53 protein-coding genes, 2 tRNA genes and 5 pseudogenes (2 of these 60 only partly in view) are annotated in these 55,314 nt (G+C 58.2%); 25 read left to right on the forward strand and 35 right to left on the reverse strand.

Annotation, left to right across the window (positions count from 1 at the left end):
- Positions 1-325 carry the beginning of a GMP/IMP nucleotidase gene (gene yrfG, locus ACYZTR_RS02285; RefSeq protein WP_461976123.1) on the reverse strand. Its footprint begins 338 nt before the window's first position, so 325 of the gene's 663 nt are visible here — the first part of the coding sequence; it begins with the start codon at positions 323-325; the stop codon falls past the left edge of the window.
- Between the two features lie 90 nt (positions 326-415).
- On the opposite strand from yrfG, the gene nudE reads away from it, so the two are divergent.
- A complete protein-coding gene (nudE, locus tag ACYZTR_RS02290) occupies positions 416-982 on the forward strand; it encodes an ADP compounds hydrolase NudE (RefSeq protein ID WP_033058385.1) in 567 nt (188 codons plus the stop codon).
- Positions 979-1,806 carry a 3'(2'),5'-bisphosphate nucleotidase CysQ gene (gene cysQ / locus ACYZTR_RS02295; protein ID WP_461976125.1) on the forward strand — a complete coding sequence of 276 codons (828 nt, stop codon included), beginning with the start codon at positions 979-981 and terminating at the stop codon, positions 1,804-1,806. Before nudE ends, cysQ begins: the two co-directional genes overlap by 4 nt.
- Before the next feature lie 100 nt (positions 1,807-1,906).
- On the opposite strand, the gene ACYZTR_RS02300 is transcribed toward cysQ, so the two are convergent.
- The 4 genes from ACYZTR_RS02300 to rfbC all read right to left on the reverse strand — a co-directional run bounded on the left by ACYZTR_RS02300 (position 1,907) and on the right by rfbC (position 6,221).
- Complete coding sequence (locus ACYZTR_RS02300; protein ID WP_282377370.1) at positions 1,907-2,362, reverse strand: thioesterase domain-containing protein; 456 nt, start codon at positions 2,360-2,362, stop codon at positions 1,907-1,909.
- Between the two features lie 40 nt (positions 2,363-2,402).
- Complete coding sequence (locus ACYZTR_RS02305) at positions 2,403-3,797, reverse strand: sigma-54-dependent transcriptional regulator (protein ID WP_461976127.1); 1,395 nt, start codon at positions 3,795-3,797, stop codon at positions 2,403-2,405.
- Positions 3,794-5,602, reverse strand: a complete 1,809-nt coding sequence (locus ACYZTR_RS02310) for a sensor histidine kinase (RefSeq protein WP_461976128.1) — start codon at positions 5,600-5,602, stop codon at positions 3,794-3,796. Before ACYZTR_RS02310 ends, ACYZTR_RS02305 begins: the two co-directional genes overlap by 4 nt.
- A gap of 73 nt (positions 5,603-5,675) precedes the next feature.
- Entirely contained in the window at positions 5,676-6,221 is a 546-nt protein-coding gene (gene rfbC, locus ACYZTR_RS02315) for a dTDP-4-dehydrorhamnose 3,5-epimerase (RefSeq protein ID WP_461976130.1), read from the reverse strand.
- Positions 6,222-6,419: 198 nt separating this feature from the next.
- On the opposite strand from rfbC, the gene ACYZTR_RS02320 reads away from it, so the two are divergent.
- The 5 genes and pseudogenes from ACYZTR_RS02320 (at position 6,420) to ACYZTR_RS02340 (ending at position 13,454) form a co-directional block, all read left to right on the forward strand.
- The gene (locus ACYZTR_RS02320; RefSeq protein WP_461976132.1) at positions 6,420-9,332 is read left to right on the forward strand and encodes an aminotransferase; all 2,913 of its coding nucleotides are present in this window, start codon (positions 6,420-6,422) and stop codon (positions 9,330-9,332) included.
- A gap of 323 nt (positions 9,333-9,655) precedes the next feature.
- Positions 9,656-10,534, forward strand: a complete 879-nt coding sequence (gene aguB, locus ACYZTR_RS02325; protein WP_461976134.1) for an N-carbamoylputrescine amidase — start codon at positions 9,656-9,658, stop codon at positions 10,532-10,534.
- Positions 10,535-10,539: 5 nt separating this feature from the next.
- Positions 10,540-11,646, forward strand: a complete 1,107-nt coding sequence (aguA, locus tag ACYZTR_RS02330; RefSeq protein ID WP_461976135.1) for an agmatine deiminase — start codon at positions 10,540-10,542, stop codon at positions 11,644-11,646.
- A gap of 245 nt (positions 11,647-11,891) precedes the next feature.
- Positions 11,892-12,104 (forward strand): hypothetical protein, encoded by a 213-nt coding sequence (locus tag ACYZTR_RS02335; protein WP_046045525.1) that lies wholly within the window; start codon positions 11,892-11,894, stop codon positions 12,102-12,104.
- 193 nt (positions 12,105-12,297) lie between these two features.
- A pseudogene (locus tag ACYZTR_RS02340) lies at positions 12,298-13,454 on the forward strand (OprD family outer membrane porin).
- Positions 13,455-13,541: 87 nt separating this feature from the next.
- On the opposite strand, the gene ACYZTR_RS02345 reads toward ACYZTR_RS02340, so the two are convergent.
- The 3 genes from ACYZTR_RS02345 to ACYZTR_RS02355 are packed head-to-tail and all read right to left on the reverse strand — an operon-like array spanning position 13,542 to position 16,871.
- The gene (locus ACYZTR_RS02345) at positions 13,542-15,119 is read right to left on the reverse strand and encodes a M48 family metalloprotease (RefSeq protein ID WP_461976137.1); all 1,578 of its coding nucleotides are present in this window, start codon (positions 15,117-15,119) and stop codon (positions 13,542-13,544) included.
- 11 nt (positions 15,120-15,130) lie between these two features.
- Entirely contained in the window at positions 15,131-15,493 is a 363-nt protein-coding gene (locus ACYZTR_RS02350; RefSeq protein ID WP_461976139.1) for a hypothetical protein, read from the reverse strand.
- Positions 15,494-15,530: 37 nt separating this feature from the next.
- On the reverse strand, positions 15,531-16,871 hold the full coding sequence (locus tag ACYZTR_RS02355; RefSeq protein WP_461976141.1) for a CHASE2 domain-containing protein: 1,341 nt from the start codon (positions 16,869-16,871) through the stop codon (positions 15,531-15,533).
- A gap of 269 nt (positions 16,872-17,140) precedes the next feature.
- Between ACYZTR_RS02355 and fic the strand changes: the two genes are divergently transcribed.
- Entirely contained in the window at positions 17,141-18,265 is a 1,125-nt protein-coding gene (gene fic / locus ACYZTR_RS02360) for a protein adenylyltransferase Fic (RefSeq protein WP_461976143.1), read from the forward strand.
- A 26-nt stretch (positions 18,266-18,291) separates the two neighbouring features.
- Here the strand turns inward: fic and ACYZTR_RS02365 are convergent, their stop codons facing one another.
- A complete protein-coding gene (locus ACYZTR_RS02365) occupies positions 18,292-19,449 on the reverse strand; it encodes an AAA family ATPase (protein ID WP_461976145.1) in 1,158 nt (385 codons plus the stop codon).
- 331 nt (positions 19,450-19,780) lie between these two features.
- On the opposite strand from ACYZTR_RS02365, the gene ACYZTR_RS02370 reads away from it, so the two are divergent.
- From ACYZTR_RS02370 to ACYZTR_RS02390, 5 genes and pseudogenes are all read left to right on the forward strand, one after another.
- Positions 19,781-20,002: a tautomerase family protein gene (locus tag ACYZTR_RS02370; RefSeq protein ID WP_007939483.1), complete on the forward strand. Its 222-nt coding sequence runs from the start codon at positions 19,781-19,783 to the stop codon at positions 20,000-20,002.
- Positions 19,999-20,442, forward strand: a pseudogene (locus ACYZTR_RS02375) (DsbA family oxidoreductase). Before ACYZTR_RS02370 ends, ACYZTR_RS02375 begins: the two are co-directional and overlap by 4 nt.
- 42 nt (positions 20,443-20,484) lie before the next feature.
- Positions 20,485-21,195, forward strand: coding sequence for an SDR family NAD(P)-dependent oxidoreductase (locus tag ACYZTR_RS02380; RefSeq protein WP_461976147.1), 711 nt, complete (start codon positions 20,485-20,487; stop codon positions 21,193-21,195).
- A gap of 536 nt (positions 21,196-21,731) precedes the next feature.
- A pseudogene (locus ACYZTR_RS02385) lies at positions 21,732-21,902 on the forward strand (phage portal protein); the annotation flags it as partial.
- A gap of 308 nt (positions 21,903-22,210) precedes the next feature.
- Positions 22,211-23,122, forward strand: a complete 912-nt coding sequence (locus tag ACYZTR_RS02390; protein WP_461976149.1) for a hypothetical protein — start codon at positions 22,211-22,213, stop codon at positions 23,120-23,122.
- A gap of 140 nt (positions 23,123-23,262) precedes the next feature.
- Here the strand turns inward: ACYZTR_RS02390 and istA are convergent.
- The 15 genes and pseudogenes from istA to ACYZTR_RS02465 form a co-directional block, all read right to left on the reverse strand.
- Positions 23,263-24,399 (reverse strand): annotated as a pseudogene (gene istA, locus ACYZTR_RS02395) (IS21 family transposase); the annotation flags it as partial.
- Between the two features lie 179 nt (positions 24,400-24,578).
- Positions 24,579-25,022, reverse strand: a pseudogene (locus tag ACYZTR_RS02400) (integrase arm-type DNA-binding domain-containing protein); the annotation flags it as partial.
- Between the two features lie 172 nt (positions 25,023-25,194).
- Positions 25,195-25,270 (reverse strand) — tRNA-Thr (locus ACYZTR_RS02405).
- A gap of 119 nt (positions 25,271-25,389) precedes the next feature.
- Complete coding sequence (locus ACYZTR_RS02410) at positions 25,390-26,631, reverse strand: nucleoside deaminase (RefSeq protein WP_461976151.1); 1,242 nt, start codon at positions 26,629-26,631, stop codon at positions 25,390-25,392.
- A 300-nt stretch (positions 26,632-26,931) separates the two neighbouring features.
- On the reverse strand, positions 26,932-28,161 hold the full coding sequence (locus ACYZTR_RS02415) for a methyltransferase (protein WP_461976153.1): 1,230 nt from the start codon (positions 28,159-28,161) through the stop codon (positions 26,932-26,934).
- The gene (locus ACYZTR_RS02420) at positions 28,142-28,831 is read right to left on the reverse strand and encodes an ABC transporter permease (RefSeq protein ID WP_461976155.1); all 690 of its coding nucleotides are present in this window, start codon (positions 28,829-28,831) and stop codon (positions 28,142-28,144) included. The genes ACYZTR_RS02415 and ACYZTR_RS02420 overlap by 20 nt, the downstream gene beginning before the upstream one ends.
- Positions 28,828-29,523, reverse strand: a complete 696-nt coding sequence (locus ACYZTR_RS02425) for an ABC transporter permease (protein WP_461976157.1) — start codon at positions 29,521-29,523, stop codon at positions 28,828-28,830. Before ACYZTR_RS02425 ends, ACYZTR_RS02420 begins: the two co-directional genes overlap by 4 nt.
- A gap of 77 nt (positions 29,524-29,600) precedes the next feature.
- Positions 29,601-30,347 (reverse strand): ABC transporter substrate-binding protein, encoded by a 747-nt coding sequence (locus ACYZTR_RS02430; protein WP_461976159.1) that lies wholly within the window; start codon positions 30,345-30,347, stop codon positions 29,601-29,603.
- 13 nt (positions 30,348-30,360) lie between these two features.
- Entirely contained in the window at positions 30,361-31,134 is a 774-nt protein-coding gene (locus ACYZTR_RS02435) for an ABC transporter ATP-binding protein (RefSeq protein ID WP_007897462.1), read from the reverse strand.
- 367 nt (positions 31,135-31,501) lie between these two features.
- A complete protein-coding gene (gene vapC, locus ACYZTR_RS02440) occupies positions 31,502-31,909 on the reverse strand; it encodes a type II toxin-antitoxin system tRNA(fMet)-specific endonuclease VapC (RefSeq protein WP_461976162.1) in 408 nt (135 codons plus the stop codon).
- The gene (gene vapB, locus ACYZTR_RS02445; protein WP_282377351.1) at positions 31,909-32,139 is read right to left on the reverse strand and encodes a type II toxin-antitoxin system VapB family antitoxin; all 231 of its coding nucleotides are present in this window, start codon (positions 32,137-32,139) and stop codon (positions 31,909-31,911) included. Before vapB ends, vapC begins: the two co-directional genes overlap by 1 nt.
- 187 nt (positions 32,140-32,326) lie before the next feature.
- Positions 32,327-32,779, reverse strand: a complete 453-nt coding sequence (locus ACYZTR_RS02450) for a hypothetical protein (RefSeq protein WP_461976164.1) — start codon at positions 32,777-32,779, stop codon at positions 32,327-32,329.
- A 6-nt stretch (positions 32,780-32,785) separates the two neighbouring features.
- Positions 32,786-33,202, reverse strand: coding sequence for a hypothetical protein (locus ACYZTR_RS02455; RefSeq protein WP_461976166.1), 417 nt, complete (start codon positions 33,200-33,202; stop codon positions 32,786-32,788).
- 37 nt (positions 33,203-33,239) lie between these two features.
- Positions 33,240-34,214 carry an alpha/beta hydrolase family protein gene (locus ACYZTR_RS02460; RefSeq protein WP_461976168.1) on the reverse strand — a complete coding sequence of 325 codons (975 nt, stop codon included), beginning with the start codon at positions 34,212-34,214 and terminating at the stop codon, positions 33,240-33,242.
- 69 nt (positions 34,215-34,283) lie between these two features.
- Positions 34,284-35,342: a PDDEXK nuclease domain-containing protein gene (locus ACYZTR_RS02465; RefSeq protein WP_461979557.1), complete on the reverse strand. Its 1,059-nt coding sequence runs from the start codon at positions 35,340-35,342 to the stop codon at positions 34,284-34,286.
- Between the two features lie 262 nt (positions 35,343-35,604).
- Here ACYZTR_RS02465 and ACYZTR_RS02470 point away from each other — a divergent pair, with 262 nt between their 5' ends.
- The gene (locus tag ACYZTR_RS02470) at positions 35,605-36,054 is read left to right on the forward strand and encodes a carboxypeptidase regulatory-like domain-containing protein (protein ID WP_461976170.1); all 450 of its coding nucleotides are present in this window, start codon (positions 35,605-35,607) and stop codon (positions 36,052-36,054) included.
- Between the two features lie 65 nt (positions 36,055-36,119).
- Here ACYZTR_RS02470 and ACYZTR_RS02475 read toward each other — a convergent pair.
- From ACYZTR_RS02475 to ACYZTR_RS02495, 5 genes are all read right to left on the reverse strand, one after another.
- A tRNA-Phe gene (locus tag ACYZTR_RS02475) sits at positions 36,120-36,195 on the reverse strand.
- A 103-nt stretch (positions 36,196-36,298) separates the two neighbouring features.
- Complete coding sequence (locus ACYZTR_RS02480) at positions 36,299-36,571, reverse strand: oxidative damage protection protein (protein ID WP_010464608.1); 273 nt, start codon at positions 36,569-36,571, stop codon at positions 36,299-36,301.
- Positions 36,568-37,635, reverse strand: a complete 1,068-nt coding sequence (mutY, locus tag ACYZTR_RS02485; protein ID WP_461976172.1) for an A/G-specific adenine glycosylase — start codon at positions 37,633-37,635, stop codon at positions 36,568-36,570. Before mutY ends, ACYZTR_RS02480 begins: the two co-directional genes overlap by 4 nt.
- A complete protein-coding gene (locus ACYZTR_RS02490; protein WP_461976174.1) occupies positions 37,632-39,851 on the reverse strand; it encodes an AsmA family protein in 2,220 nt (739 codons plus the stop codon). Before ACYZTR_RS02490 ends, mutY begins: the two co-directional genes overlap by 4 nt.
- Positions 39,852-39,929: 78 nt before the next feature.
- Entirely contained in the window at positions 39,930-40,334 is a 405-nt protein-coding gene (locus ACYZTR_RS02495; protein WP_461976176.1) for an acetyl-CoA sensor PanZ family protein, read from the reverse strand.
- A gap of 223 nt (positions 40,335-40,557) precedes the next feature.
- Here ACYZTR_RS02495 and ACYZTR_RS02500 point away from each other — a divergent pair, with 223 nt between their 5' ends.
- From ACYZTR_RS02500 to ACYZTR_RS02530, 7 genes are all read left to right on the forward strand, one after another.
- Positions 40,558-42,222 (forward strand): OFA family MFS transporter, encoded by a 1,665-nt coding sequence (locus tag ACYZTR_RS02500; protein WP_461976178.1) that lies wholly within the window; start codon positions 40,558-40,560, stop codon positions 42,220-42,222.
- A 268-nt stretch (positions 42,223-42,490) separates the two neighbouring features.
- Positions 42,491-43,084 carry an imidazoleglycerol-phosphate dehydratase HisB gene (hisB, locus tag ACYZTR_RS02505; RefSeq protein WP_123367004.1) on the forward strand — a complete coding sequence of 198 codons (594 nt, stop codon included), beginning with the start codon at positions 42,491-42,493 and terminating at the stop codon, positions 43,082-43,084.
- A complete protein-coding gene (gene hisH / locus ACYZTR_RS02510; protein WP_461976180.1) occupies positions 43,084-43,722 on the forward strand; it encodes an imidazole glycerol phosphate synthase subunit HisH in 639 nt (212 codons plus the stop codon). The genes hisB and hisH overlap by 1 nt, the downstream gene beginning before the upstream one ends.
- Complete coding sequence (locus tag ACYZTR_RS02515) at positions 43,723-43,983, forward strand: DUF2164 domain-containing protein (RefSeq protein ID WP_403104477.1); 261 nt, start codon at positions 43,723-43,725, stop codon at positions 43,981-43,983.
- A gap of 42 nt (positions 43,984-44,025) precedes the next feature.
- Complete coding sequence (hisA, locus tag ACYZTR_RS02520) at positions 44,026-44,763, forward strand: 1-(5-phosphoribosyl)-5-[(5-phosphoribosylamino)methylideneamino]imidazole-4-carboxamide isomerase (protein WP_461976182.1); 738 nt, start codon at positions 44,026-44,028, stop codon at positions 44,761-44,763.
- Positions 44,764-44,772: 9 nt separating this feature from the next.
- Positions 44,773-45,543 (forward strand): imidazole glycerol phosphate synthase subunit HisF, encoded by a 771-nt coding sequence (gene hisF, locus ACYZTR_RS02525; protein WP_121731627.1) that lies wholly within the window; start codon positions 44,773-44,775, stop codon positions 45,541-45,543.
- A gap of 77 nt (positions 45,544-45,620) precedes the next feature.
- Complete coding sequence (locus tag ACYZTR_RS02530) at positions 45,621-46,376, forward strand: substrate-binding periplasmic protein (protein WP_461976184.1); 756 nt, start codon at positions 45,621-45,623, stop codon at positions 46,374-46,376.
- A 43-nt stretch (positions 46,377-46,419) separates the two neighbouring features.
- Here the strand turns inward: ACYZTR_RS02530 and ACYZTR_RS02535 are convergent, their stop codons facing one another.
- From ACYZTR_RS02535 to gpmI, 4 genes are all read right to left on the reverse strand, one after another.
- A complete protein-coding gene (locus tag ACYZTR_RS02535; RefSeq protein WP_461976186.1) occupies positions 46,420-47,196 on the reverse strand; it encodes a divergent polysaccharide deacetylase family protein in 777 nt (258 codons plus the stop codon).
- Between the two features lies 1 nt (position 47,197).
- Positions 47,198-48,517 (reverse strand): S41 family peptidase, encoded by a 1,320-nt coding sequence (locus ACYZTR_RS02540; RefSeq protein ID WP_461976188.1) that lies wholly within the window; start codon positions 48,515-48,517, stop codon positions 47,198-47,200.
- A 34-nt stretch (positions 48,518-48,551) separates the two neighbouring features.
- The gene (locus tag ACYZTR_RS02545) at positions 48,552-49,850 is read right to left on the reverse strand and encodes a murein hydrolase activator EnvC family protein (RefSeq protein ID WP_461976190.1); all 1,299 of its coding nucleotides are present in this window, start codon (positions 49,848-49,850) and stop codon (positions 48,552-48,554) included.
- Positions 49,851-50,112: 262 nt separating this feature from the next.
- Positions 50,113-51,642 (reverse strand): 2,3-bisphosphoglycerate-independent phosphoglycerate mutase, encoded by a 1,530-nt coding sequence (gene gpmI, locus ACYZTR_RS02550; protein ID WP_461976191.1) that lies wholly within the window; start codon positions 51,640-51,642, stop codon positions 50,113-50,115.
- Between the two features lie 153 nt (positions 51,643-51,795).
- Between gpmI and ACYZTR_RS02555 the strand changes: the two genes are divergently transcribed.
- The 3 genes from ACYZTR_RS02555 to secB are packed head-to-tail and all read left to right on the forward strand — an operon-like array spanning position 51,796 to position 52,992.
- Positions 51,796-52,209: a rhodanese-like domain-containing protein gene (locus ACYZTR_RS02555; protein ID WP_461976192.1), complete on the forward strand. Its 414-nt coding sequence runs from the start codon at positions 51,796-51,798 to the stop codon at positions 52,207-52,209.
- Position 52,210: 1 nt separating this feature from the next.
- Positions 52,211-52,465 carry a glutaredoxin 3 gene (gene grxC, locus ACYZTR_RS02560; protein ID WP_008149430.1) on the forward strand — a complete coding sequence of 85 codons (255 nt, stop codon included), beginning with the start codon at positions 52,211-52,213 and terminating at the stop codon, positions 52,463-52,465.
- A 41-nt stretch (positions 52,466-52,506) separates the two neighbouring features.
- Complete coding sequence (gene secB / locus ACYZTR_RS02565) at positions 52,507-52,992, forward strand: protein-export chaperone SecB (protein ID WP_461967853.1); 486 nt, start codon at positions 52,507-52,509, stop codon at positions 52,990-52,992.
- 114 nt (positions 52,993-53,106) lie between these two features.
- On the opposite strand, the gene ACYZTR_RS02570 is transcribed toward secB, so the two are convergent.
- Entirely contained in the window at positions 53,107-53,562 is a 456-nt protein-coding gene (locus tag ACYZTR_RS02570) for a tRNA (cytidine(34)-2'-O)-methyltransferase (protein WP_008068783.1), read from the reverse strand.
- On the opposite strand from ACYZTR_RS02570, the gene ACYZTR_RS02575 reads away from it, so the two are divergent.
- Complete coding sequence (locus ACYZTR_RS02575; RefSeq protein ID WP_461976195.1) at positions 53,561-54,001, forward strand: hypothetical protein; 441 nt, start codon at positions 53,561-53,563, stop codon at positions 53,999-54,001. The two genes, ACYZTR_RS02570 and ACYZTR_RS02575, sit on opposite strands and share 2 nt — an antisense overlap.
- A gap of 461 nt (positions 54,002-54,462) precedes the next feature.
- On the opposite strand, the gene ntrC is transcribed toward ACYZTR_RS02575, so the two are convergent.
- On the reverse strand, positions 54,463-55,314 hold the 3' portion of the coding sequence (gene ntrC / locus ACYZTR_RS02580) for a nitrogen regulation protein NR(I) (RefSeq protein WP_449642787.1). The gene runs 585 nt beyond the window's last position; 852 of the gene's 1,437 nt are visible here — the last part of the coding sequence; its start codon lies beyond the right edge, outside the window — the gene reads right to left on this strand; its stop codon occupies positions 54,463-54,465.

Consider the following 55,314-nt stretch of genomic DNA (forward strand, 5'->3'; position numbering starts at 1 on the left):
TGCCGGCCTGTTTGATCGCCGCCAGAAAAGTGTCTGCGTCCGGCCGCAAGGCGATCAGGTGCGCCGTTTCCAGTTTCAATTCGCGCACCGGCAGCTTCAGTTCCGCGCTCCAGAAGTCCAGGCAATACCACTGCAACTGGCCGGCATTGCGCTCGAACAGCGGCTGCAATTCCATCTCAGCCATGGCCCGGCTCACCCCGTGCAACTCAGCGTAACGCTGGGGCAGGTGCTCCATCCAGAAATGGTTGTCGTAGTGCAGGTCCAGCAGCGTACCGTCCATATCCAACAGAACGGTGTCGATGTCGCGCCAGGGCAGCAGGGACATAAAAAACTTCTCCAGCGGTAAAAAAGATATCCGAGGTAAACAATCAGGATAGGCCGGGTATAGTAACGCGTTCACGCCAAGGAGCTTTTCATGCGCCAGAAACCCACCATCCTCGCCCGCGAGATCGTCGCCACCAGCCGTTTGTTTTGCGTCGAAGAGCTGAAGTTGCGCTTTTCCAACGGCGTGGAGCGCACGTATGAACGACTGGTGGGCAAGGGCGCCGGTTATGGCGCGGTGATGATCGTGGCGATGCTGGATGCAGACCACGCGGTGTTGGTTGAAGAGTACTGCGGCGGCACCGATGAATACGAACTGTCCTTGCCCAAAGGCTTGATCGAGCCGGGTGAAGACGTGCTGGCGGCGGCCGAACGAGAACTCAAGGAAGAGGCCGGGTATGGCGCGCGGCAACTGGAGCATTTGACTGAGTTGTCGTTGTCGCCCGGTTACATGAGCCAGAAGATCCAGGTGGTGTTGGCCACCGATCTGTACGAAGAAAGCCTTGAAGGCGATGAGCCCGAGCCGATGGGTGTGGATAAAATTAACCTGCGTGAGTTGTCGGCCCTGGCCCAGAACCCGCGATTCACTGAGGGCCGTGCGTTGGCAGCGCTTTATCTGGCCCGTGATTTGCTGACTCAGCGTGGAGTGTTCCAGCCATGAATTTCCCCCATCCGTTGATGGCGCCTGTTGTTGAGCTGGCGCTGAAAGCCGGTGAAGCCATTCTGCCGTTTTGGCGTGCCAACGTCGTCGTGACAGCAAAATCCGATGATTCTCCGGTAACGGCCGCCGACATGGCCGCTCACCATGTGATCCTGGCCGGGCTGACGGCGCTGGACCCGAGCATCCCGGTGCTGTCCGAAGAAGACGCCAACATTCCCCAGCGCGTGCGCGCCGGGTGGCAGCGTTGGTGGCTGGTCGACCCGCTGGACGGGACCAAGGAGTTCATTTCCGGTAGCGAAGAATTCACCGTCAACATCGCGCTGATCGAGCAGGGGCGAGTGGTGTTTGGCGTGGTGTCGATGCCGACCAACGGGCGCTTCTACGTCGGTGGTGCTGGTTTGGGCGCGTGGCGTGGCGATCAAGGCGCAACGCCGCTGCCAATTCAGGTGCGCGACGTACCAGCGGCGGGCGAGGCATTTACCGTGGTTGCCAGTCGTCGGCATTCAAGTCCTGAGCAGGAGCGCTTGCTAGCCGGGTTGAGTGACAGTCTGGGTGAGCTGCACTTGGCCAATATCGGCAGTTCGTTGAAGTTTTGTTTGCTGGCCGAAGGGGCGGCGGATTGTTATCCGCGGTTGGCGCCGACTTCGCAGTGGGACACGGCCGCTGCGCAAGGCGTGCTGGAAGGGGCTGGCGGTGAGGTGCTGGATTTGAGCGGTGCGCCGTTTTGTTATCCGGCGCGGGAATCGTTGTTGAATGAGTTTTTTTTGGCACTGCCGGCGAAGGCGACTTGGCGGGAAAAGCTATTGGAACTCGCCCGCCGCTAAGATCGTTCCCACGCTCTGCGTGGGAATGCGCCCCGTGATGCTCTGCGTCACTGGACGCAGAGCGTCCCTAGAGGCGTTACCACGCAGAGCGTGGGAACGATCATCGGTGCAGCACGTACTGCCCGGTAAACGTCACCGCATCTTCCTCACTCCCCACATTCACAATCCTTGAATGCAGCTTCAACCGCGCCCGTCCGTACCGCTCATACATCGCCAAAAACTTCTTCCAAACCGCCGCACTCGGCGCCTGGCAGATCGCTGTCGCGTCCATGGTGACCGGCAATGGATAGCTGATATGCCCTTCATGAATCACGATGTGCCCGCCTTTAACCCCTTCTTCACGCAATCGCAAATGCAGCCAGCCCCAACCCGCCAGCACCGCGCCGCAATACAGGCTGCCGCCGAACATGGTGCTCTTGTGATTGACGTTGGCCTCCAGCGGCAAGTGCAGGCGCAGTTGCTGGTCGTGCCAGTCGAGCACCTTGAGGCCCATGTCCCGCGTGAGGGGGATGTCGTGATGGAGAATCGATTCCAGGTGACGACTGTCGCGGCTCATGCACGGATCTCTTGTATGAAGATGATGATTTGACGGTAGCTCAATCGAGTTCGTCGGTGTGGCTGCTGACACCACCGTCGGCGAAGTTCAACCCGTGCTTGCGCAGTTTGTCGTGCAAGGTTTTGCGCGGGACACCGAGGGCTTCGGCGAGGCTGCGCACGGAGCTGTGAGAGCGCGCCAGTTCGGCGGCGATCAGGCTCTTCTCGAAATTTTCCACTTGCTCGCTGAGGCCGCCGCTGACCCCTTCGACCGTCATGCCGGCAGCGCCCTGCGGCGCGCTGTTGTCCAGCGCCAGTTCCAGGCCCAGGGCAAAGCGTTCGGCGGCGTTTTGCAGTTCGCGCACATTGCCCGGCCAGGTGTGGCGCAGCAGCAGGGCGCGTTGTCCCGGTTGCAACTCGTGAGGTGGCAGACCGTGTCGAGTGCTGGCTTCGTCGGCGAAATACTGGAACAGCATCAGCGCATCTTCGCCGCGCTCGCGCAGCGGTGGAATACGCAGCGGTGCGACGTTCAGACGGTAATACAAATCGGCACGGAAGCGGCCCTGATCGGCGGATTGACGCAGGTCTTCCTTGGTCGCGGCGATGATGCGGATGTCCAGCGGGATCAGCTGATTGCCGCCCAAACGCTCGACGACGCGCTCCTGCAGCAAACGCAGCAATTTCACCTGTACATCCAGGCTCATGCTTTCGATTTCATCGAGGAACAACGTGCCGCCATTGGCGAATTCGAACTTGCCGATACGACGCTTTTGCGCGCCGGTAAAGGCGCCTGGCTCGTGACCGAACAGCTCGCTTTCTACCACCGACTCGGCCAGTGCACCGGCATTGATCGCTACGAACGGACCGTTACGACGGCTCGACAGATCGTGCAAAGCACGTGCGACCACTTCTTTACCCGCACCGGTTTCACCCAGGATCAGCACATCAGCCTTGGTCGCCGCCAATGCTCCGATCTGCTCGCGCAGGCGCAGCATCGATGCCGAATGCCCGACCAGTCGGGTACTCAGTTCATTGCGATCGCTCAGGGCCAGACGCAGGCTGCGGTTGTCCAGCACCAGCCGGCGCAAGGCCAACGCGCGGCGCACGCTGTCGAGCAGGGCGTCGCTGGCGAAGGGTTTTTCCAGAAAGTCATAAGCCCCGGCGCGCATCGCTTGCACGGCCAGCGGCACATCGCCGTGACCGGTAATCAACAGCACTGGCAGATCCGAGTCCTGGGCATGCAGTTCGGTCAGCAGTTCGAGACCGTCCATGCCCGGCATGCGGATGTCACTGACCACCACGCCGGGCCAGTCGCGCTCCAGTTGCGCGGCCAGGCCCTTGGCTTCGGCGAGCGGCAGGATTTTCAGGCCGGCGAGGTCCAGGGTCTGGCTCAGGGCTTGACGCAGGTGCGGATCGTCGTCGATCAGCACGACCTGGATGCGGTTGTCGATGGTCATGCACTTCGGTCCTCGGACGGTTGCAGGCTCACACCCGTTGCGCCTGCACGCAATTTCAGGGTGATCAGGGCGCCGCCTTCCTTGTGGTTGGCGAACGACAGTTCACCCCCGAAGGCACGCATCAGGGTTTCGCAAATCGCCAGCCCCAATCCAAGGCCCTGAGTGCGGGTCTTGGTGGTGTAGAAGGGCTCGCTGGCGCGGCCAAGTGCCTCCAGGCAGAACCCGGGGCCATTGTCGCGAATGTACAGATTGACGCCGTCGGCGGTGGATTGGGCACTCAACCAGAGTTTACGTGGCGGGCCTTTTTCCGTCAGGGCGTCCAGGGCGTTGGCCAGCAGATTGCCGAGCACCTGACGCAGACGGGTTTCCCCGGCCTCGACCCACAGGGTGGCGGCCGGCAAATCGCGAATCAGCTCGACTTCCATGCTGCGCCGGCGCTTGGCCAGCAACGCCAGCGCGTCGTCCAGCGCCGGTTGCAGGGCGACGCTTTCCGGGGCGTGGCGGTCGCGCCGGGCGAAGGCGCGCAGGTGGGCGATGATTGACGCCATTCGCCCGGTCAATTCGCTGATCAGCTTGAGGTTGCCGCGCGCATCGTCGGTGCGCTGATGATCGAGCAGCACTTCGGCGTTTTCCGCGTAGCTGCGGATCGCCGCCAGCGGTTGATTCAACTCGTGGCTGATGCTCGCCGACATGGTGCCAAGGGCCGACAGTTTGCCGGCCTGCACCAGATCATCCTGAGCGCGAACCAACTCTTGCTGGGCCTGTTCGCGTTCCAGCACTTCCTGTTTCAATCGACGGTTGAGGCCTTCGAGGTCGCTGGTCCGCTCGGCTACCCGGCCTTCCAGTTCACGACGGGCCTTGGCTTCGAAGGCGATCCGTTCGAGGTAGTGCCGGCGGCGCTGCATCATCAGACCGAGCAACAGCATTAACACCAACAGCGTCGCGCCACCGATGGCGACGACCGTGCGCACCGGGCGATCGATCAAGGTGCGTGGGGCGAGGATGCTGACGTTCCAACCGGTTTCCGCGATTGGCTGGGTCTGCGTCAGCCAGGCACTGGGGTTGAGCTCCAACGGTTTGGGATCGCGAGTCGGATAGGGTTGAATCGCCGTAATAGCCTTGCGTTCTTCTTCGCTCAACGGGCGCGTCGAGCGGAATCGCCACTCGGGCCGCGACGTGAGAATGACCACGCCGTTATGGTCAGTCAGCAGCAGTTGTTCCGGGGTTTTGCCCCAGAGGCTTTCGGTATGGTCCAGGTCGACCTTGACCACCAGCACACCAATGATCTTTTCGCCGTTACGCACGGCGGCGGCGAAGAAATAGCCGCGCTTGGCCGATGTCGTTCCCAAACCAAAAAAACGCCCAAGCCGGCCGGCCATGGCTTCGCTGAAATACGGCCGGAAGGAAAAATTACGCCCGACGAAACTGTCGTGTTTATCCCAATTGGACGCGGCCAGGGTCTTGCCCGTGGTGTCCATCAAGTACATGACTTCGGCGCCGGTCTGGGCGCTGATGTTTTTCAACAAACGGTTGGCATTGCCCTGGGTGACGCCATCGTCGGGCGCGCCGAGGGCCGCTCGAAGGGCCGGCAGATCGCCGAGGATCTGCGGCAACACTTCATATCGGTGCAAGGTGCCCAGCAGGTTGGCGACGTAAAGGTCGAGCGTCTGACGGTTCTGCCCGGCCAGTTCGCTGCGGTAATAACGCTCGGCCAGATGCTCCAGCGGCCACAGCAACGGCGCCAGGCACAGTGCGAGCAGGGCCAGGCTGCGCCAGCGGGGTCTGCGAGGGAGGGTCGGAGTCATGAGCATCGAGCGCCTGTGGGTACAGGCGCATTATGCCTAGGCTTGCGGGCGCAGTCTGCGCACCCTGGGTGTTTCAGGAAAAGACGTCAGCGTCCTTGAAGAACGCGGCAGCCTGATCCTTGCCGGACAGTTGCGGTGCTTCGTCCAGTTGCCAATCGATGGCCAGGTCCGGGTCGTCCCAGCGAATGCAACGCTCGGCGGACGGGGTGTAGTAGTCGGTGGTTTTGTAGAGGAACTCGGCGAACTCGCTCAGCACCACGAAACCGTGGGCGAAACCCTCCGGAACCCAGAGTTGGCGATGGTTCTCGGCGGACAGACGCACGGCCACCCATTTGCCGAAATGTGGCGAACTGCGGCGAATGTCCACGGCCACGTCGAGTACTTCACCGACTGTGACGCGAACCAGTTTGCCCTGAGTGTTTTCCAGCTGGTAATGCAAGCCTCGCAATACGCCTTTTTGCGAGCGGGAATGGTTGTCTTGAACAAAATTCGTCTCAAGGCCAGTCGCTTCTTTGAAAGTCTTGGCATTGAAGCTTTCATAGAAGAAACCGCGCTCGTCACCAAATACCTTGGGTTCGATGATCAGAACACCGGGCAGCTCGGTGGTGACTACTTTCATGGTCTTTCTCCAGCAATAGGCGTTGATGGGCGACATTCTTGCGCAAAGTGCCGGCCGGTGCGAGTGGAGTGTGTTTTTTCCTGATCCGTTCATAAATTTGTCGAGCATCAGGTAAATGTAAGGCAGCCGAAAAGGGGGTTGCGTATCGCCCCAAGCAGTGGCGATATAGGCGCCTAATAAAATTTCAGGGGTCGTTGTATGCCGCTCGCCACGTTGATTCATCGCGCCAGTTTGCCCAGCCCGCAAGTGTCTGCGGAGCAAGCGCTTGAGCTGTTGAAAGAGCATTACGGGCTGAGTGGAAGGTTGCAGGCCCTCGGCAGCCAGCAGGATCTTAACTATCGGGTCGACAGCGACCAGGGGCGTTTTGTCCTGAAAGTTTGCCGTGGCGACTACTCGGCGCTGGAGTTGCACGCCCAGCACGCAGGGCTCAAGCATTTGGGTGAACACCCCGATGTGCATGTGCCGCGAGTGATTGCGGCCAAAAACGGTGCAGAGCTGCTCTCTCTGGACGTCGGCGGCCAACCGGTGCACGTGCGCCTGCTCGATTACATCGACGGCCAGTCGCTTACACACCTTGATCATCTGCCCGGTTCAGTGGTGGCGGGGTTTGGTCGGCTCTGCGGTGAAATGGATCTGGCTCTGGCCGGTTTCGACCATCCGGGCCTCGAACGCACCCTTCAATGGGACGCCCGCCACGCCAGTGCGTTGATCGCGCATTTGCTGCCGGTCATCAAGGATGACCCGCAACGCCGGTTGATCGCCGATGCGGCTGATCGGGCCGAGCGTCATTTGTTGCCGCTTGTGGATATGTTGCCGGTGCAGGCGATTCACATGGACATCACCGACGACAACGTGGTGTGGCAGCGAGATTCGCAACGCCAGTGGCAATTGCAGGGCGTGATCGATTTTGGCGATCTGATTCGTACCTGGCGCATCACTGATCTGTCGGTGACGTGCGCGGCACTGCTGCACCATGCCGATGGCGATCCTTTCTACATTTTGCCGGCGGTGCAGGCCTATCACGCGGTCAATCCGCTTACGCATGAAGAGCTACTGGCGCTCTGGCCGCTGATCGTCGCCCGTGCGGCGGTGTTGGTGCTCAGCGGCGAACAGCAGGTCAGCATCGATCCTGGCAACGCGTACAGCCGCGACAATCTCACCCACGAGTGGGAGATTTTCCGCGTCGCTACATCGGTGCCGTTGGCGTTGATGGAAGCAGCGATCCTTACCTCGGTCGGCCAGAGTCTGCCGAGCATCGGCAGCGAAGGCTTTGCGCCGCTGTTGCCGAGTCTGGTCGGGCGTGAATTTGCGTTGATCGATTTGGGCGTGCTCAGTCCGCATTTCGACGCCGGTAGCTGGGAGCAGGAGGGGATCGATCAGCGTTTGCTGACTGAGGCTGCCGCGGCTCACGGTCTGGCGGCTAGCCGTTATGGGCAATATCGCTTGTCCCGCACCCGACCGGACAGCGCCACTGAGCCGGACACTTGCCCACTGCACGTCGAGTTGCGAGTGCCCCACGGCACGGCAGTGGAGTCGCCGTTTGCCGGCGTAGTCCATCAGCCGGCGGTGGGTGTGCTGCAATTGGACGGCCCGCAATTGAGCGTGCGTCTGTGGGGCGTGACGCCGTCGCTGCACACGGGCGCAGCGCTGGTCAAAGGCCAGGTGCTGGGTTCGGTCAACGGGCCATTGGTGGTGCAGTTGTGCCGAGGCGCTTCGTTCACTGCTCCCTTGTTTTGCACGCCGTCTCGCGCCGTCGCCTGGCAAGCGTTGTGCCCTTCTCCAGCGACGCTGCTGGGGCTGGCCTGTGACGCTGAAGAAGAACTCGATTCGCCGACATTGCTCGCCCGTCGCGATGCGAGTTTCGCTCGCTCCCAAAAACATTATTACGTCGACCCACCGCGCATCGAACGTGGCTGGCGCAGTCACCTGATTGACATGCAGGGCCGTTCCTACCTCGACATGCTGAATAATGTCGCGGTGCTTGGCCATGGTCATCCGCGTATGGCCGCTGTCGCCAGTCGTCAGTGGTCGCTACTTAACACCAACTCGCGGTTTAACTACGCGGCGATTGCCGAGTTTTCCGAACGTTTACTGAAACTGTCGCCGGACGCCATGGACCGGGTGTTTCTGGTCAACAGCGGCAGCGAGGCCAATGACCTGGCAATCCGCCTGGCATGGGCCTACAGCGGCGGTCGCGACATGCTCAGCGTGCTGGAGGCCTATCACGGCTGGACAGTGGGCGCGGACGCGGTCTCGACCTCGATTGCCGACAACCCGAAGGCCTTGAGCAGCCGTCCGGACTGGGTGCATCCGGTCACTGCGCCAAACACCTATCGCGGCGAATTCCGTGGACCGGGCAGCGCGCCGGACTACGTGCGCAGCGTCGAACACAACCTGGCGAAAATGGCCGAGCAGAAACGTCAGCTGGCCGGTTTCATCTGTGAACCGGTGTACGGCAATGCCGGCGGTATCTCGTTGCCGCCGGGGTATTTGAAGCAGGTTTACGCGTTGGTTCGTGCCCAGGGCGGCGTGTGTATCGCCGACGAAGTGCAGGTCGGCTACGGCCGCATGGGCAAATTTTTCTGGGGCTTTGAAGAGCAAGGCGTGGTGCCGGACATCATCACCATGGCCAAAGGCATGGGCAATGGTCAGCCGCTGGGCGCGGTGATCACCCGCCGAGAAATCGCCGAAGCGCTGGAGGCCGAAGGTTATTTCTTCTCGTCGGCCGGCGGCAGCCCGGTCAGTTGCCAGATCGGCATGGCAGTGCTGGATGTGATGGAAGAAGAAAACCTCTGGGAAAATGCTCAGGTCGTAGGCGGGTATTTCAAGGAGCGGCTTGAAGCGCTGATCGATATTCATCCGCTGGTGGGCGCGGTGCATGGTTCCGGCTTCTATCTGGGCGTCGAGTTGATCCGCAATCGCGAAACCCTGGAGCCGGCGACCGAAGAAACCACGGCGCTGTGTGATCGGTTGCGCGAGTTGGGGATCTTCATGCAGCCGACCGGCGATTACCTGAACATCCTCAAGATCAAACCGCCGATGGTTACCTCGCGTCAGAGCGTGGATTTCTTTGTCGACATGCTGTCGAAGGTGTTGGGCGAAGGACTGTAAGCATCACCGTACTGATCGTTCCCACGCTCTGCGTGGGTATGCCTCACGACGCTCTGCGTCCGCTCTTGGGACGCGGAGCGTCCCCGGCTGCATTCCCGCGCGGAGCGTGGGAACGATCAGTATTAGGGCTAAAATATCGATTGTTATCGGGATTAATTGATGATTTTTCGACAGATGGAGTATTTGTTGCTTTAAAAGCCGATTTTTATCGGCTATAAAGTCACCACTGCCCACGGTGTGGACCCACCACGCCCGGTGCTTCCCATTTCTGTCATCGGTCGAAGCCACACTCGACCCTCAAGCACTTGCTCAGGAGCCGATTCATGAGCCGTATCGTTACTGTCGCCGCCACCCAGATGGCCTGTTCCTGGGACCTTGAAGCCAACATCGAGACCGCTGAGAAGCTGGTCCGTGAGGCCGCGGCCAAAGGCGCGCAGATCATCCTGATCCAGGAACTGTTCGAGGCGCCGTACTTCTGCCAGAAGCCGAACCCGGATTACTTGCAGCTGGCCACGACCGTTGAAGACAACGTCGCCATCAAGCACTTCCAGAAAGTCGCCAAAGAGCTGCAAGTGGTTCTGCCAATCAGCTTCTACGAACTGGCGGGCCGCGCGCGTTTCAACAGCATCGCGATCATCGATGCCGACGGCAGCAACCTCGGGATTTATCGTAAAAGCCATATCCCGGACGGCCCTGGCTATCACGAAAAGTACTACTTCAACCCGGGCGATACCGGCTTCAAAGTCTGGAACACCCGCTACGCGAAAATCGGCGTGGGCATCTGCTGGGACCAGTGGTTTCCGGAATGCGCGCGCAGCATGGCGTTGCAAGGCGCGGAAATCCTGTTCTACCCGACCGCGATCGGCAGCGAGCCACACGACAAGACCATTTCGTCCCGTGATCATTGGCAGCGTGTGCAACAGGGCCATGCCGGCGCCAACCTGATGCCGCTGATCGCCAGCAACCGCATCGGCAACGAAGAGCAGGACGGTTACGACATTACGTTCTACGGTTCGTCGTTCATCGCCAACCAGTTCGGCGAGAAGGTTCAGGAACTCAACGAAACCGAAGAAGGTATGCTGGTGCACAGTTTCGACCTCGACGAGTTGGAGCACACCCGCAGCGCGTGGGGTTCGTTCCGTGACCGTCGGCCGAACCTGTACGGCGCCATCAAAACCCTCGACGGTTCCCTGGAGTCCTGATCGCCATGACCACTTTAAACAGCACGCCTCGCGTCGACGGCTTCTACATGCCCGCCGAGTGGGCGCCGCAAACCCAGACCTGGATGATCTGGCCCGAGCGCCCGGACAACTGGCGCCTGGGTGGCAAACCGGCGCAAGCCGCGCACGTCGCGGTAGCGAAGGCCATCGCCCGTTTCGAACCGGTAACCGTGGCGGTTTCCGCCGGCCAATACGAAAACGCTCGTGCCCGTCTGGACGTGCCGAATATTCGTGTGGTGGAAATGTCCAGCGACGACGCTTGGGTTCGCGACACCGGCCCGACATTCGTCATCAATAACAGTGGCGAAGTCCGTGGTGTGAACTGGGACTTCAACGCCTGGGGCGGTTTTGACGGCGGTCTGTATTCGCCGTGGAATCGCGATTCGCAGGTCGGCGGCAAGATCCTCGAGATCGAGCGCAGCCAGCGCTACCGCACCGAGGGCTTCGTGCTCGAAGGTGGTTCGATTCACGTCGATGGCGAGGGCACGCTGATCACCACCGAAGAATGCCTGCTCAACCGCAATCGCAATCCGCACATGAGCCGCGGCGAAATCGAAGCGGTGCTCAGCGCGAACCTGGCTGTGGATAAAATCATCTGGCTGCCGGACGGCTTGTTCAACGACGAAACCGACGGTCATGTGGATAACTTCTGCTGCTACGTGCGTCCGGGTGAGGTATTACTGGCCTGGACCGACGACCCGCAAGACCCGAACTACCCGCGTTGCCAGGCTGCAATGAAAGTGCTGGACAGCAGCACCGACGCCAAGGGCCGCTCATTCACGGTGCACAAAATGCCGATACCGGGGCCGCTGTATGCAACCGAGGAAGAGTGCGCCGGTGTGGATCCGGTGGACGGTACTCAGGAGCGTAATCCGACCGTTCGTTTGGCAGGTTCCTACGTGAACTTCCTCATCGTTAACGGCGGCATCATCGCGCCTAGCTTTGGCGACCCGTTGGATGGCCCGGCAAAAGAGATTTTGCAGAGTCTGTTCCCGCAGCACGAAGTGGTGATGGTGCCCGGCCGCGAACTGTTACTGGGAGGCGGTAACATCCACTGCCTTACCCAACAACAGCCAGCGCCGCACAAGGAGTGAGTGGGGTTGTAACAGCTTGAGTTGATTACATAATCGGCCCGGCAACCGTTTTCCCTTTCAGCCTTATAGAAAGCCCGCAGCCCTTCAGGACCGCGGGCTTTTTTGTGTCCGCTTGTCGACAGTTCCCAAACCTTGGCACAGCTCTTGTATCTCTCATGGTGCAAAACAAGGAGGGGGAGAACTGCGATGTTCTGTCATAAACCTTGGATAAGTTAGCCGCTCACACACCAGGAGAGAGCGCGGAAATGAACGCCGAAATGAATGTGGTTAGCGAGCGGGCGTTGCATCCCCTGGCAGTAAACAGCGAATCGCTCCAGGTCCTGGCGCACTGGTTGAAGTCCAATGGAACGCGTCAGATCAGAGAACCTGATCCGCGCCGGATGATGATCGAGCGCTACCCCGCTGGTTTATTCAGCGAAGCGGAGCTGGAAGCGTTGTGGGATGTGATGGAAGGATAAGAAGAAAAACAACGGATTGATAAAAGCGCTGCCGGGATGGTGGCGCTTTTTTATGGGCGAAGGTTTTTTTGGCCTTTGATGATCGTTCCCATGCTCCGCGTGGGAATGCCTCACCGGACGCTCCGCGTCCATATGGGACGCAGAGCGTCCCTGGTTGCATTCCCACGCAGAGCGTGGGAACGATCAAGACCGAATCAGCGGAGGTTCCGGTCACGACCAGGCCGAATCTAAGGGTTTTGTTGAAGACAGCAGCCTCAACGTACCGCTGCGCAACGCCTACATCAACCGTGACTATAAAGATGGCAACCCGGACAAAGCCGAATGGGGCCAAGCGGCCATCGGTACGTTTTTGTCCGGCTTCACCCAGGGCATCGTCGGTGTGGGTGTGATGCTTTCGGTCTGTATGCACTGCGTCTGGATGGCGGCAAGGGTCGCAGCGGTGCCGGTGGTATCGACTTTTTCAAACAAGGCGACAGCGGCAACGCGGCTGACGACCTGTCCGAGGCCGGCGCAGCGGTCAAATTCCGTGTTTCCAACACCGTATTGCCCTACGGCCACCAGATGCCGGCCCTGCTGGTGCTGAGCTAAGACAACACGCGCCTGCTGCCAGAAAGCTACACCGGCACCCTGATCACCTCCAAGGAGATCAACGGCCTGGAACTGAACGCCGGTCGCTTCACCGCCCAATCGCGCAAAAGCGCTGAAGGCCGTGACAGCGGTGGCTTGAAGTCGATCAACGTATTGGGCGGTAGCTACCAGTTCACCGAACAGTTCAAGGTTGCCGTTTACGCGTCCGACGTCGAAGACGTGCTGAAGAAGCAATACGTGAACGCCAACTACGTGCTCCCGATCGACAAGAATCAGTCCCTGACCTTGGACTTCAACGGCTACTGCACCAAGCTGGACAATTCCTACGTCCGCGAAAACGGTATCACCGGCGACAGCAACTTGGGCTATGCCTACGGCGGCTGCCAGAAAGATCAAGGTCGCGTCGGTGACGGTGGCAACGCCATCTACCTGGCTAACTCCTACTGGTCTGACTTCAACGCCGAAGACGAACGCAGCTGGCAGCTGGGCTACGGCCTCGACTTCAGCACCTTTGGTGCTCCATGCCTGAGTTACAACTTCGCCTACGTGCGCGGCGACAACATCACCACCTCCACCAGCGAAGGCGGTACCGAGCGCGAAATCTTCAACCAGTTCAAGTACGTCGTCCAAAGTGGCCCGGCCAAAGACCTGAGCGTGAAATTGCGTAGCTCGATCCTGCGGGTGTCGCAGAAATCGAGTGAGTACAACGTCAGCGGTAATGAACTGCGCGTGTTCGTGGATTACCCGATCAACATTTTCTGATGATCGGTTGCGTTACCGATGCCTGATGCAAGGCTGAGAAAGAAGAAGCCCCGACTGGTTTGGGGCTTTTGGGTGCTAAACGTGAATTCAGGCTTTCACCGGAGCCAGTTTTTTGCAGTTTTCCCTGCGGGTCGGATACTGCTCGCATTTGCGCAGCACGGTCTGAACCTGTGTGGCATCTTTGAGCTGCTGGTTGGCCAGTAGCTTTTCGGTGATGAACAGTTCTTCCGAACCCAAGTTGCGTTCGGCCTTGTCGATCAGGGCCAGTGCCGATTGAGCATCGCCGCGCTTGAGATGGTAGCCGACCATCAGGTCATAGATAGAGGGCCCGGCCAGCGACCAATCCTTGATTGACTCAAGGTCTTTCAACGCATCGGCGCTTTTGCCTTGCGCAAGATGCACGGCAAATGCGCTGCGACGAATGCCTGGTTGGTCCTTCACCGGTGAGGACAGTGCACGCTGGCTGAAGGTGTCGGCCTCAGGCACCTTGCCTTGTTCCAGTGCGGCAGTCGCGGCGTAGGCGTCCTTGTAACCCTGCATGGCTGCAGCGACTGGCGCGGCATCGCGGATTTTCGGCCAGCTACGCACATCGACCCGGCCTCGACGTTCCTGACGGTACTCACGTTGCAGGTACTGGCGCAGCTCTTCATCGCGGTCCATCGGCGACATGTGCGAGCGAGTGAGATACTGGCTCGTCGCAGTGATACCGGTGACAAGTCCCTGGTTGAGCAGTACATCCAGTTCTTTGGTGAAGTTGTTGAGATTGAATTGCTCCAGAGACTGCTGCATGGCGGTCTTGCGCGCTTCAAGAAAACTTCCGAGAAGCGGCTTTTGTTTGCCCTGGAAGTCATTCAGACGTTGCAGGCTGTAGCTGGCAGCCCGTGGCGCATAACCGGCGCGGATCATCAGGTCTGTGCCCAGCAAGTCTGCCTGATCTTCCTGACTTCGACCCCAGGCGGTGCTCCAGATATTGTCCGAAAAGCTGTTGGCCAGTGCCGTAAACAACACGGTGTTGCCGATGGTTTTTTGCGTGCCGATTGGATCTTTGTTGATTAATTTCATGGTTCCGGCGCTACGGTTCACGCCGGTATTGGAGGCCATAGCGGCGAACACCACGGTAGTGGCGATGTTGGTCATCAGTTCTTTCTGCTGCTGGAAGGCTTCCATGCGGTCATGATGGCGCAGTAGTACATGGCTCATTTCATGGCCCAGCATGGCAGCGATTTCGTCTTCGCTTTCGACGCTATCCAGCATGCCCAAGGGGACGTATACGTTACCGAAGGGATCCGCCGACGGCCCGAAACTGTAGCTGTCGGTGACCCGCACCTGCAGCGTTGGAAGTTCACCGGGCCAGCTCTTGGAGAGCCGAGTCACAATGCCTTGCAGGTAGTTTTGCAGCATCGGGATATCCACCAGGTTGTGCTGGCGAATCTCGGCGGCGGGAATGGCGTGGCCGTCATAGCTCAAGCGCTGTTTACTCTGGTGCTGCACATCGAGCTTGTAGTGCTGACGAACGTCCGCATTGTCGACATACTTTCCAGTGACTCTGGATTGGGTCGATGGGCCCACCAGGTTCATCAACGCATTGTTGGCGCCATTGAGTGTGCTGCAGCCGCTGAGCAACGAACCGACCAGAACAGCAAGCGCCAGCAGAGATCTTTTCATCTGCTGACGCCTCACTGTTTGCAGCCCGCACCAAAACCGATGGTGGAGTTATTCTGGCTATCGGCAATTTTGCTGCTCGGCATTTTTTGGCAAGGCAGTTTGACCAGCTTGCTGGGGTTCAGGCGCAGGTCCATGGTATCCAGCCAGACTTTCTGGCCCGCCAGTTCAATTTGCACCAACTCCAGCGCCTCATTGTATTGCAGCACCGGTAGCGCATTTTTCGGGGCGTCCTTTAACGGTAGCTCCCGCTCAAGTTTGCCTTGGGCGTCGAGCAGCGCTATCGGGTCGGCGAGAAACGCCTCAACGGTTGGCGTGGCCGACCAGGCTGCCTGGCTGAACAGTGCGGTGAGTAACAAGGCGGCTGTTCTGGTCATCCTGATTCCTTTTTGTTAGATGAAAATGAGTGGTCAATCAGTGCTTGCGCGCAAAGCGCGCCTCGATTTTTTCGCTGAATATCGCCAGTGAAAGCATCAGCACGGCGAGTACGTTGACGGGAGTAAAGTGCAACTTGTGAAGCCCATAGCTGAGCAGTATGAGCACTCCGACCACCAGCCCGAATGACAGAACGGAAGAACGGAAAAAGCCGTTTCCCCAGTCCTTCAATCCTATGATTTTTGACCCCGAACTCTGTCGCTCATGCAGCGCTTTGAACGCCGCGATCAGCCCAAGCAGCGCGACCTCCACCAGATCGAGCCAATTGATATCGAAGTTCAGGAGGTTGGCTGGCTCGCGGTCATAGTTCATGCCCAGCGTGACGAGGTTATCCAGCGCCATGGCATGCAGGTAGATGCCTGGAATCTTGCCGTGCACGGGCGACTGCACAAGGTCTCCCGTGGAGGTGATGTTCGCGCCGACCAGCACCAGGCGATCACGCAGCAGTTCGGTCAGCAAGGCGCGGTCTTCGGGCGTGCTGACCTCCAGATCGCTGGCTGAGAGTGTGAGGTTATAGAGGCACCGTGATTGATCGGCACCGGCCAGTTTCCAGAAAATCGCCTGAAAAAACTCCTTTGCCAAATCGACAAAGAAACCTCCTGGGGCTGAGCACTGGGCGATATCCGCGATGCGCATCTGTTCCGGCGCCAGGTTAATCCCCCACTGAATGGCGATCGGTGGCTTCTGGACAGCGGCTTGTGTATCACTTGGCAGATCAGCGCAGGAATGCGCCTGGCAATAGTGGCGATATAGCGAAGACGCTGGCGTTTCCATCAGCCCCAGCGGCGTTTCGACTGCCAGTGGGTACTTATCGCCAAACCCGCTCCATACCACCAATGCAGGGCTGCTGACCTTGGCCAGATTGCCCAGCGTATTGGCCTGACCTTCTTCTCCTCGTACCTGACCGGTGTCTGCCAGCAACAGTGGAATGCCCTGGTGGCGGTAGCGTTCGAAGACATTGGCCAGTAACTGACTACTCTGGGTCGGATCGCCCAAGGAGTGATCGTGGCTATACATGAAATCAACGAACACCGCCTTCGGCTTGTAAGCCAGCAAGCGCTTGAACAACTTGCTTTGTTCGCCGTACGGCATGGGCCAGTGCGTGTTGTTGCGCATCAGGTACGCGTCGTCGATCAGAATGACCGCGACTTGCTGTTGCCCTGTGTTTTTGTAGCTGCTGGCAAACACGCGATTCAGCCACTGTGCGGAGGCATTGTTGCTCGAACTCGAAAGCCCGAACGGATCAAGTACAGCCAGGACCACGATAAGAGCCCCGAGCACGTACTGCCAGCTAGAAAATAGTGGTGATCTGGCCGACATCCCTGGCTCGATAAAGTCAAATGAGCTGACGTTTTAGGTTAGTTCGATAGATGATGTCAAGGCGCCATCTTTTGTGATCGTTAGCTCATGTCGTCAAAACTCGATTTCGGGAACATGTATTGTCATCGTGTCGTTCGCGGCGACATGTTCCCAAGACGTGTCGCAAAAAGTGAAAAATTGCGACACGTTATGGCCTCATGTCTACACTGGCGACATGAGTAAAGCCTCTCTCTGCTCAAAAATCATACAAAATGATCAGGATCGCATTCATGACCGAACCGTTGCTGCCATGGCAGGCTGACAGGCCATACAACCAGCTGCCGCTGCTACCGCCAGGAATCGAGCTGGAAACGCGTGCTGTCCTAAAAAAATGTATTGAGGCGCGCACCGCTTTGGCCGAGTTGAAGCAGGCGGCAGAGTTGATCCCGAATCAAACGGTCCTGATCAATACAATTCCCCTGCTGGAAGCGAAAGACAGCTCGGAAATAGAAAGCATCGTCACCACCACAGATTTGCTGTTCCAGCATGCTCAAGACACTGAAAACCATGCGGACCCGGCGACCAAGGAAGCGTTGCGTTATCGGACGGCGCTGAATCAAGGCTTCCAATCCCTGACCCAACGACCGCTGTCCACCAACACAGCTGTAGAAATCTGCCGCACCCTAAAGGGCGTAAAGTTGGATATCCGCCGCACGCCAGGTACACAGTTGGCAAATGACCGCACCGGTGAAGTCATCTACACCCCGCCCGAAGGGGAGGAGCATTTGCGTAACCTCCTCGCCAACTGGGAACGCTTTCTACACAACGAAATCGATCTCGATCCCCTCGTTCGTATGGCGGTCGGACATTATCAATTTGAGGCTATCCATCCTTTTATCGATGGTAACGGTCGCACAGGACGGGTCATCAACACCTTGTTCTTAATCCAGGAAGGCCTGTTGAACCTACCTATCCTCTACCTCAGTCGCTACATCATTGCCTACCGAGCCGATTACTACCGGCTCTTGCTGGAAGTCACGACTAAACAGGCTTGGGAGCCATGGCTGTTGTTCATGCTAAGCGCCGTGGAAGAGACTGCTCGTTGGACGACGGCCAAGATTGCGGCCATTCGTGTATTGTCCGAACACACCACGCAGTTTGTGCGAGAGCAACTGCCAAAAACCTATACGCGCGAACTGGTCGATGTCATTTTCGAGCAGCCATACTGCCGTATCAGCAACGTCGTCGAGAAGAAAATTGCTCAGCGCCAGGCTGCGTCTCGTCACCTGAAAGACCTTGTGACTATTGGAGTTTTAGAAGAGGTTCAGGTAGGTAAGGAGAAGCTTTTTATACATCCGAAACTGATGCAGCTATTGATCCGTGACAGCAATGAATTCAGGCATTACGCAAGTTAAGGCGTGTGGCAACAGCGTTGAGATCGCTAGCTAGCTTCAATCAGCGCTCGTTCTTCCAGCCAAATTTCCTGAACAAACTGGTCCGTAATCGCATAAATTCCATGCCCGCGCCGCATGATGATGTTCTCAGCAACCAGCGCAATCACCACCGGCTGAATCTCTTCTACACGCACCTCCCGGCCCACAGTCTTCGAATACTCAGCTGCAGCATCGATAGAGAAAATACCCCGAGCATCGCCTTGCGTAGACGCGATTTTGTTGAAAATAGCCTGAGCCAGGCTGCCTAACAGCTCCACTTTTTCAAGTTCGATGCTGGCCGCCGCCGAGCGCAATGTGCTGGCAATAACCGGTAGGAAAAGATCAGGGTCACCTTCTTGCTGCATGAGTTGTCGCAACGCTTTGAGCATTTCCTCGGGCCGGTTTCCCAAGGTATTGAATGCTTCAATGGCGACTTCGAGGGAAGGTAGCTTTTCTTTCTTCACCGTCGCAGCGAGCCGGTTAAGCAAGTATTCAACGTAATCCCCTTTCAGTACCGGATACGCTGTCGATGTCGCACCAGAAAACGCCTGGTTCCTCTTTGCCGTGAGTTCGCTGACTTGCGCCCTGTGCGATCCCGTTCCAATAAATAGAAAGTAACCCGGTGTATCTGGTCGAGGATTGATCGCATCACGAGCAGCTTTGAGTGCCAGAAGCAGCTGATTACCATCGTCGGAAGAGATGGCATGCTGCACTTCGTCGATGATCAGCACCAAGTTGGTGTTCGCTTGATCAACAACCTCTGTCAGCGCCTGCGCCAGGGTTGGCCCACCTGAGTTCCCGATGCTGTCGAGTTTGAAACCAAACTTGAATCCTGCAACGCCTATATCAGCACCGTTGACACGCTTGAGCATTTCGAGCAAACCGGAGCCCGGTGTTTGGAGTTCCTGCAGGGTTTTACGGATGGCGTCATGCACCAGTGTCGCGGGATTGGCCAGCGTGTCACTCCATAGGTCGACGTAAATGACCAGAGCACCCGCATCTTTCAGCGCAGGGATGAGGTCGCTCCTCAGGAATGTCGTTTTACCAGTCCTGCGCAGGCCGGATAAAAACAGGCCTGAGCGTAAACCTTCATCGAGAACGCCTGGATTGAGAAGCTGGTTCGCCATCTCTTCGGCCAATTCAGGGCGCTGAAAAATACTGCTCATGCAATTACCTCTTTTTATGGATACGCCATAATTATTGGCCAGCCATAATTTAGCATAAAGACTCATATACAGCCTGAAGTCAGTTTGATCGCTGTTTCTAAGGGTTTTTTGAGCGCAGAAGGAATGCTGACTGACAGGTCCTTGGCAACGAAATACAAATGATGGCGCTGAAAAGGAAGTTTCGACGCCGAGTAGGCGTGAGATCGCTCACCTATTACACCAAGTAACTAATGATGTTCCCGCCCCCACCTTTATCCCCTCCAGCTAACTCCATACATTGAGTTCCAACGCCTCCCCATCATCCCGATGAGAAGGTCACTGGAGATTCCTCATGCCTTTCGTAAGCGTACGCATCACTCGCGATGGCGTTACCTCAGAGCAGAAAGCTCAGGTGATCGCCGAAATCACTGAAACCCTGGAACGCGTCCTCAACAAGCGTCCCGACCTGACCCACATCGTGATCGAAGAAGTAGACACCGATAACTGGGGTTACGCCGGCATCACCACCACCCAGTACCGCAAGCAGCTGGCTGAGGCGGAGGGGCAGTCATGACCGCGTCGGTTTCAATCGATTTTATCTTCGACGTGGTGTGCCCGTGGTGCGCCTTGGGCGCGACGGCGCTGGAGCAAGCGATTGAGAACGTCGCCGGTGAAGTCTCGGTGGAGCTGACCTATAAGCCGTTCGAGTTGAACCCGAGCTGAAGAAGATCCTGTTGCGCGCTTACTTCAGCGAAGGCCAGAACCCGAGTGATCGCGAGACGCTGGTTCGTCTGGCCGTTGAAGCAGGACTGGATGCAGAGGCTGCTCAAGAGGTGTACATCCGGAGCGTTTGCCAAGGAAGTGCGTGAGCTTGAAGAGTTTTACCGCCAGCGTGGCATCAATTCGGTACCGGCCATGATCCTTAATGGTCGTCACCTGGTGTCCGGTTCGCAGTCGGTCGAGTACTACGAACAGATGTTGAGACAAATGGCGAAGGCTCCTGCCGAAGCCTGATTACTTACTTTTCAAACCATCATTTATTAGCAGAGGTTCATCATGAGCAATTCGAAAAAAGTCATCGTTATTACTGGCGCCTCCCAAGGTCTCGGCGCAGGCATGGTCAAGGCTTTCCGTGATCTGGATTACAAGGTTGTCGCCACTTCGCGTTCGATCAAGCCGTCTACCGACCCGGATATTCTTGCCGTGGCGGGCGACATCGGCGACCCGGCGGTCGCTCAGCAAGTTATTCGTGAAGCCATCGAACGTTTTGGCCGTATCGACACCCTGGTCAACAACGCCGGGATCTTCGTCGCCAAGCCGTTCACCGCTTATACCCAGGAAGACTACGCCGCGGTGCTGTCGGTGAACCTGAACGGTTTCTTCTACATCACCCAGCTCGCAATCACCGAGATGGAAAAACAAGGCCGCGGCCACGTAGTGAACATCACCACCAGCCTAGTGGACCACGCCATCGACGGTGTGCCGTCGGTACTGGCGTCGTTGACCAAAGGTGGCCTGAATGCGGCGACCAAATCCCTGGCCATCGAATACGCCAAGCGCGGGATTCGGGTGAACGCGGTCAGCCCCGGCATCATCAAGACGCCGATGCACGGCGAAGAAACCCATGAAGCGCTGGGGAATCTGCACCCGGTCGGACGCATGGGCGAGATCAGCGACATTGCTCAGGCGGTCGTGTATCTGGACAGCGCCAATTTTGTCACTGGCGAGATCCTGCACGTTGATGGTGGTCAGAGCGCGGGTCACTAAGGACAGCGTTTCCAAAAACCGGAAACAACAAAGCCCTCGTATTTTTACGAGGGCTTTGTTTTGTATGGTGCCGGTACCAGACGGAAAAATAGATCCGTCCCCTTTTTTCCTGCCACCACACCTCGGCTTCCAGAGCGCAGCGACGGGAATGGCGCCGTCAGACTTCGGAATCCTTCGAAGGCATCACTGCCTTCAACTGCTCTATCAACCAGGCGCAAGATCCCCACATCAGCGCTGCGTCCTGGTATTCCATCTGTCGATCCGTCAGGTGCATTGCGTCGTTCCGAACGTTGGATAACCGCAGAAAAGTTGAGTAGGTCAGCTCGTCTATGATTCGCTCGTCGCGTAGCACTCGCATCTTCAACACGGTGTTTCTGCTCTTCTCTGCAAACTCGAAGCCCAGATCATTAACCAACAGGTCTACGGTCGCCTCTACTTCAAGCCACGAATGCAGGATGGCTCCTCGTGGCGATACAGCAGCAAGTTGGAGAGCAACAGGAATTGAGAGGGGTGCTTGTTTGTCACCAGTTGGGGCGCGGATGAATCCCGCGCTGGCCGGGGTGATGCCGGAGAATGCGGCGGGGTTTGGGGATATTGAAAAAATCGATCGGGTTTATACAAACAATGAAATACGGCCTATTAGTCACTTGTTTATGCAGATAAATTATTGTTTACGAGTGGATAGGCAAGTGCATTGGGAGGGGTGAGAATCTTATGCAAACTGTGTCGCAGATCACGGTATATGCATCAATTCAACTTCCCGCACAGCCGCGCTAGGGTGGAATGGCGGGTTGCAAATCCGTTGATTTTTCAACTTAAGTTGCGCTTAATAAGGATTCGAGCAGTTCTTATTTCCATACGATATAAAAAACTAGTATTTTTAACAGTATGAGCAAATCGGAAATCAATCCACTATCGTGCTCCCTCTTGGAGTAATACTGTCATGAGCAGACTAGCATACGTGTGTTTTCGGCCTATCGAAGCTCGTCGTGGGTATGAAATAAACGATGGCGACTTGGAAAGTATCAATTTTTTTGGAGTAGTGGTATCGATAAGTGATCCGCCTATATCAGTTGATCCCGAATCACTTGTTAGCTATAAAAAGCAGAATTACCAGGTTCGTAACGCAGCGGATACTGCCGAGGAGCCGGCCTCGTTCAAAGATAAGGACTACATAAATTCTAAATACAGGCCTAAGACCCGCACGCAAAGGGTGGTTGTTAATGGGGCGGATAATAGTTATGAAGTTCCGTTTGGCGAAACGGAGGTGTTTGATATTAACGCGAACTCTATAATAATTGTGAATTGCCCAGACAAAGTTCAGAAAAACTGGTTTTTACTGGATGGCTCATTTTTGAGCCCGCAAGCATTCGCATACTGGAACCAAAATTTATTGCCAAAAGGGCTGCCGCCACGCTCCGCTGAAGAACTCGAAGCAGACCGAATAGCTAGCCTTTATCCGGAGCAAGTAGAAACTCTGGCCGTAGTTAGAATGAGTGATACATTTTCAAATTTCCAAGTGGCAACATTTGCACTTGACATTAACAATACTACAGTGGAACAGCTTAGGAGCGCTTTAACGCCTAAGCTTGGGGCTCAGCCGAAGAATACTCCAATGGCGTCCACTGACGCGTTTACTCCGGACGAAGTCGTGAAGCGTTTTCGTGACTCGTGGAAGAATACAGCAGTGGCATTTGATTCAATTAACCGATTTTGCAGTGTGCTAGACGGAAAGAAACGTGGTCAAAACCCGCCCGTTGGTGTCGCCGGAAATCACAGGCTCACGCTGACAGATGATTTACGGTTAGCCCAAGTCCTAGGCCGCGTTATCGTATACGTCCACCCCCAGCCAATTCCGAGGGAATCCTTTTTGTCTCAATTAAAAGAAAAAGGAATAGACGCTTTAATTGATATTGTAAGCGGGTGATGGTAGTGCTAGGAGATTAAAAACTTTGACTTCAACAGTTTTGCGAAGGCGAAAACAGTGCTGCAAATGTAAGCGTGTTTTTCAAATAACTAATTAATGGGTGGGAGTACCATAAGCTATGGGGAATAGAGTGGTGGTAATTTATGCTGCGAGCGCAGATGGCTAGCCACGCGTTGGTTGGCGTGGAAGCACTCGACGGTCTTAGCGGTTAGCCGCACTTCGAGTTGGTGCTTCACCAGCTGGTACGGCACCGAGTAGTAATGGCCGTCGACCTCGACGTGGTAGTCGATGTGGACGCGTACCTTTTTCCATTCGGCGTAGACGTAAGGGTGTTCCGGCAGCGCTTGCAGCGCCGGTTGGTCGATGCTCTCGAAGGCTGACCGGCGTGAGCCGGGCAGCTTCTTGAAGGGCTTCTGATTGAGGCGATCCAGCAGCAGCGCGATGGCTGTGTTGAGTTCGCCCAAGGAGAAGAACTGGCGGTTGCGCAGCACCGCCAGGATCCACCGCTCGACTACCTGTACGCCGACTTCAACCTTGGCTTTGTCCTTGAGTTTACGCGAACGCGCGGGCAGTACGGCTACGCCGTAATGCTCGGCGAGATCGCGGTAACTGGGGTTGATGTCCGGCTCGTAGCGATGCGCCTTGGTGACGCCGCTGCGCAGATTGTCCGATACCAGGATCTGCGATGTACCGCCGAGAAAGGCGAAGCAGCGCACGTGGGAGCCCAGCCAGTCGGGCAGTTTCTGCGACAAGGTGGCCTCGGCGAAGGTGTAGCTGGACGCGCCGAGGACGGCGACGAAGATCTGCGTTTGGCGGATCTCGCCGGTTCGCCGATCAATGACCGGCACGGTCTGGTCGGCGTAATCAACGAACAGCTTCTCGCCGGCACGGTGTTCCTGGCGCATGACCACGTCGACCTTGGCGGTCCAGAGGCGGTAGTGCTCGCAGAACCAGCTGTACTGGAAGCCTTGCGGATGGGCGAGTCGATACTCTTGCCAGAGCAGGGCCAGGGTTACGCCGGGGCGGCGCAGCTCGGCGTGGACATGAGCCCAGTCCGGCATTGGGCGCTGATCGCTGGGAACGGCGGGCGGCGGTGGAAAAAGCCGCCGTTGCAACTCGGCGTCCGTGAGCGCAGACGGCCAAGTCAGGCCGCTGGCAGCAAAGCGATTGAGGTACTCACCGACGCTGGCTCGACCCACTTACAAGCTGACAGCGACCTGGCGGGCAGATAGGCCGATCTCGAATTTGAGACGTAGCACTTCTCGAATCTTACGCATGGATAACCGCTCCACGACGACCTCTCTGCTTCGATAAAAGAGGTCGATGGTAGTGAATTAATCCTGCGTTGCTGCCTGCTTTAAGGGTGGCCGGATGAGCGTGGAACGGGTGGCCGGATCACCGTGGAATCAGTGGCCGGATGTTCATGGAATAGGTGGCCGGATGGCCGTGGAATCCGCAGGTCGACAATAGCGCGATCACCGATTATTGGAAAAACATGGGTTTTGAGACGGCTCAGGACCGTCTTGGCATGGCCCGGAGCCCATTTGGCAGACATCGCTTTGTGCCAGTCCAAGGCTGCGCTCTCAAAGGTTCGGCCTCGGATTATGGCTTGCGTCTTGGTTTGGTGTTTGGACTCGATGGGGTCGACGCCTTCCGCCAGCATGCGCTTGACCTCCATGCGCTTCTTGCGCGCATCGGCGAGGCCGACCACGGGGTAGTTGCCAAACGAGGTCAGTCCTTCACGACCATCAGGTTTTACATACATGAAACGCCAGCCTTTGCGGCCATTGGGTTGGACTAAAAGGTAGAGGCCGTCGCCGTCGAAAAGCTTGTAGGCGCGGTCGGTGGGCTTGGCTGAACGGCAAGCCGAATCGGAGAGTGGAGCAGTGGTGCGCGACATAAGGGTACTCCTCCCTTTATCGAATGACCTTACCCCTATCTTTATCCTTAAAACGGCTGGTATCCATAAGATTTTGGCGGAATCTGAGGGAACGCCAAAACGAAAAAACCCGCCAGAAGGCGGGTTTTTCGGGGGTTTCAGAGATTTTGAAAGCCTTCTCTGGAACCTTGTATGGTGCCGGCACCAGGAGTCGAACCCGGGACCTACTGATTACAAGTCAGTTGCTCTACCAACTGAGCTATACCGGCGTGTTAGGGCGACGATTATAGCGATTGCGTTGGTTCTGTAAACCCCTGAATTCAGACTATTTTTACGCAGCCGTCAGACCAGCCCCGCAGACGCTTCTGCGGGGCTGGCCAGTGAAGCGTTACACGCCGTTTTTGACCGCGTTGATCAGGTCCTGACTCAACACCTGCGCGGGCGCCACTTGCACGCTTTGCGTGTAGAACGGCGGCAGGTTTTGGGCGAGTGTCGACAACGCTTGGGCGGTGGTGTTGCCCGGCAGCAGCACGTATTGGAGGTTGGACGGATAGCTCTGCGGCACGGGGCCTTCCATGGTCGAACCGTACGCGCCGAAGGTCATTACGGCCTGTGGGGTGGTGGGGTCGGGGGCGTAGAGGAAGACGAAGGTGCCGTACTTCGGATGCGTCAGGTATTGCTCGGCTTGGGCGCGAACCGCTGGGTCGGGGTCGTTCATCAGGGTCCAGCGCATGACCGCGTAGTTGCGTGTGGTTTCCATGAACGCTGTACGAATCGGCGACTGGTTTTCGACGCCTCCCAGGCACACCAGCAGGTTGCCGAACGGATCGATGAGGGCCACCGAGTTGAACACCGGGCTGTGCTGTGCGGTTTGTAACAGTGGCGGGGCGAGTTCTGCGCCGGGGTCGCGTGGGTTGGCCGATTGCACGGTCAGCGCAAACGGGCTGAGCGCAGTCAGTGCCTGGCGGACTTTGCTGTTGGCCGGGAGGTTTGCAGGGTTTTGCAGTTGATCCGGCGGCAAACCGCTGTTGTTGCTGGCCTCGCGCACGGTGTTGACGCTGGCGGAGAAGATCGAGCTGGTGAGGAAGTAAACCGCCGAGTCGATGGTCTGGCCGCCGAACACCGGGCTGGTCGAACCCTGATAGGCCCGGCTGACAGGCGCCGCAATCGCGTAATAACCCCAGGTGTCCTGCGCCTGTTGGCGGATCTGCGGTGGCAGCGACGCAAAGGTGAACTGACTGTTGTAGTTGATGCCTGCATAGTCATCGATCGCACTGACGGCGACGTTAAATCCTGCAGTCAGCAGCGAACCGGCGCACATGGCGCATGGGTCCAGGGTGGTGACGACGGTCAACTGATTGGGCGGTGGCAAGTTCAATGGCGCGACGTTTTCGTAGTACCAGTCCACCAATTGCCGCTCGCCGTGGGCGGTCGGATCATGAGGTAGAAAGTACGTGGTGCCACTGCCGGGGAAAGGCATCAGCACGTTGTTGTGCAGCGCGGCGATGACCTCGCCCGTTGCGTTGTTGATGATGGCGCCACCCACCGCGAAGGTTTGCTGCAGCGCAGCATCAATGGCTTGGTTGGCGACGGTATCGACGGCTTCCTGTGCACTGTTCAATGTGCTCATGTTTTTCCCAGCTCCTTGCTGTTTTGAACGCCAGGCAATTCTGGCGTTTGGCAAAGATAGTTGAGGTTTCGCAGGTCGTTTATGTTTTTTGGCTGAACGCTTATGCACAACGGGATCTGTACCGCACCTGCTTAGAGGCAAATTTGTAGACCCATTCTCATTTTGCTCGCAAATGCCTGTTTTTTCGGTTTTTTATTCATGTGTACGAATATTGAACAGTAGTGTTTCAACCTCGTAACAGGCGTAAATATTGGATCCAGGATAATTCCATCAACAGAGTTATCCACAGGCTGGGGCTATTTAAGACCGTTCGGCCAAGAGTAGAAAATTACGCGGTGTGAGCGGGGTTTCGCAGAAGGTGCCGAGGCGAACCGCATAGCCTTGCTCGAACAGGAAAAGTGCCCGATCGAGTACCAGCCAAAGCTCCAGCGGGCGTCGGAGAAGGCCGCGCAACAGCTCCAGATTGCGCACTTCGGCCAGTCGCTGCCAACCAGCGGCTTCGAGTGCTGACCAATCCTGCGGACCTATTGTGGATAACTCTTTAAGTGCGGCCAAATGATGGCAGTAATCGGCGAAGGATTTATCCAGCCAGGCGCTGGGCAGGGAAGGGGTAGGCAGGTATTCGTCAATACCGCGCAAGTGCCGCTGCAGTAGGTCGAAGGCCAGGCGTCGGGCCATAGAGGCGTCGCGTTGACGTCGGACGCGAGCGCCGGCAGTCACGGTTTCGCTCATCGGTAGCGAAAGATCTTCGAGGGACAACTGTAGGTCGGAGCCCTTGGCCGACGAGGAAAGCGGCTGATACTCGCTCAGACTGATCCGGTTGTAGCAGCAAGGCGCGATGGCCAGTTGTTTGCAGCCTGTCGCACTGGCGAGCTGGATCAGCCGCACATGCAGATCACCGCAGGCGTGCAACGCTACCGGCGTGTGATCGGCATTCAAGAAAGAAGTGGCGTGCGCAGCGAGCACGTCTTGCTCGACATGCAGCGCATGCAATTGATGACGTTGGCTGAGTGCTTGTCCGCTGGAAACCAGCGCCGGGTCGTATTCCAGACAGGTCAGTTGTTGCCCGGTTTGCAGCAGACGTCGTCCCAAGTGTCCTTTGCCTGAGCACCAGTCCAGCCAATGACTCGGCGCGTCAGCAAACTGCAAGCGACTGGCGAAGGCTTCGATCTGTTGCCACTTGCGCCCCGGCACATCGACATTCAACCGATGGCCTGCCGCTTCAAGCGCATGAACCGGCAATTCACCCACTGCGCTCAGTTCGAGGGACAACGCCGCCAGCGAGGCAAAAGGCTCTGGCGCATCCAGCAAGCAAGGTTGGTTGTGGCTATGTTCCGCCTCTTCCAGCGACCGCCCGCGTAGCCATTCGGCCAGCTCCGGGTAGGACGCTTCCCAAGGAAGCTGCAGATGAGTAAACGGACGAGGTTTCCACAGCGCTTGATGCTCAATCAGAAAAGCATCCAGCGCCGCGAAACGGGCGAGTAACGCCTCGCCCGTCAGCACGCAGGCATCAACGTCCTTGGCAGGCATCGACGCGCAACCAGCGCTCCAGCTGCTTGAAACCGCGTACCAGCACATAAGCCATCAGCAGATAGAACATGCCCGCTGCGAAGAAGATCTCAACCGGCAGGTAGGTCCGGGCAATGATGGTGCGGGCCATGCCGGTCAGTTCCATCAGGGTTACGGTGCTGGCCAGGGCACTGGCCTTGAGCATCAGGATCACTTCGTTGCTGTAGGCCGGCAGGCCGATGCGGGCGGCACGGGGCAGGATGATATAGAACAGCGCCTTGGGCCGGGACATACCCAGCGCCCGCGCTGCTTCGATCTCGCCCGGTGGAATCGCCTGGATCGCGCCGCGCAGGATCTCGGCGATGTAGGCCGCGGTGTGCAACGTCATGGTCGCCGTGGCACACCAGAACGGATCGCGCAGGTACGGCCACATTGAGCTGTTACGGACCGCGTCGAACTGCGCCAGGCCGTAGTAGACCAGGAACAGCTGAACCAGCAACGGTGTGCCACGGAAGAAGAAGATGTAGCCGTAGGGAAATGCCCGCACGTACCAGAGTCGCGATGAGCGGGCGATGCCTAGCGGAATTGCCAGCAGCAAACCCGCGATCACGGCGATGGCCACCAGCTCCAGGGTCAGCGTCGCGCCCTGAGCCAGTTTCGGCAGCCACTTGATGATGATTTCCCAGTTCATTGGGTGCTCCTTGCGAAGCCGCGAGCGGCACGTTTTTCCATAAAGTACATGCCCGTCATGGCGAGAATTGTCAGACCCAGGTACATGAACGCGGCCACCATATAGAAGGTGAACGGCTGTTTGGACACGGTCACGCCAATTTGCGCGTGACGCATGAGTTCTTCCAGGCCGATCACTGACACCAACGCGGTGTCTTTCATCAGGATCATGAACAGGTTGCCCAGGCCGGGCAGGGCGATGCGCCACATCTGCGGCATGATCAGCTTGGTGAAGATGCGAAACTTCGACAGGCCCAACGCCACACCCGCTTCACGGTGACCTTTGGGGATGGCCAAAATTGCACCGCGAAAAACTTCCGTGGCATAGGCGCCGAAGCACAGTCCCAGCGCAATCACACCCGCAGCAAAGGCATTGAGTTCCAGGTCGGGGTTGCCGAAGAACTCACCCAGTGCACGCATCAGGTTGACCGTGCCGAAGTAGATCAACAGCACCCAGAGCAATTCCGGGATGCCGCGAACCAGCGTCGAGTAAGTGCCGCCAAGCCATTGCAGCGGCTTGTACGGGGAAGTCTTGGCCAAGGCGCCGAGTAGACCGAGCACCAGCCCCACGCACAAAGCAGAGAGTGCCAGTTTCACAGTCATCAGCGCGCCAGCGGCGAGCGCCGGGCCGAATCCGTAGAGATCGATAGTCATGGATTTCTTTTCAATTGCGGCAGGCAATGCCAAGGACTGGCGCCGTCAGCGAACGGCGCCGGTCAGGCAGGTCAGAATCAATAGATGCTGAACGGGAAGTACTTGTCGTTGATCTTTTTGTAAGTGCCGTCTTCGACGATTTCTTTCAGGGCGAGGTTCAGCTTCGCGCGGATCGTGTCGCCTTTACGTACAGCGATACCGATCTTGTCGCTTTCTTCCACCGGATCGCCCTTGAACTCGTAGGACCGACCGGCATCGCTTTTCAGCCACTCGTAGTTGACATACTTGTCCGCCAGGATGCCGTCCAGACGACCGGAGGTCAGGTCGAGGTAGGCGTTTTCCTGAGTGTCGTAGAGTTTGACTTCAACGCCTTCCATGTTGTCTTCCAGCCAGGTGCCAGCGAGGGTCGCACGTTGTGCGCCGATCACTTTACCTTGCAGGGAAGCCTTGTCGGTTTTGAAGTCGACGTCTTTCTTGGCGATGAATTGCAGCTTGTTGGAGTAGTACGGGTCGGTGAAATCCACCGCCTGCTTGCGCTCGTCGGTGATCGACATCGAGGAGATCAGGAAGTCGAACTTCTTGGCGTTCAGGGCCGGAATGATGCCGTCCCAGTCGGACGTGACCACGGTGCAGTCGACTTTCATCTTGGCGCACAGGGCATCGCCGATTTCTTTGTCGAAGCCGACGACATTGCCACTGGCATCTTTGTTGTTGAACGGCGGGTAGGCCGCTTCGATGCCCATCTTCAAGGTCTCGGCGGCGGCACCGGCGCTGAAGGCCAGGGTGACGGCAGCAGCCAGGAAGATTTTTTTGTAGTTCTGCATGTGGGTAGCTCCGTTAGCGGTTGCTGGACATGAATTGTTTGCAGCGCGCCGAAAGCGGGTTTTCGAACACCTGCTGTGGCGATCCTTGCTCTTCTACCAGGCCCTGGTGGAGGAACACCACTTCGCTGGAAACCTGACGGGCGAAGCCCATTTCATGGGTGACCAGCAGCATGGTGCGGCCTTCTTCGGCCAATGCTCGGATGACATTAAGTACTTCCTGAACCATTTCCGGGTCAAGGGCGGAGGTGGGCTCGTCGAACAGGATCACCTTGGGCTGCATCGCCAGTGTCCGGGCGATGGCCGCGCGCTGTTGCTGACCGCCGGAGAGTTGCGCCGGGTAGGCGTGGCGTTTGTCAGCGATGCCGACCTTGGCCAGCAAGGCTTCGGCGACTTCAATGGCCTCGGCCTTGCTCTGTCCGAGCACCCGGCGCGGGGCTTCGATGATGTTGTCGAGCACGCTCATGTGCGGCCACAGATTAAAGTTTTGAAACACAAAACCGATCTCGCTGCGCAGGCGATTGATCTGCTTGCCGTCGGCAGCGACCAGTTCGCCGTTTTTCGCGGCTTTGAGCTTGAGTTCTTCGCCGGCCACCAGGATTTGGCCCTGATGCGGGTTTTCCAACAGGTTGATGCAACGAAGGAATGTGGACTTGCCGGAACCGGAAGAACCCAGGATCGAGATCACGTCGCCGTCGCGGGCGGTCAGCGAGATGCCTTTGAGCACCTCAAGCTGTCCGTAGCGTTTGTGCAAGTTGCGGATTTCAAGCGCGGGCGTGGCCTCAGCCATGTGCATTCCTCATAGTATTTCGCTCCTGCTGTTGGCGGCCTTCCTGGCGAGGCGGCCAAGCTAGCATAGCGTTCGAATGGCAGCCAACAGCGCTACGGGCGGTAAACGGGTGGCATGTGGCAGGTTGTCGCATCGGTACAGCAGAGTGTCGCGCTGCTATCAACCGAACAGCCGTTTGAACCAGCTGCCCCGCGGGTGCCGCGTAAAAAAGGGCGCGATGTTGCCAGCTTCGGCGGGGTGTTGGAAGCGCTAACCGGCCAAACGTTCCTGATCCGCACTTTTATTGTGCGTCGCTACATTTTGGGTGTATTTCGGGTGCGCGGTTTCGTTCGTATAGTGGGTCGCTGGGTAAACGCTCTGGCGAAGCTCAACCGGGATGGACCCAGTCTTCTACGCGTAACCCTGGAACGCGTTCAAACTCCCTTAGGTTGTTGGTTACCACAATGAATCCGCGTGAACGTGCGTGGCCGGCAATCATGTGGTCGTAGGGTCCGATAGGCGTTCCAGCCTTTGCCAGCTCGGATCGAATCATCCCGGTATGCGTAGCCGCTTCGTTGTCGAAAGGCAAAACCTCAAGGCGTGCCGCAAAACCCTCGATCACCCCGAGGTTCTTCTCGGGTGTCGCTGATTTTTCGGCACCGTAGATCAACTCCATCAGCGTGACGGCACTCATGCATAATTGCCCGTTATGACGGTTGAAAGCTTCTCGTACGATTTGCGGTTTGTTCTTGATGGTGAAGATGCAGATGTTGGTATCGAGCATGTATTTGATCATCAGAACGACTCACGCTCCTGGTCGGCGGGTTGTTCACGATCGGTCATGAAATCTGCACTCACGCCATCCCCGTCAAACCAGCTGTCCCATGTTTCATCTGCGGGGGTGATGATACGGGTCCTGCCGATGGCAATTACGTTGACTCGTTTCACATCGCTTGGCATCGCCACGGCTTTGGGGAGGCGGACAGCCTGGCTTCGATTGCTCATGAAAAGGGTTGTCTGTTCCATTTTGGCCTCCTGCGTTTTTGTGAGTGCTGTGAGTCCAAAGAATAGATTTCTTCAGGGATATGTCAATGGGATATACATGACCGCTGACGAGGGGTCATGTCAGATCGTTTCAGGCTGTTGGCTTCTCAAACAAAAACGGCCGCTGTCAGTGATGACAAGCGGCCGTTTTTGTTTCTGAGGCGAGTGTTTACTCAGCCTTTTCTTCCTGCGCGTCCAGCGACTGGCGATAGCTGTCGAGTGCATCGCCGAAGTCGGTGATGAACTGCGGGTCCGTCAGCCAGGCCTGGGCAGCGTCGCGGTCCATGCCGTCGGCCCACATGCGATAGTCGATCAGCATGTCGGCGGCCAGGTGAGTGGCAGCCATGGCTTCGTTGTCGGCGTTTTCCATGTCCAGCAGTTCTGGATGGTCGCTGATGATTTCGGCGAGGTTCGACAGCAAGGTCAGCAGCATGTCGTTGCGGCTGATGGCTTCCGCGTCACGCATTTTGCTGAACATCGCCAGGGTGTATTCCGGAATCGGTTCGCCGATTTCACCCAGGTCATCGTCCAGTGCGACGGGTTTTCTGCCGTGAATGTTGATTTGCCTGGCTTTGATCTTGGCGCGTTTGGCGCGTTTCTGTTGCTTGTTCAGGGATGCCATGGGAACTCAGTTTGCTTTCTGTTGGGTTTGAGCCGCGATGGCGTCGGACGCCGCCACGTAGTCGTCCTGGAAGGCCGGTGATTCGATCCAGGCCAAGGCGCCGGCTTCGTCGACTTCAGCAGACCATTGGCGATATTCGATCAGCGCGGCGAGGATGAAGTCTGTCGCTGTTTCTTCGCCTTCCTGCTCCAGCACCAGCGCGATAAGCGGGTGCTCAAGAAAGGCCACGCACATTGCTTGTTGGCTGATTTTTTGCGCATCGATCATTTCTTTGAACATGTCGGTCAGGTCCACCGATTCGAAGTCGATGCGATCGTCGTTCGGATCCAGCTCGACCGGCGCGGCAGCCCGTTGGGTGCGGTTCTGCTTGGCCTTGGCTTTGGCGCGTGTGGCGCGTTTGTTCTGCTTGTTGGCGGAGGCCATGGGCATCGTTCCGTATTTCGTTGAGTGGGCACGTCAATCAGCTGCGTGGCACTAGCCGCCCGGGTGTGTCGGGGGCCAGTTCGCCGGTCTGCAACCAGGACAATGCGATGGGCCATAGTGTGGCTTGGTATGGGCTGCGAAAAAAGGCGAAATGTCCGACTTCTTGTTCGCCGATGTCTTCGGGGGCGATTCGCAGATGGCTGGTCGTTGCAGCGGTGAAGTAACCGAGCAGGCGCTCGATGGCTGGAATCGTGCCGTAAGGATCGTCGCTGAGGCTGATGGCCAGGGTTTTCGCGGTGACGTTGGCGAACGGGAGCTGGCCGTGTCTTGCGTGGATGATGCGGCCGCTGGGGCGCTTCTCGTACCGGGCCGTGGGCGTGCTCCAGTCGCGGACCACGCCCGTGGGCGTGTCTTCCAGCCAGCCGAGGCGTTTACCGGGGAAGTAGCCGTAAATCATCGTCAACAATGGCATCACCAGGTGCCACTTGCCGAGCATCCGCCAGCGATGAGCAGGGGCGTAATCACGCCAGTAAGCGAACTGAGCACCTACGGTCACCAGGTGCCGAATGACCTGCCCGGAGGCTCCCAGCCCCGCCGCACAGCCTCCGAAGCTGTGACCGACGACGTCGATGGGCTGGCCGGGGAACTCCCGCTGAGCGCGCTTGAGCATCGCCTCAAAGTCCAGCGCGCCCCAATCGGACCATGAGGCCTGAAGCCCTTTCAGCGATGCCGGACGTGACTCGCCGATGCCGCGGTAATCAAAAGTGATCACGTCAAAGCCGTTGGCGAACAGGTAATCGGCGAAACGCGAATAGTGGCGGCAGCGGACAGAGGTGGCAGCGTTGATGATAACGACTGGGCGCGTTGAGTCCGATAGACCCTGCCGCCAGGTGAATCCGCCAAGCATGAAGCCGTCTGCGGCGGTTTCCTTGAACGGCTCGCCGGGGGCGTAGGCGGGCAGCGGCAACTCCATTTGAGCGGAGGCCAACGAGGACATGTCCTGCAAATTCATCGTTTTTTGACCTTTGCGGGTAGCTGCCAACAATAGTCTTCACGTTGCCCATGAACAATCCATCCATGATTATCTGGGGATCTGGTTGAACAATCGCTCCTCAAGCACGGCCCGTTCCCGATCCAGTTCTGCGCGCAGTTCCTCCTCACTCGGCAGCACCAACTTGTACTTGCTGGCGAACAGTTGTTCGTTGCCTTCCAGCACCGAATAGCGCACCACCGACTCATCTTTTTGTGCGCAGAGAATGATGCCGACGGTGGGGCCATCTTCCGCTCCGCGTTTGAGGTCGTCGTACATACGCACGTACATGTCCATCTGGCCGACATCCTGATGGGTCAGTTCACCGCGCTTGAGATCGAAGATGACGAAGCACTTGAGCAAGTAGTTGTAGAACACCAGATCGATGTAGAAGTCTTTGCTGTCGGTGCTGATGCGTTGCTGACGGGCGATGAAGGCAAAGCCTTTGCCCAGTTCGAGCAGGAAGGCCTGAAGCTGATTGATCAGTGCTTTTTCGAGATCGGTTTCTTGGATTAAGCCCGCATTGGGCAACCCGAGAAACTCCAGGATTACCGGATCCCTGATGAAATCCCGAGGGTTGGCCTTCATTTGCTGAATGTTGGTGGCGGCTTCCTGCTTGACGGCGGGGCGGTCGCGGCTCGCCAGCAGGCGTTCGTAATAGAGCGTATTGATCTGGCGTTCCAGAGCGCGACTTGACCAATTTTGAATGGCTGATTCGTTCATGTACCAGTGGCGAGCGTGGTCGTTGTCGACGCGCAGCAGTCTGCGGTAGTGGGTCCAGCTCAATTCGAGGCGCAGTGCGTCTCGAATTGGAAACGCCTGATAAAACAGTCGCATTTTCCGTAAGTTGGTCTCGTCAAAACCCTTCCCGAACTCCGCTGTCAGCACCTTCGCCAGCGTCGCCAGCAACTGCTTGCCGTAAGCCGCCCTACGAGCGCCTTCCTGCTCGAACTCGACAATATGCTGTCCGATCTGCCAGCAAGTTTGCACTTGAGCGGTATCGACTGCTCTCAGCACCTTAAGGCGTGCCTGGCGGATCAGTTCGCCCAGATTGCCAAGCAGTGAGGCGAGTTGTGGGTCTTGAGTATTAACAGGTTTGAGGGCGCTCATGGGGTCTTCCGCAGCTGGATTAACAGGCAGAAGAGGATTGCAGGGGCGGGTTGGTCGATGATGCCGGGCGCGGCTGGTAAATCCGAAGGAAAGTCCGATTGGTTTTGCGGGATCACGCCGACGGCAATCCGCGCTTGAGGAAAACAACGTGTAGTCCAATTCGCAGTGAACCCAAGTACCAATCAATCTAAAACTAGGGCATTCAGCGAGAAATCTAAAAAGGAGTAACGATTGGGTTCTGCGCAGCCCGGGAGTCGCCATCATGAAGTACGTCCATTCACTCATGTTACCCATCGCCGCAATCGGCTTGTTGATGTTCCCAGCGCTGTCGCCGGCCGCCAGCCTTGAGCCCATCGATAGCTCAGGTGTGCAAGTCCAGAGGCAAGAGCAAAACGGGATTACTTACCTGTCCGGCGGTATTGGGGAGGATGAGTCGAAGGCTATCCAGCAAACCACTGGATACAACCTGCACATGACCTTCTCTATCGGGCCAGAAAATAAATACGTTCCCGACGTAGATGTAGTCATTCAGAAAGCACCGGGGCAGACGGTACTGACGCTGAGCCAGGCTGGCCCGTTGGTTTACGTTCAGCTACCTCCCGGCAAGTACTCCGTTGTCGCGACCCGTAATGGTGAAGCGAAACATGACACAACGGATGTCGGAAGCGGCACCGCCCGCAATCTGGTTTTTCACTGGAATGTTGATGAGTAGTTGGGCGTTACTAAATCCCAGGCATAAAAAAACCCTGAATCTTGCGATTCAGGGTTTTCGGTATTTGGTGCCCAGAGACGGAATCGAACCGCCGACACGGGGATTTTCAATCCCCTGCTCTACCGACTGAGCTATCTGGGCAACGGGGCGCATTAAACGGGTTTTTCAGGGGGTCGTCAAGCAAGTTTTCAAAAAATATTTAATTATTACCGTCGCTTACGATCCGCCCCCCGATAAGTCGGGATTATTCAGCCGGCGGAACGTAGCCGTCGGCTTTGGCGTATTCCTCGCCGGAGAAGTACTTGTCCATCTCGCCCTGAAGGTATTTGCGGTCTTCGGCGTTCATCATGTTCAGGCGTTTTTCGTTGATCAGCAGGGTCTGGTGTTTCTGCCAGTCGGCCCAGGCCTTGGCCGAGACATGGTCAAAAATGTCCTGACCTTTCGCACCCGGGAATGGGGCGCGTTCCAGGGCGGGCAATTCTTCTTTGTACTTGCGGCACATGATGGTGCGGGTCATGACGACTCTCCTGCGTTCAATACGGCGGCCGCGCGTTCGAGCAAGGTTTTGACCGGGGCGGCAAGGCCCAGGCGCGGCGGGGTGGCGAGGTTATACCAGAGCCAGTCGGCCTCGGCCACGTGATGGCCAGCCTCCTGCACCTGAACCAGCCAGGGTTCGATGGACAACTGAAAGTGACTGAAGGTATGCACCAGGCTCGGCAGCGCCTGTTGGCTGCCAAGTTCCAGCGAGTGCTGTGAAGCCAGATGTTGCAGGTCGTCGAGGTCGTCGAGTTCCGGCAGGCTCCAGAGACCGCCCCACAATCCCGTGGAAGGGCGACGGTAAAGCAAAATCGCGCCTTCGCCGTTGGCGAGCATCGGCATCAACGTACGCTTCTGTGGCACGGCTTTGCGCGGTTTGGGGATCGGGTAGCGGGTTTCGAGGCCGAGCATGTGCGCCTCGCAACCCTTTTCGAGCGGGCAGAGCAGGCAACTTGGTTTGCTGCGTGTACAGAGCGTAGCGCCCAAATCCATCATCGCCTGGGTGTAGGCGTTGACTCGATCATGCGGCGTGAAGCGCTCAGCGTTGGCCCATAGCTGTTTCGCGGCCTTCGGCTCGCCGGGGTAGCCCTCTTGTGCAGTAAACCGCGCCAGCACCCGTTTGACGTTGCCATCAAGGATCGGCGCCCGCAGGCCCATGCTCAGGCTGGCGATGGCGCCCGCCGTGGACAGGCCGATACCCGGCAGATCAACAAGCTTTTCCACATCCCTCGGAAACTCGCCGCCGTATTCGGCGACGACAATTTTCGCGGTCTTCTGCAGATTGCGTGCGCGGGTGTAGTAACCGAGGCCTGTCCACAGGTGCAGAACTTCGTCTTCCGGCGCGGCGGCCAGGGCTTCGACGGTCGGCAACGAGGCCATGAAACGGTCGAAGTAGTTCAGCACGGTGCTGACCTGGGTTTGCTGCAACATGATTTCTGACACCCACACCCGATACGGCGTGATGCCTTGTTGCCAGGGCAAGTCGTGACGGCCGTGGCGGTCGTACCAGTCCAGCACCGCCGTTGAAAACTGCTCGGCTCTCATCGCTTGAACAGCCCCTTTAAGGCGTTTTTCAACTCCGGGCTGACCTTGTCGCCAAGCTTCTCATCGATTTTTTCGCTGATTTTCTCGCCAGCCATTTTGCTCGCGACCTGGCCCATGCGTTCGTTATCGAGGCGGCAAGCTTTGGCGCCTAGCTCCAGCGGGCCCCGGCAACGCAGCGGCCACTCGATGCCGACGAACCTCTCGCCGACCTGACAGGCCGGGTCCGGCATGTCGCTCTTGTCGCCTTCGACGATAATGCCCACGCGGTAATCCATGCCCAGCACCCGCAGATCGATGTCACCGTCGCCGTTGACGGTCATGCCCGGGATGCGCACTTTCAGGTCCGGGTTGCTGGCCACGCCGTTACGCAAGGTCAGGTTGCCCTTGAGCTCCTGGAACGGTGTGTCCTTGCCCCGTGGCTCGCCGGTGAGGGATTTACGGTTCAGGGTGGCGATGCCTTTGCACAGCTGTTGTTCGAGGTTGGCATTGAGCAGGACGCCGTCGTTGATGACGAAACTGGCGTTGCCGTTGAGGCTTTCGATCAGTGCTTTCTGGCTGTTGCCGCTGCCGGTCAGGTTGCTGTTAAGCGTCACCAGACCTTTGACCGGCGGATTTTTACCCTGGCTTTCGAGGATTTTTTCCACCGGCACTTTGCTGATCTGTGTCTGCATGTTCAGCGCGGGCACCTGTTGGCGCACGTCGAGCGTACCTTTGGCGTCGAAGTTGCCGTCGTACAACTCGCCGCGAAGGTTTTCCAGTGTCAGCAGGCCGCCCTGGCCGGTGGCCTTGAGCGCCGCGTTCTGGATCGGCAGTTTATCCAGGGTCAACTGGCCGAAGGTGAGGTCAGCGTCCACGTCGAGTTTGCTCAGCCGTTCCACTGGCAACAGACGTTCGTTGCTCCACGCGTCTTTGGTCGGTGCTTGCGGCAGCGGTGTGCTGCCCGCGCCGGCCATGGCATCGGCTTCGGTGGTGGCGACTTCAGCCTGACGGACCTGCGTTGCGCTGCTGGCTTCGGCAGACTTTGGCGGCAGGTAACGGTCGACGTTGAAGGTGTCAGCCTTGAGGCTCGCCCGCAGCGATTGCTTGGCGAAGTCCTCGACGGCAATGCGGCCGGTGAAGGTGCTGTCGTCGATTTTCAGGTTGATGTTATCGAACGACAGGCTGGTAGGCGTTCCCGCAAGACGGCTGACCAGCTCGACTTTACTCAGGCTGCCTTCGGCCATTGCCGGGAGTTTCTGGCCGATGCTATCGATGAATTTCGCCAGATCAAACTGGGCGATCGACAGGCCGCCGTTGATTTGCGGAGTCTTGTCGAGGTCGTTGACCTTCAGTTCACCCAGCGCGCGCAATTGGTTGGCGGAGATTTTGATGCCGGTCCATTCGGCGACGTTCGCCGCTTTGTCCAGCAGCAACTGGCCCTGGGCGGCGAAGGTCATGGTCTTGCCTTGCAGCGGATCGCCGGCGACTTCACCGGAGAGTTTCATGTCTTCGAGTTTGTAGCGCTGCAGTGCGCGCTCGAAACGCAGTTCGCCGTTAAGCTCGGTACGCACGCGCAGGACCGGCTGGTTGGTGCCCAGGAACGCGGTGAGTTTGATCGGAATATTGGTGGAGTCATGCACCGGGCCGGTACTCAGCTGGATGCTTTCGGCGCTGAACTGCTTGCCGGTTTTCTCATCGTTGTATTCAACACGGGCGTTGTTGACGGTCAGGCTGTCGATGTCCAGGCGGATTGGCTGGGCCGGTTTTTCTGCTTGGGCGGTGGTTTCTGGCGTAGGGGCTTCGGTGGTGGCGGGTGGCGTGGCCGAGGTTGCTGGCGCCTTGCCGATGTCTTCCCAGTTGCCGTGGCCGTCCTTGTCACGGTTCAGGCGCAGGTTAAGGCCTTCGACGCGCACATCGCTCATCTGCACTTCACGGCGTAGCAACGGCAACACGCGAACGGACAGACCGAGCATTTGCAAGTCGGCGAACGGTTCGGTGGGCTTGGTCAGGGTCGCGACACTGGCTTCGTGCAATTCCAGGCCCAGCCACGGGAACAGGCTCCAGCCGATATCGCCATTGAGCGTCAGCTCGATGTGGGCCTTGTCGCGGGCAATCTGGCGAATCTCGTCTTTATAGTCGTTGGGATCAAAGAGGTGGGTCAGGGCAAAGCCCAGCGCCACAATGATCAGCAACAGCCCGAGAAGTACCAGACCCAGGATTTTGCCGAACGCTTTCATGGGCGAGTCCTTGTAGTTAGTCGAATTCGAAATTTAGCCGGGGAGTATAGCGCTCCGCAGTGCACGACCGGTCAGCGATCACGTCGACAACACGTCCAGCGGCACTTTCAGTTTGGCCGCCAGCGCTTGTGCCTCCAGGTGCCCGGCAGGCGCCAGCAGACGCAAAGTCGCGCCTGATTGAGACGCCATTTTCTGCGCTTCGTGCACCAGGCGCTCGGCCACGCCACGACGACGAGTAATTTTTCGTACGCATAGTTGGGACAGATGCCAGACATCCTGATGACGTTGCAGACGTGCTGCGCCCAACAGGCGATCGTTGAAGCGGCCGGCAATCAGCGAACCCTCAAGCAGGCAGCCTGCGATCAACTGCACATCCCCGGCAAACGGCGCAAACAGCCAGTCCGGGGCATCGCGGTAGATCTTTTGTAGATCTTGCTGGTCCTGGTAAGTGGCTTCGGTAAGCGGCTCGACTGTGATCGGCATGGCGGCTCCTTCGGTGGTACGAGAACAGACAACGTACAAAGGGTGATGTCACTTTGGTTTTTCTGTCACGTACAGATGGTAACCTCTGCCGGTTCGTCCGTCCTTCTGCGACTTGATGTCACAGCAAAATGGAGCTTCACCCCGAGAAAACAGTCGTGCGTGCGCATAAAGGCTGAGGGTGAAGAGTGGCAGGCGAACAATACTAATAATTGGGGGATACACAATGACCACGAGCATCACGGCGGACGGCCTCACGGCTGACCAGCCCTCGTTCCTGTCCAAGGAACGCATCATCGCCAAGCCCGGTTTCAACCGTTGGCTGGTACCACCGGCCGCCCTGGCCATCCACCTTTGCATCGGCATGGCCTACGGCTTCTCGGTGTTCTGGTTGCCACTGTCCAAAGCTCTGGGTGTGACCAAGGCAGCGGCTTGCGCGCCGGACATGAGCTTCATCTCGCAAGTCTTTTCATCCCAATGCGACTGGCCGATCTCGATGCTCGGCTGGATCTACACCCTGTTCTTCATCTTCCTTGGCTGCTCGGCAGCGATCTGGGGTGGCTGGCTGGAACACGCCGGGCCACGCAAGGCCGGCGTTGTATCGGCACTGTGCTGGTGTGGCGGTCTGCTGATTTCAGCGCTCGGGGTCTATACCCACCAGATATGGCTGATGTGGATCGGCTCCGGGGTCATTGGCGGTATCGGCCTGGGCCTGGGTTACATCTCGCCGGTCTCGACCCTGATCAAGTGGTTCCCGGACAAACGCGGCATGGCGACCGGCATGGCGATCATGGGTTTTGGCGGTGGCGCGATGGTCGGTGCTCCGCTGGCCGCAGCCCTGATGGGCCACTTCGCTTCGCCAACCAGCGTCGGCGTGTGGCAGAGCTTCCTGGTGATGGCCGCGATCTACTTCGTGTTCATGATCGGTGGCGCACTGTCCTACCGCGTTCCGCCAACCGGCTGGAAGCCTGAAGGCTGGACCGCTCCGGCGAAAAAAGCTTCCAACGCGATGATCACCCACCGTCACGTCCACGTGAATGTGGCGTGGAAAACCCCGCAATTCCGTCTGGTGTGGCTGGTGCTGTGCCTGAACGTATCCGCCGGGATCGGCATCCTCGGCATGGCATCGCCGCTGTTGCAGGAAGTGTTCGGCGGCAAACTGATCGGTGTTGACCTGCCATTCGGTCAACTGGACGCTGGGCAACTGGCCTCGATCGCCGCGATTGCTGCCGGTTTCACCGGTTTGCTGAGCCTGTTCAACATCGGTGGCCGATTCTTCTGGGCATCGTTCTCCGACTACCTGGGTCGCAAAAACACCTACTTCGTGTTCTTCGCCCTGGGCTTTGCCCTGTACGCGTTGATTCCGAACCTCGGACACCTGGGCAACGTTGCGCTGTTCGTGGCGGCGTTCTGCATCATCCTGTCGATGTACGGCGGTGGTTTTGCGACTGTCCCGGCGTATCTCGCGGACCTGTTCGGTACGCAAATGGTCGGCGCGATCCACGGTCGTCTGTTGACGGCGTGGGCGGCGGCGGGTGTGTTGGGTCCGGTGTTGGTGAACTACCTGCGTGAGTATCAGCTGAGCATCGGCGTTGAACGCGCCGCGGCTTACGACATTACCCTGTACATCCTCGCGGGCCTGCTGGTGCTGGGTTTCTTGTGCAACCTGCTGGTGCGTCCGGTGGCCGACAAGTACTTTATGACCGACGCTGAACTGGCTGCCGAACAGGCGCTGGGCCATGACAAGGGTGCTGATAGCCGCACCGTATTGGAGTGGAAAGCGGATGCGGGCACCAAGCCGTTGGCGATGGCTGCATGGCTGGTGGTGGGTATTCCGTTGGCGTGGGGTGTTTGGGTGACCCTGCAGAAAACCGCGGTGTTGTTCCACTAAGTGAAGTAAACGCATCACCCCTGTGGGAGCGAGCTTGCTCGCGATGGCGGTCTGACAGTCGACAGAGATGTTGAATGTGAGGGCCTCATCGCGAGCAAGCTCGCTCCCACATTTGTTTTGTGGTGTGTACAAATGGCTTGTATGGACATGTCTATCCTCGACAACATGGGATTCACTCCGTCAGTCATATCACCTCCCGTGTTTCTGTTTGGCGCTCGCGCCCCTATAATGGCTGCCTTTTTCGCCCAATGATTTTGCGGAGCTGGTGATGGCCGAACGTAAGGCGTCAGTCGAGCGCGACACTCTGGAAACCCAGATCAAAGCCTCGATCAACCTGGATGGCACCGGAAAGGCCCGATTTGATATCGGTGTTCCTTTTCTTGAGCACATGCTGGACCAGATCGCCCGTCACGGGCTGATCGACATGGATATTGTCAGCAAGGGCGACCTGCATATCGACGACCACCACACGGTGGAAGACGTCGGTATCACCCTGGGTCAGGCCTTCGCCAAAGCCATCGGCGACAAGAAAGGCATCCGTCGCTACGGCCACGCCTACGTGCCGCTCGATGAAGCGCTGTCGCGCGTGGTGATCGACTTCTCCGGCCGTCCGGGCCTGCAGATGCATGTTCCCTATACTCGCGCCACCGTTGGCGGCTTCGACGTTGACCTGTTCCAGGAGTTCTTCCAGGGCTTCGTCAACCATGCCCTCGTCAGCCTGCACATCGACAACCTGCGTGGCACCAACACCCACCACCAGATCGAAACCGTGTTCAAGGCTTTCGGCCGCGCCCTGCGCATGGCCGTAGAGCTGGATGACCGCATGGCCGGTCAGATGCCGTCGACCAAGGGCGTTCTGTAATGCAGACGGTCGCGGTTATCGATTACGGCATGGGCAACCTGCACTCGGTGGCCAAGGCCCTCGAGCACGTCGGTGCCGGCAAGGTCCTGATCACCAGCGATGCCGACGTGATTCGCGAAGCCGACCGGGTGGTATTCCCCGGCGTCGGCGCGATTCGCGATTGCATGGCGGAGATCCGTCGCCTGGGCTTCGACTCGCTGGTGCGTGAAGTCAGCCAGGATCGTCCGTTTCTTGGTATCTGCGTGGGCATGCAAGCCTTGCTCGACAGCAGTGAAGAGAACGACGGCGTTGACTGCATCGGCCTGTTTCCAGGCGCAGTGAAGTTCTTCGGAAAAGGCCTGCACGAAGATGGCGAGCACCTGAAAGTCCCGCACATGGGCTGGAACGAAGTGAAGCAGACGGTGAGTCACCCGCTGTGGCACAACATCCCGGACCTGGCGCGTTTCTATTTCGTGCACAGCTACTACATCGCTGCCGGCAATGCGCGGCAGGTGGTGGGTGGCGGTCACTACGGTGTCGATTTCGCCGCCGCGCTGGCCGATGGCTCGCGTTTCGCCGTGCAGTTCCACCCGGAGAAAAGCCATACCCATGGCCTGCAACTGTTGCAGAACTTCGCCGCGTGGGATGGTCGCTGGTAAATGGCAGCCAAGAAAACGAAGCCGCCGATCCTGACCCTCACTCCCGAACAGGAGAACGAGGCCAATCACAAGATCAAACGCTTCATGGAAGATCGCTTCGAACTGGACCTGGGTTCGTTCGAAGCGGCTGAAATCCTTGAGCTGTTTACCCGCGAAATTGCTCCGCACTATTACAACAGGGCGATTTTCGATGTGCAGACGCACCTCAAAGAGAGGTTCGAAAGCATCGAAAGTGACCTGTGGGCGCTCGAGAAAAACTGATTTTCGAGTGAAGCTGAACAATCGAATTTGAAGGTTTGCCAGATGCTGATTATTCCCGCTATCGATCTTAAAGACGGTGCCTGTGTTCGTCTGCGCCAGGGCCGCATGGAAGATTCCACGGTGTTCTCCGATGACCCGGTGAGCATGGCTGCCAAGTGGGTGGAAGGCGGTTGCCGCCGTCTGCATCTGGTCGACCTGAACGGCGCTTTCGAAGGCCAGCCGGTCAACGGCGAAGTGGTCACCGCTATCGCCAAGCGCTACCCGAATCTGCCGATCCAGATCGGCGGCGGTATCCGTTCGCTGGAAACCATCGAACACTACGTGAAAGCGGGCGTGAGCTACGTGATCATCGGCACCAAAGCCGTGAAAGATCCGGCCTTCGTCGCTGAAGCCTGCCGCGCGTTCCCGGGCAAGGTTATTGTCGGTCTGGATGCCAAAGACGGTTTCGTTGCCACCGACGGCTGGGCTGAAATCAGCACCCTTCAGGTGATCGACCTGGCCAAGCAATTCGAAGCTGATGGCGTGTCCGCGATCGTTTATACCGACATCGCCAAAGACGGCATGATGCAGGGCTGCAACGTATCGTTCACCGCTGCGTTGGCCGCTGCAACCAAGATCCCGGTGATCGCTTCCGGCGGCATCCACAACCTCGGTGACATCAAGTCGCTGCTCGACGCCAAGGCGCCAGGCATCATCGGCGCAATCACCGGCCGAGCGATCTACGAAGGCACTCTTGATGTCGCTGAAGCGCAAGCTTTCTGCGATTCGTACAAAGGCTGAGGACTGACCATGGCGCTGGCCAAACGCATCATCCCTTGCCTGGACGTGGATAACGGCCGGGTGGTCAAGGGCGTCAAGTTCGAGAACATCCGCGACGCCGGTGACCCGGTAGAAATCGCCCGTCGCTATGACGAGCAGGGTGCCGACGAGATTACCTTTCTCGACATCACCGCCAGCGTCGATGGCCGCGACACCACGCTGCATACTGTCGAGCGCATGGCCAGCCAGGTGTTCATTCCGTTGACCGTGGGCGGCGGCGTGCGCACCGTGCAGGACATTCGCAACTTGTTGAATGCTGGCGCGGACAAGGTCTCGATCAACACGGCTGCGGTGTTCAACCCGGAATTTGTTGGCGAAGCGGCTCAACATTTCGGTTCGCAGTGCATCGTCGTTGCCATCGACGCGAAGAAGGTTTCATTGCCGGGCGAAACCCCGCGCTGGGAGATTTTCACCCACGGCGGCCGCAAGCCGACCGGTCTCGACGCTGTTGAATGGGCGAAGAAGATGGAAGGCCTGGGCGCCGGTGAAATCCTGCTGACCAGCATGGACCAGGACGGCATGAAAAACGGCTTCGACCTGGGCGTTACCCGTGCCATCAGCGATGCGCTGGGTATTCCGGTGATTGCTTCGGGTGGCGTCGGCAACCTGCAACATTTGGCCGATGGCATTATCGAAGGCCACGCCAGCGCGGTGTTGGCGGCGAGTATTTTCCACTTCGGCGAATACACCGTGCAGGAAGCCAAGGCCTACATGGCTCATCGCGGCATTGTGATGCGCTAAACAACCGATACAGGCCAGTGGACATCATGGCGGGCTCAAGGCACTCTTGGGTACGCCATGGATTCAGGTAGCCAGACATGCTAAGACGCCTTCTTCTCGCCCTCGCCAGCGCTTCTCTATTGCTCGTTAATGGGGCGCATGCCGCAGACAATCCCGCCACCGATCTGGTGTTGCTGACGGAAAATTTCCCCCCGTACAACATGGCGAAGAACGGCAAGAACTTCGCTCAGGACGAGAACATCAACGGCATCGCCGTCGACATCGTCCGCGAGATGTTCAAACGCGCCAACATCACTTACAGCCTGACGCTACGCTTCCCTTGGGAGCGAATCTACAAACTCGCCCTGGAGAAACCGGGTTACGGGGTTTTCGTGATGGCACGGTTGCCGGACCGCGAGAAACTGTTCAAGTGGGTCGGTCCTATCGGTCCGGATGACTGGATCATGCTGGCCAAGGCTGACAGCAAGATCACCCTCGAGACGCTGGATCAGGCGCGTAAATACAAGATTGGTGCCTATAAGGGCGATGCGATTGCCGAGACGTTGGCCAAGCAGGGATTGAAGCCGATTGTGGTGCTGCGGGACCAGGACAACGCGAAGAAACTGGTCAACGGCCAGATTGACCTGTGGGCTACCGGCGACCCGGCCGGCCGTTACCTCGCGCGACAGGATGGCGTGACCGGCCTCAAGACCGTGCTGCGATTCAACAGCGCCGAGTTGTACCTGGCGCTGAACAAGGATGTGCCGGATGAGGTGGTGGCGAAGCTGCAGGCGGCGCTGGATCAGTTGCGCAAGGAAGGGGTGGTGGATGACATCATGGTGCGGTATCTCTAGGTTTCACTGATCGTTCCCACGCAGAGCAGGGGAACGATCTTGTTCAGCGATAAATTCCATCTTTGCCATGTGCAGTCGTTGCGCGGTTCTCGCGCACGCTGATCATCAACTTGATATCGATCCAGTCAATCCCCTGAGCCTTGAGCTTGGGCAACTCACGCTCCAGCACCGCCAATGTCTGCGGATACGGATGCCCGATCATCACCGCCGAGCCCTGTTTGCGCGCCAGGCTGATCGCCGTCTGTAGCTGCGTGAAGATCGCCGCTTCAGTGCGCTCATCATCCAGAAACACATCCCGCGAAACGCTTGCCAAGCCAATTTTCTGCGCCTCGGCCGCCGCGACGGTCTGCGCGCTGGTGCGGCTGTCGACGAAGAATTTGTGCCGACGTTGCAGGTCCGCCATCAACCAGGCCATGGCGGCCGGCTGAGCCGTCATGCGACTGCCCATATGATTGTTGATGCCAGCGGTATAGGGCACGACCTTGAACGCCGCGTTCAGGCGTTTCTCAAGTTCGTCGATGGGCAAATCAGGATGCCAGGCGAACGGCCCCGTTGCCGGGTCCATGGGCATGTGCAGGATGACGATCTTGCCGGCGCGATGGGCCTCGCGGGCGAATTCGGTGGCGTGGGGTGTGTCGGGCATGATCGCCGTGGTGACGGGGCCGGGCAGGGCCAGCACGCGACGATCCCGGGGCAGGTTCTGCCCCAGGTCATCGATGATCAGACTTAGGTAGGCTTTTTGCGGCGCCGTCGCGACAGGCGCTGCATGCGCAACACCCGCCAGACAGCACAGCAAGCCGAGGATGCACCGCAGCTGCATCTCAGCGGCCGGAGGTGATGCTCAGCCCTTTGAGCAGGCTCAGCGCCTGGGCCAATTGGTAGTCGTCATCCTGTGGCATCGCCTTGGCTTTGCCGCTGGAGCTGGTCGGTTTGTCGGCGCCGCCGTTGCCATTGCCCAGGTGACCTTGCAGATCAGCTTCCTTGAAGTACTCGCCGTCCTGCTCGCTGGTGATCTTGGCCTTGCGCACTTCGATGTCCGGGACGATGCCCTGAGCTTGGATCGAGCGACCGTTCGGCGTGTAATACAGCGCCGTGGTGATTTTCAGTGCGCGTTCGTTGTTCAGCGGCAGCACGGTTTGTACCGAGCCTTTGCCGAAACTGGTGGTACCCATGACCACCGCGCGTTTTTGATCCTGCAAGGCGCCGGCGACAATTTCCGAGGCAGAGGCGCTGCCGCCGTTGATCAGAGCGACCATTGGCACGGCTTCGCTTTCATCTTTGCCGGTGGCGGAGAAGCGCAGTTCGGAGTTGGCGATACGGCCCTTGGTGTAAACGATCAGGCCCTTGGTGATGAAGTGGTCGACCACTTCCACCGCTGCTTGCAGCACGCCGCCCGGGTTGTTCCGCAGGTCGAGGATGATGCCTTTGAGCTTCTTGCCGTTGTCCTTGCGCAGCTTGGCCAAGGCTTTGGAGACTTCGTCACCGGTCTTGACCTGGAACTGGGTGATGCGGATGTAGCCGAAACCGGATTCCAGCAACTGGCTCTTCACGCTCTTCACTTGAATGATGGCGCGGGTCAGGGTGACGTCGAACGGTGTACCGCCGTCGCGTACCAGGGTCAGGGTGATTTTCTGGCCGATCTTGCCGCGCATCTTGTCCACGGCTTCTGTCATGCTCTGGCCACGGGTCGGCTGGCCGTTGATCTTGACGATGAAGTCGCCGGCCTGAATGCCAGCCTTGGAAGCCGGGGTGTCATCGATCGGTGAAACGACCTTGATGAAACCGTCTTCAGCGCCAACTTCGATGCCCAGGCCGCCAAATTCGCCGCTGGTGCTTTCCTGCAATTCAGCGAAGTCTTCCGGGCCCAGGTAGGCGGAGTGTGGGTCGAGGTTGCTGAGCATGCCTTTGATGGCGTTTTCCAGCAGTGTCTTGTCGTCCACCGGTTCAACATAGGCGGCTTTGATCCGGTCCATGACCTCGGCGAAGGTGCGCAACTCTTCCAGCGCCAATGGCGCCTTGGTGGTCGCAGCAGTGCCCGCAGGCGCGACTGCCGGAGCCGGTTGAGCGGCGAACGCCAGAGGCGCGGCGATCACCAGGGCGATCGTCAGGGCCAGCGAGGTAAGGCGGGACAAATGCAGCATGTCGAACGAACTCCTAATGTAGGTGACTCAACGCCTATCCTTGCGCGCGGCACCATTGCGCCGGATCACTCGGGTGACCCTGCTGACGAATAGCGAAATACAGCGCTGGTGTGTCCTGCCCGCCACTGCTACCCACAGTGGAGATGGACTCACCGGCTTTTACAACGTCACCCGCAGACTTGAGCAGCGTCTGGTTGTGACCATAAAGACTCAAAAAACCGTTGCCATGGTCGAGAATCACCAGCAGCCCGGCGCCTCGCAACCAGTCGGCGAACACCACGCGACCGCCATGCACGGCGTGCACCTGGCTGCCGGCGGAGGAGCTGATCATCACGCCGTCCCACTTGGTGCGGGCGTCATCGCCACGGGTTTCGCCAAAGCGTGCCAGCAGTCGACCATCAACGGGCCAAGGAAGTTTTCCCCGGCTTGACGCGAAAGGGCCACCAAAGGTCTCGCCTGAGCTTGATACCAGAGCGCCGGGCGTCGATTTAACAGGTGTACGTGGGGCGTCAGTGGCGTCTGCGTCTGCTTCAGCCTGAGCCTCACGTAAACGCTTTTTTTCGGCTTCCTGCTGGGCGATCAGCGCTTTTTGCCGCGCTTCCTCTGCCTCACGGGCCTGGCGGGCCAAGGTTTCTTCAATGGTTTTAAGGACTTTAGACAGGTCTGCCTGATCCTGCTCGCGGGCTGCCAGCTTCTGATCGCGGGCCTTTACGTCGTCACTGAGCTTGGCCAGGACTTGCTGGCGCTCCTTGCGGACTTTGTCGAGTTCGTCGCGCTGGCTGTCGAGGCTGCTTTTGTGCACCAACAATTGTGCCTGTTGCAGGGCGATGTCTTTTTCGACATTGGCCAGTTGGCGCAGGGTTTCGTTGAAATTCTTCAGCTGCTCCAGGCGGGCCTGGCTCAGGTAGTCGTAATAGGTGAGGGTGCGGGCGAATTTTTCCGGGTTCTGCTGGTTGAGCAGCAGCTTCAAGTACTCCTGACGGCCGTTTTGATAAGCCGCGCGGGCCTGAATGGCGATCAGTCGTTGCTGTTCAATGCGCGCGCTCTGAAGTTTTTTTTTCTCGGCATCGAGTCGCTGCAGCTCGGATTCGCTTTTCTTCAGCTCTTTTTGCAGGGCTTCGACCTGCTTCTCAAGCTTGCCCATTTCGGTTTCGGTGCCTTTGAGGTCTTTTTGCACACCGGATTTTTCTTCCTGGAGCTTGCCCAGCAGTTTTTTCAGCTCGGCAATGTCCTGACGCGTGGCGTCCAACTGTTGTTGGGTTTGCGCGCGCTCGTCAGCAAAGGCCGGTTGGAGCAGGCATGTCAGAGCAAGGGCTATCAGGACGCGAAGCATAGAGGCGGGCGACACCAGGGAAAGGGACGGCCTAGTATGCCCGCCAAGCGTTGCAAAAAAAACGCCCAATTGGGGCTGTGTGATGACTGGAGGGAAGGGAGACGACTCTAATATCCGATTTATCTCTTCAAAGCGCCACAAACCACTGTGGGAGCGAGCTTGCTCGCGATGGCGTCTTAACATTCAACATAGATGTTGGCTGTTAGATTGCTATCGCGAGCAAGCTCGCTCCCACAGGTTTTGCGGTGTTTGTTTAACCGGATTACACCAGTATCGATGTGCCAGTCATTTCTGACGGTTTTTCCATACCCATCAACATCAGCATGGTCGGGGCCACATCCGCCAACACGCCGCCATCACGCACTTTCAGATCACGCTTGCCGACATAGATGAACGGCACCGGCTCGGTGGTGTGAGCGGTGTGAGCCTGGCCGGTGGACTCGTCGGCCATTTGCTCGACGTTGCCGTGGTCGGCAGTGATCAGCGCTTCGCCGCCGACTTTTTCCAGCGCGTCGACGATGCGGCCGACACACAGGTCCAGGCATTCAACGGCTTTGACGGCTGCGTCGAACACGCCGCTGTGGCCGACCATGTCGCCGTTGGCGTAGTTGACCACGATCACGTCGTAACGCTGGTTTTCGATAGCGTCGACGATGCGGTCGGTGACTTCCGGGGCGCTCATTTCCGGCTGCAAGTCATAGGTGGCGACTTTCGGCGACGGGATCAGGATGCGTTCTTCGCCTGGGAACGGTTCTTCGCGACCGCCGGAGAAAAAGAAAGTCACGTGGGCGTACTTTTCGGTTTCGGCAATGCGCAGCTGGGTCTTGCCGTTTTTCGCCAAGTAATCGCCCAGCACGTTGTCCAGGCTGCCCGCAGCGAAGGCCGATGGCGCGGGAATGCTGGCGGCGTACTGGGTCAGCATGACGAAGCCGGCCAGTTTTGGCTGGCGCGCGCGTTCGAATTCCTTGAAATCGTCTTCAACGAAGACGCGGGTCAGTTCACGGGCGCGGTCGGCGCGGAAGTTCATGAACACCACAGCGTCGCCGTCTTCGACTTTCACCGGCTCACCAATAGAGGTGGCTTTGACGAATTCGTCGCTCTCGCCACGTTCGTAAGCGGCCTGCAGGCCTTCCTGAGCGGTGGCGGCGTTGAATTCGCCGTTGCCATCGACAATCAGGTTGTAGGCCTGGGACACGCGGTCCCAGCGGTTGTCGCGGTCCATGGCGAAGTACCGGCCGACAATGCTGGCGATCCGACCTTTACCGAGGGCCTGAAAGCTTGCGTCCAGCAGTTCGATCGACGACTGAGCGCTTTTCGGCGGTGTGTCGCGGCCATCAAGGAAGGCGTGCAGATAAATTTTTTCGGCGCCGCGTTTGAAAGCCAGTTCGGCCATGGCCACCAGGTGCTCCTGGTGGCTGTGAACGCCGCCATCGGACAGCAGGCCCATGAAGTGCACAGCTTTGCCGGCAGCGACGGCTTTATCCACAGCGGCGCAGATAGTCGGGTTTTCGAAAAACTCGCCATCGCGGATCGATTTGGTCACACGCGTGAAGTCCTGATACACCACGCGGCCGGCGCCGAGGTTCATGTGGCCGACTTCGGAGTTGCCCATCTGGCCGTCCGGCAGGCCCACGTCCATGCCGCTGCCCGAGATCAGGCCGTTCGGCACGGTGGCCGATAAACGGTCCAGCACGGGCTTCTTGGCCGCATAGATGGCGTTGGATTCAGGGCTCTCACTGTGACCGAAGCCGTCAAGAATAATCAGGACCAAAGGTTTGGGCGTGGTAGTCATGGATTCCACTCGTGGCTGAGTTAAAAGAGGGCGATGGAAAAGGGAGTGGCAGTTTAAAGGCAAGTTCAATCCACGTCACCGCCGGACGGGGTTTGGCCCACCATAGTGGCTGTGTATACTGGCCGACATTTTAACGCCCTGGAACCTCCTTCGATGGTTGATCACCTGATTGCATTTGCCACTACCCACTATCTGCTCGTCGGCATCTTCGCCGTTCTGCTGGCTCTGCTGATCGCCCATGAGATGAAGGGCGGCGGCCGTAGCCTGAGCACCGGGGAACTGACCGGGCTGGTCAACAAGGACGCAGGCGTGGTGATCGACATTCGTGCAACCAAGGATTTCGCCGCCGGTCACATTGTTGGCGCGTTGAACATCCCTCACGACAAACTGACCGCTCGCGTCGGCGAACTGGAAAAGCACAAGGCCAAGACCATCATCCTGGTCGATGCCATGGGCCAGACTGCCGGCACTCATGCCCGCGAACTGATGAAATCCGGCTTCACCGCCGCCAAGCTCTCCGGCGGTATTTCCAGCTGGAAGGGTGACAACCTGCCGCTGGTGAAGTGATATGAGCAACGTCGTCGTCTATTCCAGCGATTACTGCCCTTACTGCTCGCGAGCCAAGTACCTGCTCGAGAACAAAGGCGTAGCCTTCGAAGAGATCAAGGTCGATGGCAAGCCGCAGGTGCGTGCCGCCATGGCTCAGAAGGCCGGACGTACGTCCGTGCCGCAAATCTGGATCGGCAGCACCCACGTTGGCGGTTGTGATGATTTGTTTGCCCTTGAACGCGCCGGCAAGCTCGACGCCATGCTCAAGGCCTGAATGCCTTCCCTGTAAGACCCCAAGATCAGAAAGGATCTGAGATGACTGACCAACAGAACACTGCAGCTAGCGAAGAAGAAACCGCACCGCAATTCTCCTTGCAGCGCATCTACGTACGTGACTTGTCCTTCGAAGCCCCGAAAAGCCCGGCGATCTTCCGTCAGCAGTGGGAACCAAGCGTCGGTCTGGATCTGAATACCCGTCAAAAGGCACTGGAAGGCGATTTCCACGAAGTCGTGCTGACCCTGTCCGTCACCGTGAAGAACGGCGACGAAGTGGCGTTCATTGCTGAAGTGCAACAGGCCGGGATCTTCCTGATCAAGAACCTCGATGACGCTTCGATGAGCCACACCCTCGGCGCGTTCTGCCCGAACATCCTGTTCCCGTACGCTCGCGAAACCCTGGACAGCCTGGTGACCCGCGGTTCGTTCCCGGCCCTGATGTTGGCTCCGGTGAACTTCGACGCGCTGTACGCACAGGAACTGCAACGTATGCAGACTGCGGGCGAGACTACGACCGTTCAATAAGCGATCCAATGTGGGAGCGAGCTTGCTCGCGATGAGGTCATCAGCTTCAACATCAATGTTGGCTGACACACCGCCATCGCGAGCAAGCTCGCTCCCACATTTTTTTATGTAGCGTTATTTAAAACCGAGCTGACGCCAGCCTTCGTAGACGGCAACCGCCACGGTGTTTGACAGGTTCAGGCTGCGGCAGCCTTCACGCATCGGCAGGCGCAGACGCTGTTCACTGGGCAGCGCATCGAGTACTTCCGCCGGCAAACCACGGCTTTCCGGGCCGAACAGGAACGCATCGCCTTCGGCGAAGCTGGCATCGTGGAACGGCCGCGAGCCCTTGGTGGTGAAGGCGAACAGCCGAGGGTGACCGAGGCTTTCCAGACAGCTGGCGAGGTCTGCGTGGCGTTGCAGGGTGGCATACTCGTGGTAATCGAGGCCGGCCCGGCGCAGACGCTTGTCGTCCATCTCGAAGCCCAGCGGTTCGATCAAATGCAGGTGGCAGCCACTGTTGGCGCACAGCCTGATAACGTTGCCGGTATTCGGCGGAATTTCTGGTTGGAAAAGGATGACGTGAAACATGCACGGCTCCGAAGATAAAGATGTGCAGCATTCTACGCCGCAAGCGGATCCGCGTTCGAAACTATTCCCACGGGTGATGGCTTCACTGGCGATTGTCGGGGTGATGGTGGGGCTGATGATCGGTCGCCTGACCACTCCCGACCCCAGCGAATTGCAGCAAGTGGAAGTGACGAACGATGGGCTGGTGGTGTGGTTCAACAACGAACCGAAGACTCACGGCGAGTTCGTGGATGGCAGCCTGGCGCTGCTGTTTGAGGCTGAAGGCAAGGTGCAGAAAGGTCAGCTCAACATCAACGACAAGAGCGTGAACTGGAAGGTACGTTTGAGTGATGGGGGGTTGTTGCTGACGGTGGTGGCGGCCCGGCCACTGCAGGGTGAGTGGGCCGGTAGCGAGGTTGATGACCGCTGGCGGCTGGAGATCCATCTCCGAGAGCAATAAAAGAGGGAATCCCCGGCCTGCCTGTACCAAGGTTCCCAAAACGGCAGGGCTCGCGCATTGCATCGTGAGCCCGGTGTAAAGAGGGGAATCCCCGGCCTGCCTGTACCAAGGTCCCCGAAACTGGGTAGTGAATCGAATCACTGAATGGACTATTGCAGGGGGCGTGCCAGGTTTTCATAAATTGAAACAGAAAGCCGCGTTGAGACGCTGAAAGCCCCGTGATTCGGGGCTTTCGTGTTTTTTCGATAGGGTTCGATTGCGGACGCGGGCGGGACTCTGGATCGATTGCTGTGCGCGATTGCGGTTCACGGTGCATTCAGGCGGTGCACGCAGGGGCGATGATCGTTCCCACGCTCCCGCGTGGGAATGCCTCAATGGACGCTCTGCGTCCGCTTCGGCAGGGACGCGGAGCGTCCCGGGCTGCATTCCCACGCAGAGCGTGGGAACGATCGGGTTAAAAGTTAACCCTCATCCCCCTCATCATCATCCCCACCATCAACCTTCATTCCCAATTCCTTGATCTTGCGCGTCAGGGTATTACGCCCCCAGCCCAGCAAAACGGCGGCATCGCGGCGGCGGCCGGCGGTGTGTTTGAGGGCGGTCTCGATCATGATCCGCTCGAAGGCCGGCACGGCGCTGTCGAGCAGGTTCGACTGGCCACGGGCCAGCGCCTGATCAGCCCACTGGCGCAGCGCTTGCTCCCAGTTGGTCACCGGTGCTGAATCCTGCGGCAGGTTCAGCAGCTCCGGCGGCAGGTCGCTGATGTGCACTTCGCGACCCGAAGCCATCACCGTGATCCAGCGGCAGGTGTTCTCCAGCTGACGCACGTTGCCGCCCCACGGCAGGTTTTTCAGGTATTCCTCGGTTTCGCTTTTCAGCAGCTTCGGTTCCACCGCCAATTCTTGCGCGGCACGGCTGAGGAAGTGCTTGGCCAGGGTCGGGATGTCTTCGCGACGGTCCGACAGCCGTGGAATATGGATGCGGATCACGTTGAGGCGGTGGAACAAGTCCTCACGGAATTTCCCGGCGTGCACCAGGGTTTCCAGATTCTGGTGAGTCGCGGCGATGATTCGCACATCGACCTTCACCGGCACATGGCCGCCGACGCGGTAGAACTCGCCGTCCGCCAACACCCGCAGCAAACGAGTCTGGGTGTCTGCCGGCATGTCGCCGATTTCATCGAGGAACAGCGTGCCGCCGTCCGCCTGTTCAAAGCGCCCGCGCCGCAGGTTGGCCGCGCCGGTGAACGCGCCTTTCTCATGGCCGAACAGCTCGGATTCCATCAGGTCTTTCGGGATCGCCGCCATGTTCAG

Source organism: Pseudomonas sp. Hz4 (genome assembly GCF_054898165.1).

Excerpts from the sequence above, each read along its gene's own strand:
- ACYZTR_RS02495 (WP_461976176.1), bottom strand. The coding sequence starts at position 40,334 with ATGCCGATCACAGTCGAGCCGCTTACCGAAGCCACTTACCAGGACCAG.
- ACYZTR_RS02540 (WP_461976188.1), bottom strand. The coding sequence starts at position 48,517 with ATGCTGCATTTGTCCCGCCTTACCTCGCTGGCCCTGACGATCGCCCTG.
- ACYZTR_RS02335 (WP_046045525.1), top strand. The coding sequence starts at position 11,892 with ATGAACGCCGAAATGAATGTGGTTAGCGAGCGGGCGTTGCATCCCCTG.
- ACYZTR_RS02530 (WP_461976184.1), top strand. The coding sequence starts at position 45,621 with ATGCTAAGACGCCTTCTTCTCGCCCTCGCCAGCGCTTCTCTATTGCTC.
- hisB (WP_123367004.1), top strand. The coding sequence starts at position 42,491 with ATGGCCGAACGTAAGGCGTCAGTCGAGCGCGACACTCTGGAAACCCAG.
- ACYZTR_RS02350 (WP_461976139.1), bottom strand. The coding sequence starts at position 15,493 with ATGACCAGAACAGCCGCCTTGTTACTCACCGCACTGTTCAGCCAGGCA.
- aguA (WP_461976135.1), top strand. The coding sequence starts at position 10,540 with ATGACCACTTTAAACAGCACGCCTCGCGTCGACGGCTTCTACATGCCC.
- ACYZTR_RS02575 (WP_461976195.1), top strand. The coding sequence starts at position 53,561 with ATGCACGGCTCCGAAGATAAAGATGTGCAGCATTCTACGCCGCAAGCG.
- vapB (WP_282377351.1), bottom strand. The coding sequence starts at position 32,139 with ATGGAACAGACAACCCTTTTCATGAGCAATCGAAGCCAGGCTGTCCGC.
- ACYZTR_RS02435 (WP_007897462.1), bottom strand. The coding sequence starts at position 31,134 with ATGGCTGAGGCCACGCCCGCGCTTGAAATCCGCAACTTGCACAAACGC.
- ACYZTR_RS02535 (WP_461976186.1), bottom strand. The coding sequence starts at position 47,196 with ATGCAGCTGCGGTGCATCCTCGGCTTGCTGTGCTGTCTGGCGGGTGTT.
- ACYZTR_RS02480 (WP_010464608.1), bottom strand. The coding sequence starts at position 36,571 with ATGACCCGCACCATCATGTGCCGCAAGTACAAAGAAGAATTGCCCGCC.
- ACYZTR_RS02415 (WP_461976153.1), bottom strand. The coding sequence starts at position 28,161 with ATGCCTGCCAAGGACGTTGATGCCTGCGTGCTGACGGGCGAGGCGTTA.
- ACYZTR_RS02345 (WP_461976137.1), bottom strand. The coding sequence starts at position 15,119 with ATGAAAAGATCTCTGCTGGCGCTTGCTGTTCTGGTCGGTTCGTTGCTC.
- mutY (WP_461976172.1), bottom strand. The coding sequence starts at position 37,635 with ATGAGAGCCGAGCAGTTTTCAACGGCGGTGCTGGACTGGTACGACCGC.
- hisA (WP_461976182.1), top strand. The coding sequence starts at position 44,026 with ATGCTGATTATTCCCGCTATCGATCTTAAAGACGGTGCCTGTGTTCGT.
- ACYZTR_RS02515 (WP_403104477.1), top strand. The coding sequence starts at position 43,723 with ATGGCAGCCAAGAAAACGAAGCCGCCGATCCTGACCCTCACTCCCGAA.
- ACYZTR_RS02490 (WP_461976174.1), bottom strand. The coding sequence starts at position 39,851 with ATGAAAGCGTTCGGCAAAATCCTGGGTCTGGTACTTCTCGGGCTGTTG.
- ACYZTR_RS02465 (WP_461979557.1), bottom strand. The coding sequence starts at position 35,342 with ATGAGCGCCCTCAAACCTGTTAATACTCAAGACCCACAACTCGCCTCA.
- hisF (WP_121731627.1), top strand. The coding sequence starts at position 44,773 with ATGGCGCTGGCCAAACGCATCATCCCTTGCCTGGACGTGGATAACGGC.
- ACYZTR_RS02355 (WP_461976141.1), bottom strand. The coding sequence starts at position 16,871 with ATGTCGGCCAGATCACCACTATTTTCTAGCTGGCAGTACGTGCTCGGG.
- rfbC (WP_461976130.1), bottom strand. The coding sequence starts at position 6,221 with ATGAAAGTAGTCACCACCGAGCTGCCCGGTGTTCTGATCATCGAACCC.
- ACYZTR_RS02370 (WP_007939483.1), top strand. The coding sequence starts at position 19,781 with ATGCCTTTCGTAAGCGTACGCATCACTCGCGATGGCGTTACCTCAGAG.
- ACYZTR_RS02420 (WP_461976155.1), bottom strand. The coding sequence starts at position 28,831 with ATGAACTGGGAAATCATCATCAAGTGGCTGCCGAAACTGGCTCAGGGC.
- ACYZTR_RS02460 (WP_461976168.1), bottom strand. The coding sequence starts at position 34,214 with ATGAATTTGCAGGACATGTCCTCGTTGGCCTCCGCTCAAATGGAGTTG.
- ACYZTR_RS02500 (WP_461976178.1), top strand. The coding sequence starts at position 40,558 with ATGACCACGAGCATCACGGCGGACGGCCTCACGGCTGACCAGCCCTCG.
- ACYZTR_RS02410 (WP_461976151.1), bottom strand. The coding sequence starts at position 26,631 with ATGAGCACATTGAACAGTGCACAGGAAGCCGTCGATACCGTCGCCAAC.
- ACYZTR_RS02430 (WP_461976159.1), bottom strand. The coding sequence starts at position 30,347 with ATGCAGAACTACAAAAAAATCTTCCTGGCTGCTGCCGTCACCCTGGCC.
- aguB (WP_461976134.1), top strand. The coding sequence starts at position 9,656 with ATGAGCCGTATCGTTACTGTCGCCGCCACCCAGATGGCCTGTTCCTGG.
- ACYZTR_RS02300 (WP_282377370.1), bottom strand. The coding sequence starts at position 2,362 with ATGAGCCGCGACAGTCGTCACCTGGAATCGATTCTCCATCACGACATC.
- ACYZTR_RS02365 (WP_461976145.1), bottom strand. The coding sequence starts at position 19,449 with ATGAGCAGTATTTTTCAGCGCCCTGAATTGGCCGAAGAGATGGCGAAC.
- ACYZTR_RS02555 (WP_461976192.1), top strand. The coding sequence starts at position 51,796 with ATGGTTGATCACCTGATTGCATTTGCCACTACCCACTATCTGCTCGTC.
- ACYZTR_RS02310 (WP_461976128.1), bottom strand. The coding sequence starts at position 5,602 with ATGACTCCGACCCTCCCTCGCAGACCCCGCTGGCGCAGCCTGGCCCTG.
- ACYZTR_RS02380 (WP_461976147.1), top strand. The coding sequence starts at position 20,485 with ATGAGCAATTCGAAAAAAGTCATCGTTATTACTGGCGCCTCCCAAGGT.
- ACYZTR_RS02320 (WP_461976132.1), top strand. The coding sequence starts at position 6,420 with ATGCCGCTCGCCACGTTGATTCATCGCGCCAGTTTGCCCAGCCCGCAA.
- ACYZTR_RS02470 (WP_461976170.1), top strand. The coding sequence starts at position 35,605 with ATGAAGTACGTCCATTCACTCATGTTACCCATCGCCGCAATCGGCTTG.
- fic (WP_461976143.1), top strand. The coding sequence starts at position 17,141 with ATGACCGAACCGTTGCTGCCATGGCAGGCTGACAGGCCATACAACCAG.
- vapC (WP_461976162.1), bottom strand. The coding sequence starts at position 31,909 with ATGATCAAATACATGCTCGATACCAACATCTGCATCTTCACCATCAAG.
- gpmI (WP_461976191.1), bottom strand. The coding sequence starts at position 51,642 with ATGACTACCACGCCCAAACCTTTGGTCCTGATTATTCTTGACGGCTTC.
- ACYZTR_RS02450 (WP_461976164.1), bottom strand. The coding sequence starts at position 32,779 with ATGGCATCCCTGAACAAGCAACAGAAACGCGCCAAACGCGCCAAGATC.
- ACYZTR_RS02570 (WP_008068783.1), bottom strand. The coding sequence starts at position 53,562 with ATGTTTCACGTCATCCTTTTCCAACCAGAAATTCCGCCGAATACCGGC.
- nudE (WP_033058385.1), top strand. The coding sequence starts at position 416 with ATGCGCCAGAAACCCACCATCCTCGCCCGCGAGATCGTCGCCACCAGC.
- grxC (WP_008149430.1), top strand. The coding sequence starts at position 52,211 with ATGAGCAACGTCGTCGTCTATTCCAGCGATTACTGCCCTTACTGCTCG.
- ACYZTR_RS02455 (WP_461976166.1), bottom strand. The coding sequence starts at position 33,202 with ATGGCCTCCGCCAACAAGCAGAACAAACGCGCCACACGCGCCAAAGCC.
- hisH (WP_461976180.1), top strand. The coding sequence starts at position 43,084 with ATGCAGACGGTCGCGGTTATCGATTACGGCATGGGCAACCTGCACTCG.
- ACYZTR_RS02545 (WP_461976190.1), bottom strand. The coding sequence starts at position 49,850 with ATGCTTCGCGTCCTGATAGCCCTTGCTCTGACATGCCTGCTCCAACCG.
- ACYZTR_RS02305 (WP_461976127.1), bottom strand. The coding sequence starts at position 3,797 with ATGACCATCGACAACCGCATCCAGGTCGTGCTGATCGACGACGATCCG.
- secB (WP_461967853.1), top strand. The coding sequence starts at position 52,507 with ATGACTGACCAACAGAACACTGCAGCTAGCGAAGAAGAAACCGCACCG.
- cysQ (WP_461976125.1), top strand. The coding sequence starts at position 979 with ATGAATTTCCCCCATCCGTTGATGGCGCCTGTTGTTGAGCTGGCGCTG.
- ACYZTR_RS02425 (WP_461976157.1), bottom strand. The coding sequence starts at position 29,523 with ATGACTATCGATCTCTACGGATTCGGCCCGGCGCTCGCCGCTGGCGCG.